The sequence below is a fragment of the Amycolatopsis sp. NBC_01480 genome, assembly GCF_036227205.1.
Lineage (GTDB): Bacteria > Actinomycetota > Actinomycetes > Mycobacteriales > Pseudonocardiaceae > Amycolatopsis.
In genome coordinates, this window is record NZ_CP109442.1 from 224,087 (window position 1) to 281,640 (window position 57,554).

Here is a 57,554-nt window from a genome sequence, read left to right on the forward strand (position 1 = left end):
GCGTGGTCCGGCAGCTGATCGGCGGCACCGCACCCGCCCCGCCGTCGTCGTCCGCGCCGTCGAGTGCCGGCAGCGGTGCCCAGGCGGGGCAGGCGACCGTGGACGTCGTCAACGGCACCAGCCGCACCGGCCTGGCCTCCACCGTCTCCCACGCGTTGGCCGCCAAGGGATACGCCGCCGGCACCACCTCCACCGACCCGCGCCACGTCAGCCGGACGGTGGTCTACTACGGCAGCGGCGGCAGCACATCCGCGTCGGCGGTGGCCAAGCTGCTGGGCGGCGTCACCACCGAGCACGACTCCACCGTGCCGTCCGGGCACGTCCGGGTGGTCATCGGCACCGCGTTCACCATGCCGTCCGCACTGGCCGCAGCCGGTGGGGGCACCTCCGGCGGCCAGCCGTCGGCCCCGCCCGCTTCCGGTGGGGGCGCCTCCGGCAGCCAGCCGTCGGCCCCGCCCACTTCCGGTGCTGCCGGAGCACCGGACAGTTCGGCCCCACCCAACGGCCTGTCCGGCGGCGGCATTCCCTGCGTCAAGTAGACCCGGCGGACTCCGCCGTCCGCTCGACGCTGGCCACACATTGGCTCCGTAGCGATAGCCATTCTGGGACCAGTCACGGAAGCACCGGTCCCCTGTCATTGCGGTACCGTCCGGCAATGGCCGACGCGCCGAAGGAGACCGGCCGCCGGGGTCCCGCGCCCACCGGGCGGCCGACGATGCGTGATGTCGCGATGGCGGCATCGGTGAGCGTGAAGACCGTCTCCCGGGTGGTGCACAACTACCCGTTCATCAGCGACGACGTCCGCGGGCGGGTCCAAGCCGAGATCCGCCGCCTCGGGTTCCGGCCCAACGGGTACGCCGTGGGCCTGCGGCGGACCGACCGGATCGGCGGTGGTATCGGCGTGCTCGCCGCGGACCTTGCCGACCCGTTCTACGCGGCGATGGTCAGCGCCGTCGAAGAAGTCAGCACCGGGCGGTCGTTCACCACGCTCGTGGCCGGTTCAGGCGAGGATCCCGCCCGTGAACGCGCGCTGCTGACCTCCTTCGTCGAACGCCGGCTCGACGGGCTCGTGGTCGTTTCGGCCGACCGCGTGCACGACCACCTGCGCCCCTACCTCGATGCCGGGACCCGGATCGTGTTCGCCGACCGGCCACCGCGACGGCTGCCGGTGGACTGCGTCCTCGCCGGGCACGCGGACGGAGCCGCGCAGGCAGTGCGGCACCTGCTCGGGCAGGGCCACACGAGCATCGCCTACGTGGGGCACTCCCCCGCGGTTCACACGGCGGCCGAACGGCTGCGGGGCTTCCGCGCCGAACTGGGTGAGGCCGGGCACGAGCCGCACTCCGTCCACACCGACGCGATCGACTCGTCGGCGGCGTTCCGGGTGACCGCCGGACTGCTCGCCGCCGGCACCGCCCCGACCGCGATCTTCGCCGACAATCCCCGGATCGTCGGCGGCGTGGCGCGGGCCATCGCGGCGTCCCGCGCGCCGGGGACGGCCTTGGTCGCCTTCGACGACTCCGAGCTCGCCGAAGCCCTGGGCGTGACGGTGGTCGCCCAGGATGTCCGGGAGCTGGGCGGCCAAGCCGCGAGGTTGTTGTTCGCGCGTCTCGACGGCGAACGATCACGCCCGCGGCGAGTTGTCCTGCCGACCACGCTCATCCCCCGCGGCTCGGGGGAAGGTCTCGGCACAACCCTGCGCTGACCCGGTCTCCCAGGCCGGTCCGGCGACCTGCCCGAAGCGCTGTTGACCAGGTTTCTGTCCTGTTCAGAGCGTTGACAACGCTGACAAGCGCAGCCGACACTTAGCGCCGCTGCCAACGTTGTCAATCCAGCGGGCCGACCTGCCCGGCTGATCCACGAGGGAGCCCGCCGTGGCCGTTGTCCCCCACCGACTGCTGGCTGCCGCCACCGCGGCCGTGGTCGTCTCGAGCCTGCTCGCCGCGACGCCGGCCGGCGCGGCCGTCTCCGCCTTCCGGTCCTCGTTCGAGACCGGAGATCCCGCGTTGTCCTGGGAAAGCACTCCCGAACCGGGCGCGCACGACGTGGTCCCGGGCGCGGCTCTGCCGGCGGCGGCCGCGCCGGCCGCGGTGAGCGGTGACGGGACCGCACCCGGATCCGCGGTCGACCGCGACCCCGCCACCAGCTGGCAGGTTCCCGCCACCCGCGGCACCTTGACCTTGGCGCTCGGCACCACGACGGCGGTCGTCACCTACACCCTGACCTCCGCCGGGGACGCCCCGGCGCGCGACCCGAAGACCTGGACCCTGCAGGGCTCGGCCGACGGGACCCGCTGGCAGACCGTCGACGACCGGCGCGACCAGGACTTCACCCAGCGCGGCCAGACCCGGGTGTTCGCCGTCGCGCGCCCCGGGGCCTACCGGCACTACCGGCTCGCCGTGACCGCGAACCACGGCGACGCGCATCTCCAGCTGGCCGAAATCGCGCTGGGTGGCCAGGGCGGCGCCCCCGGGATGACCGCGGAAGTCGGTGACGGTCCCGCGGCCGGCCCGACCGTCAAACCACACCAGGGTTTCAGCGGCACACACTCCCTGCACTACGAGGGCTGGCAGACCGGCGCCCGCGGGACCGTCACCGACCGGCTCTACGACGTCCGGGTGCCGGTGGGACGCACCACGCGGCTGTCGTACGTGATCTTCCCCGAGTTCACCGGGAACGACACCACCTACCCGAGCACCTACGCCGCGGTGGACCTGCAGTTCACCGACGGCTCGAAGCTCAGCGGCCTGCCCGTCACCGACCAGAACGGCGTCCGGCTCACCGCGCCGGCCCAGGGGGCGGCGCAGACTCTCCACGCCGGACAGTGGAACCAGGTCACCGCCGACCTCGGCGCCTTCGCGGCCGGCAAGACCGTCGCCCGGATCCAGCTCACCTGGACCGGGCCGGGCGACCGGGCCCACTTCGCCGGCTGGGTCGACGACATCGCCATCGCGGACGGGCCGGCCGGGTCGTGCGCCGACCGGCACGTCACCGAGTGCGCCGTGACCACCCGCGGCACCAACTCCTCCGGCGACTACTCCCGCGGCGCCACCATCCCGGCCACCTCGCTACCGCACGGCTTCAACTTCTGGACGCCGATGACCGACGCGTCCTCCACCGGCACCCTCTACCAGTACTCCCGCGACAACACCCCGGCCGGGCGCCCCGCTCTGCAAGCCTTCTCCGTCAGCCACGAGCCGAGCCCCTGGGTCGGCGACCACCAGACGTTCCAGGTCATGCCGTCCACTTCGGACACTCCCGGAACCGCCGACCGCGCGAAGCGGGCCCTCACCTTCGGCCACGACCACGAATCCGCGCGTCCCGACCGGTACGGCGTCACCTTCGACAACGGCCTGAGCACCGAGATGACGCCGACCGACCACGCCGCCGTCTTCCGGTTCCGCTTCCCCGCCGGGGGCGACAGCCTCATCTTCGACAACGTCGACGGCCGCTCCGGCGTCACCGTCGACCGCGCGGCCGGGGTGGTCACCGGGTTCTCCGACGTCAGCGGCTTCTGGGGCGCACCACGGATGTTCGTCTACGCCACCTTCGACCGGCCGATGACCGCGTCCGGCTCACTGACCGGCGGCGGTGGCCCTGCGGCCTACGCGGGCTTCGGGCTCGGCGCCGACCGCACCCTGACCATGCGGATCGCGACGTCGTTCCTCAGCGTCGACCAGGCCAAGCACAACCTGGAGCTGGAGGTCGGCGCCCGCGGCTTCGACCAGGTCCGCGCCGACGCCCAGCGGACGTGGGACCGGCAGCTCGGCGTGATCACCGTCGACGGCGCGACCGAGGACCAGCTGACCACGCTCTACTCGAGCCTCTACCGCCTCAACCTGTACCCGAACGAGCTGGCCGAGAACACCGGCGACGCACAACGGCCCGACTACCGTTACGCCAGCCCGTATTCCGGCAGCGCCGGGCCGAACACACCGACCACGACGGGGTCCACGATCAAGAACGGGCGGCCGTACGCCAACGAAGGGTTCTGGGACACCTACCGCAGCGCGTGGTCGCTGGACTCGCTGCTCTACCCGAGCCTGACCGGGCAGATGATCGACGGGTTCGTGCAGCAGTACCGCGACGGTGGCTGGGTCGGCCAGTGGACCGCGCCCGGCTACCTCGGCTTCAGCGGCACCAGCTCCGACGTCGCCATCGCCGACGCCTACCTGCGCGGCGTCACGAACTTCGACGTCGCCTCGGCCTACGAAGCCGCGGTGAAGGACGCGATGGTGCCCTCGTCCGGGCTGACCGGCCGCCCGGACGTGCAGCACACGACGTTCCTCGGCTACACACCGTCCGAAACGGGCTCGAGCGCGTCGGCGTCGCTGGAAGACTGGATCGCCGACTACGGCATCGCGCAGATGTCGCTGAAGCTCTACCACACCGCCAAGCCAAGCGATCCCCGGCGCGACGAGTACCTGACCAACTACCACTACTTCCTCGACCGCTCCTCCGGCTACGCGAAGATCTTCGAACCCCAGACCGGCTTCTTCCAGCCCAAGAACACCGCCGGTGAGTGGGCCCACGCGCCCGGGACGTACAACCCGCTCGACTGGAACGCCGGCGACTACACCGAAGGCGACGGCTGGACGTACGCGTTCTCCGTCCCGCAGGACGGCGCCGGCCTGGCCGGCCTCTACGGCGGCCGTGCGGGACTCGCGAAGAAGCTCGACCAGTTCTTCGCCACGCCGGAAACCGCGCAGTACGGCGGCGGCTGGGGCGGGCCCTACCACGAGATGTTCGAGTCCCGTGACGACCGGTTCGGCCAGTGGGCCTACAACGACCAGCCCGCCATGCACGTGCCTTACATGTACGACTACGCCGGGCAGCCGTCGAAGGCCGCCGGGCTCGTGCGGTCGATGCTCGCGCGGTCGTTCACCGGCAGCGGCATCGGCCAGGGCTACCCCGGCGACGAGGACAACGGCTCGATGTCGGCGTTCTACGTGATGAACGCCCTCGGGTTCTACCCGCTGCAGAGCGGTGCGCCGACGTTCGCGATCGGCTCGCCGCTCTACGATCGGGCGACGCTCCACCTGGAGAACGGCCGCACGCTCACCATCACCGCGTCCGGCAACTCCGCGCGCAACGTCTACGTGCAGGCGATGTTCGTCAACGGCCGCCCGAGCAGCCGTACCTGGGTGAACCACGACGACCTCGCGAACGGCGGCCGGATCGACTTCCTGATGGGTCCCCTGCCGTCGCGGTGGGGCACCGGGCCGCAGGACGCTCCACCGTCAGCGGACGCCGCTCCGCAGCAGGACTTCGCCGCGCCGGGCACCACGACGACCGCCGCGGTCACGGACAACACTTCCGCCACCGTCGCCGACCTGCCCGCGACGGGCGGGAACGTGAGCTTCACGCTGCCGGCCGCGCACCAGGTCGAGCAGTACACGGTCACCGCGGGCTCGGCCGGCGGGGCCGATCCGGCGACGTGGACGCTGTCCGGCTCCACGGACGGCATCCACTGGACGACGCTCGACCGGCGTCAGGACCAGAAGTTCGCCTGGCGCAACCAGACCCGCGTCTTCACACCGTCCCAGGGCGGCACCTACCGGTACTACCGGCTCGACGTCGCCGCCGCGCCGGGCGCCACGAAGACGTCGATCGCCGAACTCGAACTGCTCGGGCACCGCTGACCACGGAAAGGATCGGCCATGATCGCCCGCCGCACCCTGGCGCTGTGCGCCGCCATGACTGCTTCACTCGCCCTCGCCGGGCCGGCCGCCGCGGCCGACCGGCCACTGAGGATCGTCGGCGCGCAGGCCGACACCGCGCTCACCCAGCGCTGGCAGGATTTCGGCCGCCGCCCCGGCGTCGGCTGGGCGGCCGCGGACGGCACCTACTCGACCCGGCTGCCCTCCGGGCTGGTCGCGTGGCTGTTCAACGACACATTCTTCGGGCCGGTGCGCGCCGACGACAGCCTGCCGGAGACGGCGCCGTTCACCCACAACTCGGCCGTGCTGTCCACATCGGACGCCAAGCACCTGCTGACGACCATCGCGCCGGGCCCGCCGGACCACCCGCAGTCACTCGTCGGCCCGACCCCGCAGGGCCCGGGCGCACCGAACGACCACTGGTACTGGAACGGTGACGGCATCGTCGACGGCGGAAAGCTGCGCGTGATCGAGTTCGAGCAGGCGCCGACCGACGACCCGCCGCCGTTCAACTTCACCTGGACGCGCACGAAGCTGGCTACCCTCGATCCGCTGACGTTCCGGCTGGAGAAGCTCGCCGAAGTACCGTCGGCCGGCGGTGTCCAATGGGGCACCGAGCTCATGCGCGACGGCGCGTGGACCTACATCTACGGCGTCGAAGGTGACGGCTTCACGAAGTACCTGCACCTCGCCCGCGCCCCGCTCGGCCGGCTCGACGGGCCCTGGCAGTTCTGCACCGCGACCGGCTGGACGGACGACCCGGCGGCGTCGGCGCGGCTGCTCGGCAACGTCGGCAGTTCCTTCGGCGTGACACCGGTCGGTGGCGAGTACCTGCTCACGACGTTCGACTCGGGCCTGACCAGCACCATCCACGCCTACCACGCGCCCGGCCCGGCCGGCCCGTTCACCGGCGGCGAGACGGTCTACACCGCGCCGGAGGCCGGCAACGGCCGCTACACCTACAACGTCGCCGCTCATCCGGAGATCAGCCGTCCCGGGCACCTGGTCATCTCCTACAACACCAACAGCGAAAAACTCGCCGACCTCTACGCGAACATCGACAACAACCGGCCGCGGTTCGTCGACCTCCAGCTCTCCCGATAAGGAGTCCTGCCCCGTGAGCGATGTTTCCCGCCGCCGGTTCCTCCAGTCCAACGCCGTCCTGCTCGCCGGGCTGGGCCTCCCGGCCGCGTTGCCCGGACCCGCCGAAGCCCGGCCGCCGGCGACCGACCTCGCGCGCTACCGGCCGGTGTCGGCGTCCTCGACCGCGTACGCGCCGACGCCGGCGTGGTTCGCCGTGGACGGGCTGGCCGAGACCGGTGTCCGCGGCTCCGGCTGGCGCGCCGGCGCGGGCGCCCCGCAATGGCTCGCCGTCGACCTGCAGGCGCCTTGCACCGTCGAGTCGGTGGTCCTGGTGTTCGAGGCGACCGCCACCGACCCGGCCTTCACGCCCGCTTCGGGTATCAACCCGTTCCTCGACACCACCGGCTGGGAAGTCCTCTCCAGCTCCGCGGTCGCGTTCACCCTCGACGTCTCCGCCGACGGACGCGCCTGGCAGACCGTCCACGCGGCCACCGACAGTCCCGGTGGCCGCGTGGTGATCACGCTCGACCAGCCGGTGACCGCCCGCTGGGTGCGGCTCTCGGCCACGGAACAAGCGAACGCCAATCCGCTCGGGGTCAACGGGTTCGAGGTGTACGGGCACACCGACCGCCCTCGCCCGGCCGCCACCGGGTGGACCGACTGGGGCCACCACCCCGGCCCGGCGCCCGCGTTGACCACGGCGGACGACGGCACCGTCCCGCTGGAGTCGGGCTGGGCGCTGACCATGGACTCCCGCGTGAGCGCCGACGGGCCCGCGCTCGCCCGCGCCGGTGCCGACACTTCGGCCTGGCTGCCCGCGACCGTGCCCGGCACCGTGCACACGGCACTGGTCGAGCAGGGCAAGCTGCCCGAGCCGACCAGCGGGTTCGGCAACATGCGTGCTCCGGAAGCACTGTCGCGGCACAGCTGGTGGTACCGCCGCGAGTTCTCGCTCCCCCACGGGTTCGACGCGGGCCGCCGCGTCTGGCTGGAGTTCGACGGCGTCGACCACCACGCGCAGGCGTGGGTGAACGGGGTTTCCGTCGGCGAGCTGACCCATCCCGTGGCGCGGGCGGCCTTCGACATCACCGCTGTCCTGCCCGGCCACGGCACCCACGCCCTCGCCGTGCGGATCGACCCGATGCCGCACCCGGGCAACCCCGGCGACAAGGGCCCCGACGGCGTCTCGACGTTGAACTCCAACGCCGAGCAGAAGGACCTGCCCGGCTACATCTCGATCAGCGGCTGGGACTGGATGCCCGGCGTCCGCGACCGCGGCGCCGGCCTCTGGAACCACGTCCGGCTGCGCTCGACCGGCGACGCCGTGCTCGGCGAACCCCGCGTCGACACCAAGCTGCCGAACCTGCCCGACACCACGGTCGCCGAAGTGACCGTGGTCGTCCCGGTGCGCAATGCCTCGGCCGGGACTCTCTCGGTAACCGTCGCCATCGAACTGGCGGGCGCGCGGGCCGCCCGCCGGGTGGACGTCGCGGCGGGCGCCTCGGCCGACGTCACGTTCAGCCCGGCGACCGACCCGGCACTGCGGCTGTCCCGGCCGGAACTGTGGTGGCCCAACGGTTACGGCGAACCGAAACTGCACCCGCTGACGACCACCGCCACCGTCGACGACCGGGTCAGCGACCGCCGCACGGTGCGTACGGGCCTGCGGCAGTTCGGCTACACCGCGACCCAGCCGATCGTGGTCGACCCGGCCACCGACCACTCCCCGCCGCAGACGGTCGAATTCGACCGGACCACCGCCCGGCACGTGCGGGTCCAGGGCGGGAAGCGTGCGACCGGCTACGGGATTTCGCTGTGGACACTGTCCGTTGCAGACGGCGCCGGGCCCGATCTGGCCCGGGCGAAGACCGCGACCGCGTCGTCGGAGGACAATGCGAACGACACCGCCCCGAACGCCGTGGACGGCCGCGACGACACCCGCTGGTCTTCGGGGTACTCCGATGGCCAGTGGATCCAGGTCGATCTCGGCGCGCCGACGGCGTTCGACCGCGTCGTGCTCACCTGGGAAACCGCGTACGCGCTGACCTTCACCGTGCAGGTGTCCGACGACGGCGGCACCTGGCGTGACGTGAAGCAGGTCAGCAACGCCGGCACCCCGCTGCAGATCAGCGTCAACGGGGTGCGCGTGTTCGCCAAGGGCGGCAACTGGGGCTTCGACGAGCTGCTGCGCCGCGTGCTCCCCCACCGGATGGCCGACACCGTCGAACTGCACCGCGACATGAACTTCACCATGATCCGCAACTGGGTCGGCTCCAGCAACCGGGAAGAGTTCTTCGCTGCCTGCGACGAGAACGGCATCCTGGTGTGGAACGACTTCTGGGCCGGTGACGCGATCTTCCCGCCCGACAACAACGTCTTCCTGGCCATCGCCGCGGACACCGTCGTGCGCTACCGGCACCACCCCTCGATCGCGGTGTGGTGCGCCACCAACGAGAGCGACCCGCCCGCGGCCATGGACGCCGGGCTGCGCGCCCTGCTCGCCCGGGAACAGCCGGAGCTGTGGTACCAGGGCAACTCCGCGGGCGGCGTCGTCACCGGGCATGGGCCGTACTCCTGGATCGACCCCGCCCGCTACTTCGACGGCGACACGTACTCGATCGGCAGCTACGGCTTCCACACCGAGATCGGCCTGCCGACCGTGCCGGTCGCGGAAAGCATGCGGCACCTCGCGGGCGATCAGCCGGCCTGGCCGATCGGACCGGTGTGGTTCAACCACGACTGGTGCACCCGCGGCGGCCAGAACCCCGACACCTATCGCGCCGCGATCGAAGACCGGTTCGGGACCGCGTCCTCGCTCGAGGATTTCTGCGCCAAGGCCCAGCTGGTCAACTACGAGAGCATGCGCGCCATTTTCGAGGCCTACAACGCGGCCCTGTGGAACGACGCGTCAGGTGTGCTGCTGTGGATGTCCCACCCGGCGCACCACAGCACGGTCTGGCAGACCTACGACTACGACCTCGACACCAACGGCAGCTTCCACGGCGCCCGCAAGGGCTGCGAACCCCTGCACGTCCAGGCGCGGCTCTCGGACTGGCAGGTCCACGCGGTCAACCAGACCGCGCGGCCCCTCGACGGCGCCACGGTGCGCGCCGAGCTGCTCGACCTGCGCGGCCGATCACTGGGCGCTCCGCTGACCGCGCCGGTGTCGGTTCCGGCATCCTCGGTTTCGGCGGCCTTCACCGTGCCCTTCACCGCGGCGCTGCCGCCCCTGCACCTGCTGCGGCTGCGCCTGGCCGGCGACGACGGCGCCGAGCTCTCGCGCAACGTCTACTGGCGCTACCGGACCCCGGCCGACGCGCGGGAGCTGGCCCGGACCACCACCGACGTCGACCTGCGCACCGGCCCGGTCCGCCGCACCGGCGACCGCTCCGAAGTGGTGGTCACCGTGCGCAACACCGGCCGCGCGGTCGCCGCGGGCGTCCGCCTCTCGGCCCGCGACGCGCGAACCGATCAGCGGGTGCTTCCGTTGCGCTGCAGCGAGAACTACCTGTGGCTGCTCCCGGGCGAGACCGCCGAGGTGACGGTCTCCTGGCCCAGCCGGGCCCTTTCGTCCGGGCGGCCGCGCTTGGTGGCGGAAGGTCTCAACCTCCCGCGTCGCACGACCTGAACAATCCGCGGTTCCCGGCGACCCGAAGGAAGACCAAGATGAGAAGAGCATTCGCAGCGGTGGCCGCCGGCGTCACCGCGTTGTCACTGGCGACCGCCGTTCCGGCCAGTGCCCGGCCCGCGGTCCCGGCGGTGGGCACCTGGGCGGCGGCACCGGTCGCCGGGGAGACCCTGTTCGGCTGTCCGGGCGGTGATGGCGGGCTGCAGGACCAGACGGTGCGCGATGTCGTCTACCCGAGCGTCGACGGGTCGAAGGTGCGGGTCCGGCTGAGCAACCAGTTCGGCACGTCGCCGCTCGTCGTCCCCGCCTCTTCGATCGGCGTGGTCCTCTCCGGTGCACAACTGGTGCCCGGGTCGAGCCACCCGCTCACCTTCGGCGGGCGCAACGCGGTGACGATCGTGCCCGGCTCGTCGGTGGTCAGCGACTGGCTCGACATGCCGGTGCAGGCGCGCCAGGAACTCGCCGTGAGCGTGTACGTGCCGCGGTTCAGCGGCCCGGCCACCGAGCACCCGTCGGCGCAGCAGGACAACTTCGTGTCCAAGACCGGCGACTGGTCCGCCGCCGAGGACTCCAGCGGCTACCCGGCCACGATCCCGTGCTGGTTGTTCGCCGGCGGGGTCGACGTACAACCACCGTCCACTGTGGTCGGTTCGGTGGTCGGGTTCGGTGACTCGATCACCGACGGCGCGAACTCGGCGATGAACGCGAACGACCGGTGGCCGGACGAACTGGGACGGCGGCTGCACGAGCTCCGGGGCAAGACGCTGTCGGTGGTGAACGAGGGCCTCGGCGGCAACCAGGTGCTGCAGGACTCGGGACTGTCCGGGGTCAGCGCGCTGGCGCGGTTCGACCGCGACGTGCTGGGCCAGCCGGGAGTGCGGGCCGTCATCTTGCTCGAAGGCGTCAACGACATCGGCGCCAGCGATCTCGGTACCCGGCCGCACCTCTCGCCCGACGACCTGATCGCCGGCTATCGGCAGCTGATCGCCCGTGCGCACGCCGCCGGCGTGCGGATCTACGGCGCGACCCTGCTGCCGTTCAAGGGCGCCCTCTACTGGTCGGAGGACGGCGAACACACCCGCGCGGCGGTGAACGACTGGATCTTGCACAGCGGCGAGTTCGACGGCACGGCCGACTTCGCCGCGGCCGTTGCGAACCCCGCGGACCCCCAGGTATACGACCCCCAGTACGACAGCGGTGACCACCTCCACCCCGGCGACGCCGGCTATCGGGCGATGGCCCGCGCCGTCGACCTGTCCATGCTGGTGCGCGGAGCTACCGGTCCCCGTCCGATGAGTGCCCCGTCGGCGCGGTGAGGACGCGCGCCCCCTGATCCGCTCGGCCGGCGGTGAGACAGATGCTCTCGCCACGGCGGATCGCGTCTCGCCGCGAAAGCGCACGGTCGGCAGCCGACCACAGCAACCGGACGACCCCTCACTGGACGATCGTCAAAGTCACCCGTAAATCACCCCTGCTCCTGGGTAGCAAAAAAGCCCAGGCCGTTGACCTGGGCTTTGCTCCCCGAGCGGACTCGAACCGAGAACCCTCCGGTTGATTGCTTCCTGCACTTTCTTTTCGACGTCGTTCGACGCCGCTGGGAGGTTGGCAAAAGATCATGTGTTCAGCCGGTGCGTTCCGCCCTTCACGCATCGCCACCCCTGCGTATGCGTGAACCTGCTTGATCAGCTCCCCAAAGGCCCCGCCGGCTTGTTCAGACTCGATTACACGTGCGTTCCCTCCTGCGGCCAAGCCGCGGCGCCGCCAACCACCGCCCGGCTCCCCACAGTCAGAGGCCGATCCTTCAACGACCGAAACCTCCTAAGCGAAGATCATGAACTTGCCGATAATGCGCGTGTCGTGGCGTGACCGGGTGAGACCTGATTGGATCGGCGACTGAGCAGTGACGAACGAGGAGGCGCAATGAACATCGACTTTCTCGCGACAGTGGCCGTGATCGCTCCCGAACCGATCAGCAGCCGCAACCTGTACGTCGAGACTCTGGGTCTCCCGCTCCAGGGCGAGGGCGACGGCTACTACCACAGCGAGGAGATCGCGGGGTGTAAGTCGTTCGGTATTTGGCCGTTGTCCCAGGCCGCTCAGGCGTGCTTCGGAACCGATCAGTGGCCTGACGGCCGGCCGGTGCCGCAGGTCAGCATCGAGTTTGATGTGGACGCCGCCGCCGCAGTCGCACCGGCGGCACGAGAACTCGAACAGGCCGGCCATGAGCTGCTGCACGGAGCTCGCGAGGAACCATGGGGTCAGACAGTCGCCCGGCTGCAGTCACCCGAAGGCGCGATTATCGGCATCTCCTACGCGCCCGTGCTGCACAGCTGACCCGAGCCGGGACCCTGTCGACCGCGGACCGCGGCCGAGCACGAGGTCTACACCCCCGTGCCGGCGCCGGCGGCAGCCTCGCATTTCCTCCTCTGCCTTCCCAGTCCACTGTGGACTTTCCAGCTGGAGATCGAAACGCTCGGCGTCACCGCGGCCCATGCCGTGGACGATCCTGCCGCCGAGTTTTTCCTCGGCGAATCGCTGAGCACGCCGGAACGGTGGGACGAGGCAGAGGCCGCTTTCACCGGCCTTGACATACCACGCAATCCTCAGCGCTACGAAAGTTCATGTACCCCCGCAGCCCTGAGATGTAGTGCGGAGCGTCAGGTACCGGAAGGCGTGGCCATCCCGGCGCCCTCCAGCGCCGTGGCGGCAGCAGCCCGCATGCGACGCAACAACCGCGTCGTGACCGGCCGGACAAGGGGATGCTCGCCGCCGTGGGAGGCGGCTTCGTCCTGCCAACGCTGTTGCCTCGCCTCGAACGTCGCCGGGTCGGCCAATTCGGTGCAGTCGAGGGTGTCGTGGTCGAGGTCGACGGTGATCGTGTCGCCGTCCTCGATCAGCGCGATCGGCCCGCCGAGCGCGGCCTCCGGACCGACGTGCCCGATGACCAGGCCGACCGATCCGCCGGAGAAACGCGCGTCCGTCATCAGCGCGATGGAGATCCCCTTCTGCCGGCACAGGGCGGTGATGCGCGACGTCGGATCCAGCATCTCCGGCATTCCGGGCGCGCCGCGCGGACCCTCGTAGCGAATGACGACCATGTCCTGATCCGCGAAGATGTCCGGCGTGTCGATCAGGGCGCCCAACAGGTCCCGCTCGCTGTCGAACACCCGGGCACGACCGACGAACCGGTTGTCCACGATGCCCGTCTCGACACCGGCCAGCTTGATCACCGCACCGCCGTTCGGGGCGAGATTGCCCGAGAGCAGACGGAGGCCACCGGTCGGTTTGAACGGCGCGGCCACGCTGAGGACGACCTCGCCATCCGGTGCCGGCGGGTCGAGGCGCGCGATCTGCTCGGCCAGGGTCTCGCCGGTGCACGTCAGCGTCGAGCCGTCGAGCACGCCGTGGTCGAGGAGGTCCTTGACGATCACCGGGAGACCGCCGACCGCGTCGATGTCCACCATGCTGTACTTCCCGAACGGGCGGGCGTTGATCAGCACCGGCACGGTCCGGGAGAGCTGGTTGAACTCCTGCTGGGACATGACCTCGGCCCAGAAGTCGATCCCGGTGGCCCGGGCGATCTCGGGCGCGTGCAGCAGCACGTTCGTCGATCCGCCCATCGCGATGGCCACGACCGTGGCATTGCGGAACGCGGCGGGCGTGGCGAGGTCGCGGGGGGTGATGGCCCGCTGGGTCATGATCTCCAGGCAGTCCACGAGCTGCTCGGGGAACACCTCGGTCCGGCGCGGGTCCTCGGACGCGGGCGACACCATGTGCAGCGGTTCGAGCCCCAGCAGCGCGATGAAGGTCTGCATGGTGTTGTAGGTGAACATCCCGCCGCAGCTGCCGTGCCCGGGGCAGGCGTTGCGGGCCCAGCGCTCGCGCTTGTCCGCATCCGGGTCCCCCGCGACCTGGAAGCAGCTGACGAGGTCGATCGTCTCGCCGGTCAGCGGATCCGTGCCCGGACGGATGGAGCCGTCCGAGAGCACCACGGCGGGAACGTTGCGTTCCATGATCGCCGCGGTGGTACCCACGGGCGGCTTGTCACAGGCGACGACGGCGACCACACCACGGATGTCGCTGCCCTCGAAGTGCAGGGACAGCCCGTCATTGGTCGTCTCCCGGCCGATCAGGGAGTAGCGCATCTGCGGTGTGCCGTTGCGCTGCCCGTCCGAGATCCCGCCCGAGTAGTTCGGCGCCAGCAACCGGACCGGCAGGTCCCGCTCCGCGATCCGGCGCCCCATGGCGGCGTGGATGGCGTCGACCTTGTCGTTCACGCCGACGTAGCAAATGCTGTCACCCAGGGTTCCGACGACACCCCACGGCGCTCCGTGGATCCGGTCCACGTCCTGGCCCAGCGCCAGCGCCGTGGCCACGGCCTGACAGTCCTGCCCGGGCCGCCAGAGGTCTCGACCGCTCGATTCGCTCATCCGCCCGATCTCCTCGTTTCGCGTAGCTCTCCGCGAACATACCCAGGTCCGCGCTGCGGCACCGCACGGGCTCGGCCTCTCGCCCGATCAATGCCCGGACAGCAAAAAGCCCAGGCCGTTGACCTGGGCTTTGCTCCCTCGCCTGGACTCGAAGCAAGAACCCTCCGGTTAACTGGTTTGACTGATTTTTCGTCGACGTCAGTCGATCTAGCTGGGATGTTTGCGATCGCTCATGCTCTCAGCCGATGTCAGTCGACCACGTTCGACCTGCAATTTCGCCCTTGAATCGCCCCTGGTTCCAGCAGCTGCCGCCGTCCGACGCGGCCGGTCCATGGGCTGACGCGGCGGAGGCTCCGGTCCGCCGAAAAAGTTTCGCCGCCGGGTTACCAGGGCTCGGCCTCGCGCGCCAACTGGCCGAGGTCCTGCAACGGGGCCGCGGAAGGAGCGGCGATGAGCGCCGAGAAGCAGGTCACCGAGGTCGACGTGGATCTCATCGAGATCGACGAGGTCACTGTGAGCGAACGAGAAGACCGACGTAAGAAGGCCTACATCGTCGAGGTGCGGACCCCGGCGGGATTCGAAGCCCGGTTCCGTGTCCACCCGCAGGAGAAGCTGGAGGGCGGGACGTCAGTGCCGCTGGTCCCGTCGGCGACGCTGAAGGAGGCGGGCGTAGTGGCCGGCACGGTGTGCGTCCTGGTCGTCGCGGACCCGCAGGTCGACGGATGACGACGGACCCCGCACTGCTCACGCAGCTGCTCGATGACGAGGTCGAGGTCGCCCGGTCCCGGCTCGGAGACTGGGTGACGGGGATCGAGCGCGTCGGTCCAGCAGTCCGCGTGCCGCTGTCCGCGCCCGACGGCGGCCCGCCGCTCCTCATGTTGGGCGGTGCGAACTTCGACGCCGAGCCCTTCGGTGTAGCTGTCACTGAGACGAATGGATCCCCGGCGGTGCTGGAGCGTTGGCCAGCGGGGCTGGGCGCGTTGGCCAGCGGGGCTGGGCGCGTCGGTGCACCCGATCTTGAACCGGCCGTTCGTGTGTGTCCGGGGGTGCGCGGAGTACTACAGCCACCCCAGCCATGTTCAGGAGCGCTGGGACACGGTCCACCCCCCAGGGAACTCTAGAATACCTTCCATGGTGTTTCACGAGTGGCGCGCCCGTCGAGATCTACGCCGCCTTCGCCGAGCAGCGGATCGCTTGCGCGAGGGAAGAATTGCGATGAGCCCCGACCCGATTCTTGGGGAGATAGTTATTGACGAGGGCTCCGAGGTTCGCATGAGATCATTAGAGGCGCTGGCAATCAGAATCGCGCAGATTGGATATCCTGGCCTCTACGAGAACCGAGATGAGGTTCGCGCCATCGGGCAGGATCTGCACACTGCAGGCGGCAAGGCTCTCATGGTCACAGTCCTTCGTCGAGCAGATGCCATCTGCCTAGCTTCGGCAGAGCCGTCGATAGCCGGCCCGCTTGAGAGTGAATGGGACGGTATTGGCGATTGGCAATGCTAGGGATGTCTCGTAACCCGGTGATCAACAGCGACCGGTGATCGTTGATCATGATCGGGTGCAGGTGATCTCGGCGTCGCGGTCGGAGCGGGTCAGCCCGTTCACGGGTTTGGATCCTGGACAGTTCCAGTCGCCGAGGGCACCCGGTCCAGGTTAATCGCCACGACGCCCAGCTTACTACCGGCCACGTTAAAGCCCTCCGCGACGCTCCGATCCAAAGATGTCGAGATCCACGGGTCGTTGGCCCACGAGGTGCGCGATGAGCCCGTTACAAGGTGGTCGACCCGAACGCCCGCGCCGCGGTCGAGCATGCCTTCCAGCGCGGTGCCCTGGTCGTCGCCGCTGTCGGCAACAACGGAAATACGGGAAACTCCGCCAACTATCCGGCCTCCTTTCCCGGAGTCGTCGCAGTGAGCGGTATCGACTCCGGCAACCAGTTCTGGCCCAGCAGCGCCTCCGGACCACACACCACACTGGCCGCCCCGGGCGTGGACATCCGCTCCGCGAACGACCACGGCGGCTACCTGCACGGCGACGGCACCAGCTACGCAGCCCCTACGTAGCGGCCAACGCCGCACTACTGCGGTCGCAACACCCGAATATGACGGCAGGACAAGTCACCCGGCAGATGATCAACACCGCCGACCGCCACAGCGACGACCAACGCGATGACCAATTCGGGTTCGGAATCGTCCACCCGCTACGGGCGCTCATCGCACCGGCCACGTCCGACTCCGGAGTAGTGTTTCACCGCATTCGCCGCGGAAGAAGACCCGCATGACATTGTCCTTTTCGGACTCGATCGTTCTGGGCATCCCAGTGCCCCGCCGAGCCGCTGAAAATTGGCGGTCAGCGCAAAGCTGCACCCGCAACGCGACCAACTCGACGGCAGCGGTCTCGCCGCGTCTGGGGGACGGCTCTTCATCGACCTGGTCCGAGGGCAGGTCCCGAGGATGTTCCGGATCGGCCATCAACCCAAGCCATGAGACCGGCGCAGGCCGCGTCGCAGCGTCCGGGGTCCGGACATCCAGCCGACGCGCGGGTCTCGGGGTCGATCTCGGGGATCATCCCGGATGTTCTCCGGCACCGGCGCGGCTAGCGTCGATCGAGTGTTCCGACGTGCGCTTCTCGCCATCCTTGCCGGTATCGCGGTGTTCCTGGTGCCGTGGACCGTCTACCTCGGCTTGACCCTGCCCGAACGCTTCGACACGAGCCAGTGGCGGTTCGCGTGGGTCGGCTTCGACATCGTCCTGCTGCTGTGTTTCGCCTCGACCGTCCTGCTCGGGATGCGCCGCAGCCGCGCGTCCGTGCCGATGCTGGCCGCGACGGCGACGCTGCTGTTCTGCGACGCCTGGTTCGACGTCGTCCTCGACTGGGGCGGTCCCGACCAGTGGGTGAGCCTGGGCACAGCGCTGCTGGCCGAGGTGCCCATCGCGGTGTTCCTGCTGCTCCGGGCCCGAGCCCTGCTCGCCGGCAACGCGCGGCCGAGACCGCTGACCATGCGCGACATCGCCGTGCACACGAACCCGGACTACCAGCGTCTTCTCCGTCTCCTGCCCGCCACTTCCGCCGAGCTGAGCGCGCAGGTCCCGGAGATCGACGTCCCGGCCGCGCTGTCGACCCTCGCCCAGGCCGGCTACACCCGCCGCACTCGCGACGGCCGCTGGCACCCCGTCCCGCAGAGCACGAACGAAGCGAAGCCGGAAGACTTCCCCGAAGCCGACCGGGCCACGCTGGCCGCCTACCTGGACGCGAAGTACGACCGCGAGGTCCGGCTGCTGGCCTGGGCCGCCGAGCGCCGCGAGACGTTCGACGGCTGGACCGCCGGGAGCCGCGCCGGGATGCGACTGAGCTTCAAGGACTTGAAGGAGTTCGAGGCGGAGTACCTGGAGCTGGTCCACCGCTACGCGGCCCGCAAGCCCGCGGCGGCCGGCGAGGCGCGCGACCTTTCAGTGCGGTTCTACGCGTTCCCGGAACCGAAACCCGCCGAGCTGGCGTAGATTTCCCGGCACCATACGGCTGCTGGACAAGGAGCCGGACAACGCCCGGCGAATCCGCAGGCGCTCACGCTGATCGACAAGGTCACTCAGATCACCGAGCCACGGACCGAGGTGGGCGAGCCGTTCCTTGGCAGAGGCAGGTCCGCGGTCGGAACCCAGCACAGCCTCGACAAAGGCATCCACATCGAACCAGGCGGCGGCTCGCATCGGCTGGAAGCCCTACCCCACGGTGAAGTCCTGTGCGTACCCCACAACCGGGCGCACGCTGGCAACGTGGCGCAATGGCGGGGCTGCTTCGCAAGCCGCAACGTCGCGCGCCGTCGCCTCCCCGTATCCTGGTGGCAGTGGGCGTGCCCGAAGGTGAAGCCGGTGGCCGCTACAGACGTTGAATGGCCGGCATTACGGTGGTTCCGGGTCGAGTCCAGTGTGAGCGAGGAACGCGTCGAGCAGCCCGGGTCGGTACTGGATGCGTTTGAGCCGATTCTTCACCGCCAGGTCGAATACGAATGCTGTGGCTGCGGCTTTCGACATACCTCGCCACGGCCGCCACGCCCGTGCCCCCCGCTTGACCGTGACGGGCGGATGCCGAGGCGTCGTTGGTTACTTCCTACGAGGGGCGAGCAGTCATGCGATTCCTTGCGGGTTGGCGATGATCATGCGCCAACCGTGCTCGGGCGTGTGCTTCAGGACGTTCGTGGCGGTGCCGCGCGAGTCGACCTGCTGCCCGTCGGGTGTGGTGATCCGCAACGTGTAGTCGACGATGATCAGCGCCACGTCACCTCGGCGGAAAACATGTCGCGTCCGGTTCTCCAGACGGGCCTGAACGGCGATCAGGTTCTTCAGCTCCTGACCGACGAGATCGTGACCTTCGACGACGGACCCGTCCGAGGTCCGCATGGTCGCTTCCGGGTCGTAGAGAGCCTGGAGACGGTCGTGGTCCCCTGAGTTGAGCGCGTGGTCGAACGCGGTGGCGAAGGTGGCAGGGTCGGTGATCTTCTGGTCCATCGTGGTGTCCTCTCCGGCGACGAGCGCGCGCAGCGTGGCGAGTGAAGTGGCCTGGCCTCCGACGACGAGGTCGCCGTCGGCGATTTCCAGGAAGCGCACCCAGATGCGCTGGGCGTTCTCCTCGGTCGGGGCGCAGCCTTCGATCATCATGAGCTCGTGGGTGATCCGCGCGCCCAGGTCGAGCTTCGACGGTTCGGTCATCGCGCCGCGCAGCGTGGTGACCTCGACGTAGTAGTGCGGCTTCGACGAGGTGCCGGTGGCCTTGAGGAACGCCGTCTCGGGTAGCTGCTCGAACAGCACCCAGGTCAGTTCCGGGGCGACGGTGCTGCCGGCGAATCCCTCGGCGGAGTAGGTCAGTTCGCCGAGCGCGGCGGCGATCCGCTCCGGGTCATGTCCGGGGAACGCGGTTTCGCTGGTGGTGATCTTCACCAGTGCCATGAGGTGAGCTCCTTGCAGAAGGTGTCGATGCGTGCGGCGAGCTGTTCGGGACGTTCCAGCGGTAGGAGGTGCCCGGCGCCGGGAACCACGTCGAGCCGGGCGCCGGGGATGACGCCGGCGACGTTCCCGCGCATCACCTCGACCGGCTCGACCCGGTCGTGTTCCCCCACCACCACGAGCACCGGGACGTCGATCCGCGCCAGGTCCGCCGAGACGTCCTCCAGGATCGTGCGCGCCGGCCACTCGCGTTTCGCCGCTGAGGCGCCCGCCAGGCTGTCCTCGACGACCTGCTCGCGGAGCGCGTCCGAGAGGGGTGCGTGGCTCAGCACGACGTCCAGCGCCGCCAGCACCGACTCACGACTCTCGTAAGCCGTAGCCATCTGTGCACGGACCCCGTCGGGGATCGGGACGGGCTTGGCCGGCGCCGGCGCGACCAAGACCGCACCGCGCAGTCCCGCCGGGCGGCGGGTCGCGAGCAGTTGCGCGACCTTGCCGCCCATGCTGTGCCCGACCAGGACGTAGTCGTCGAGGTCCAGCGCGGTGATCACGGCCTGCGCGTCGCCGGCGAGGTCGGCCGTCGCGTAGCCGGTTTCCGGTGCACTGGACCGGCCCCAGCCCCGGTGGTCGAGCGCGACGCAGCGCGCGGTCAAGCACTCGATCACCGGGTACCAGGTGCGGACCGACCCGCCCCAGTAGTGCAGGAACACCAGCGCCGGCCCGGCTCTGCCGGTGTCCTCGACGTGCACTGACGCCGTATCGGTGATGATATGAGAATCGGTCATGCTTCGACACGATAGGGAGGAACACGGGTGAAAGGCGGACCTCGATCTGTGAAAACGAGACAAGTGATCCGCCGTGTGCCGTTCCAGGCTCCCGCACCGTTCGGAGTCGAGGTGCTGACGATCGCGCAGCTGTGGGCGATGGCTCCGCCGGGTTATCTCGCCTCGCCGCAGCGTCCGGACTTCCACCTGCTGCTCCTGGTGACCGGTGGGGCGACGACCCATTCCCTCGACTTCGAGCGGTATCGGCTGGAGCGCGGTTCGGCGCTGTGGGTCCGGCCCGGCCAGGTCCAGGTCTTCGGCGAGCGCGCCACCGGCGACCTCGTCCTGTTCCAGCCGGACTTCCTCATCCCCGGCACCCACGCCGCCACTCTCGCCGGCGATCGCGCCGGCCTGGTCGCCGCGACCGCACCCGTCGAGCCGGCCCGCCGGGCGCTGCGCCGCGAGTACGACCGCGCCCGGCAGCCGACCACCGTCCAGACCGAGACACTGCGGCACCTGCTGTCGGTCCTCATCCTGGGCCTGGCCCGCCATACCCCGGACCGCACACCGGACGCCGCTGGCCTCGACGCCCGCTTCCGGGCCCTGCTCGAACGCGACTTCGCCACCGCGCACGACGTCGCCTACTACGCCCGCCGCCTCGGCTACTCCGCCCGCACCCTCAGCCGAGCCACGCAGGCCGCGGCCGGCGAGTCACCGAAGCAAGCCATCAACGACCGGCTCGCCCTCGAAGCCCGCCGTCTCCTCGCCCACACCGACCAGCCGGTCTCCCAGCTCGCCCGCCGCCTGGGCTTCCGTGACCCGTCGAACTTCTCGACGTTCTTCACCATCCACACCGGACAGCCACCGACGGTGTTCCGCGCAGGCACTCGGCCGTGATACAGCAGCTGCGCCGGACACGATCACCGTCACCGTCGGCCCCGACGGGCACCGCGGTCCCTTCTCCCGCGCCTGGCTCGAAGCGCAGCTGAACGCCTCGAGCGGGGACGGCCGCACCGAAGCCGGCAAACGGCTGTGGCAGGCCCGCGACCTCGACGGCCGGCTGCCCGCCGCGGACTGGGCCGCCTACCGCGACGACCCGGCCGAGCGCGCGCGGGTCCTGAGAGCCGTACGCGACCTCGGATTCGCCCTCCTGCACGGCACCCCGACCGAGGAGGAGACCGTGCTCACCATCGCCCGGACGTTCGGCTACCCGCGCGAGACGAACTACGGCACGCTCCTCGACGTCCGAGTCGAACCCGACCCCAGCAACCTCGCGAGAACACCCGTCGACCAGAGGAAAAGTCTTGTCCGGCATCACTCGACACCGTCCGACACGCCATGGTGCTGGCTCTCAACCAGCGGGTTCGGGGTCCACGGCCCGATCGCTGGCAGTGAGGGGGTCAGCAATGCTATTCGCGCAGGTCGAACACACGTGGCAGACAGAAGCCCGGACAAGGTTGCCGCCGCTCGCAGTCAGGCATCCGCACTGGGCCGGCAGGGATCCCGCAACATCGGCCAGGACGTGAAAGTAGGCGCCGTGCCGGAAGACGCGGGCCGACGCGACAGCGCAAGCCGTCCGGCGATCCGACAAGCGGCGCACCTCCTCCACGACCAAGTAAGGAAGTCAGTCCCACGCTCGGTCAAGCGCGGCGGCCGGCGCCGCCGACCATCCGTCTCCAGGACGCACTCATACCCGCTTGCCGAGCGCACCGGCACAACCACACCGAGGGAGACGGCGTCAACGCAGGACAGCGAGGTCCCCAAGCACCATCGGCGGCCACCGACGACAGCCGGACGCCCCATCACTGGACGACCGTCAAAATCGCCCCTGCTCACGGGTAGCAAAAAAGCCCAGGTCGTTGACCTGGGCTTTGCTCCCCCGCTTGGACTCGAACCAAGAACCCTCCGGTTAACAGCCGAATGCTCTGCCAGTTGAGCTACAGGGGATCATCGCTCTCAGTCGGATCTCTCCGGCTGATGGGGGAAACTTTAGCGCACGCCCTGAGCCGCCCGGACAGGACCCCCCACCGAAGCCGATCACCACCGCCGGGCGCGGTTTGCTGGACAATGGGAGGCGGGAGTCCGACCGAGGAGAGGTGTGCCGGCGATGAAGAAGTTCCTGCTGGGTGTGGGCCTGGGGTACGTGCTGGGCACCAAGGCCGGCCGGGGACGGTACGAGCAGATGGTGCGCACCTACCGCAAACTGATCGACCATCCCATGGTCCAGGGCGCCGCCGGAGTGGCGCGCGCCAAGGTGAGCGAGAAGTTCGGCCGGAAGTGAGGTACCACCCGGGGAACACCGGACCGGCCGGCCCGCCGAGCCGAGAAGGGCTCAAAGCGGCAAACCCTCAACCACGTGACGGGGTCTGCGCCACAAAGAAAATGCGCCGGAACTCGAACCACGTGGTGCCGTCGGGGCGGGGCGGGTAGGCGGCGGCCAGCAAGGGGGCGAGCTGGTCGCGGAAGGCGGCCCACTCCGTGTCGTCCAGGGCTGCGCGGATGGGGCGCAGCGCGGTGCCCGTGATCCACTCCAGCACGGCGCGTTCGCCGGACAAGCGCTGCATGTACGTGGTCTCCCAGGCGTCCACCGCGCAGCCCTCGTCGGCCAGGAGGTCGGCGTACGCGTGCGGGGTGGCGACCGCGTCGTCCTCGCGCAGGACCAGCGTGCCCAGCCGCGAAGCCCACTCCTGTGAGCCCGCCAGCTCACGCGTGATGCGGTGCGACGGCGCCCCGAAATTGCCCGGCACCTGCACGGCCAGGAACGCGCCCGCCGGCAGCTGCCCGGCCCAGCGGCGCAGCAGGTCCTGGTGCCCGGGTACCCACTGCAGCACCGCGTTGGAGACGACCACGTCGGTGTCCGGCCGCGGCGTCCAGTCGCGCACGTCGAGGACCTGCGCGTCGACGCCGCGGGCGCGGGCGGCGTCCACCATCTCCGGGGAGCTGTCGGACGCCTCGAGCACCGCGTCGGGCCAGCGTTTCGGCAGGTCGACGGTCAGATTGCCGGGTCCGCAGCCCAGGTCGACCACTCGACGGGCGGACGTGGCCGGGATGCGCGCGATCAGGTCGTGGAACGGCCGCGCGCGCAGGTCGGAGTAGTCGAGGTACTTGGCCGGATCCCACATGAGACGTCCACCTCCGCAAGTAAACAGTACGGCTGTACTGAGTACGAGCGTACTGCTAGCGCTGCGGACCCGCCAGCTTCTCCGCGACCTCTTCGGCGATGGCCGAGACCAGCGCCGGGTCCGTGCCCGGGTCGGGGCGCACCTGCAGCACCGTGCCGTCGTGGCCGGGCACCTTGCGCTGCACGAACCAGGCGCCGCCGCCGGGCAGCTCGTGGCGGTGGCGCGTGCGCACCGAGCCGTCGACGCGCAGCCGCACCTGCTGCGGCACCTTGCCCGGGTCCGGCAGCCGGAACCGCACCGGCTCGAGGTCGCTCAGCACGACGACCCCGCCGGCGCGCTCGGTTTCCGCCGACTCGGTCAGTGTGAAGACGCCGTCGGCCCAGGTCGCCTTGGCCACCAGGTGCCAGCCGACGCGCCGGGCGCCGCCCTCGCCGTCCGGGAGCCACAGGCCGAGCGAGGTGACGACCAGGTGCCCGCCGCCCTCGACCGCCGCCGCGGCGATCACGTTCTCACCCGGCTCCGGGCGCGCCGGGAATCCTTCCGGGAGCCCGTTTCCGAAGATCCGGCTCAGCCAGCCCATCTCAGTCCCATCCGCTGGCGGCCTGCTGCCGCAGCGCTTTCCGGTACTGCTCCAGCGCCACCAGGTCGCCGAACAGCGCGCGGTAGTCGTCCGGCGCCTCGACCGGCGAAAGCCGCTGCAGCTTCGATTTGATCTCGCCGATCTGCCGGCCGACGAGGCTCTCCTGCACGCCCGCGAGCACTCCCGAGATGTACCGGGAGTCGACTTCGCCCAAGGCGCGCAACGGTTCCACGGACAGCTCGCTGAGCACCCGCCGGACCGTCCCTTCCGGACAGTGCTGCGCCGCGGCGTCCAGCAGCGCCGGGCCGGTGAGCCCGGACGCCGCGCCGCCCGCCTTGAGCACGGCCAGGTGGATCGCGACGTACACCGGGTGCGTGAACGCCTCCTCCGGCAGCGAGTCGTACTCCGGGCCGGCGATCGCGGGCTGCTGCAGCGCGGCCTTGAGCGCCTCGCGCTGGCCGGTGAACCGCGGGTCGCCCGGCGCGGGCCGCGGCAGATCCTGTTCCTTGGGCTCCGGCTCGGGCGCCTGCCTCGAGGCCGCCTGGCGCAACGGCGGCCCGCCGCGCTTCGCCGTGGCGCCCGCGCTGCCGCGCACCCGGTTCACCACCTGGGCCACGTCCTGCCAGCCCACCCACCAGGCCAGCTTGGACGCGTAGCCGTCGCGGCTGGCGCGGTCCTTGATCGACGCCACCATCGGCACCGTCTTCTGCAGCGCGGCGACCTGCCCGTCGACCGAGTCGAGGTCGAACTGCTTGAGCATGCTCTTGATCGCGAACTCGAACAGCGGCGTCCGGCGCGCGACCAGGTCCTTCACCGCCGCGTCGCCCTTGGCGATGCGCAGCTCGCACGGGTCCATGCCGTCCGGCGCGACCGCGATGTAGGTCTGCCCGGCGAAGGTCTGGTCGCCCTCGAACGCCTTGAGCGCGGCCTTCTGGCCCGCCGCGTCGCCGTCGAAGGTGAAGATCACCTCGCCGCGGAACGCGTCGTCGTCCATCATCAGCCGGCGCAGCACCTTCATGTGGTCCTCGCCGAACGCGGTGCCCGAGGACGCGACGGCCGTGGGCACCCCGGAAGCGTGCATCGCCATCACGTCGGTGTAGCCCTCGACCACGACCACCTGGTGCCGCTTCGCGATCTCGCGCTTGGCCTGGTCGAGGCCGAACATCACCTGCGACTTCTTGTAGATCGGCGTCTCGGAGGTGTTGAGGTACTTGGCCTCGATCCGGTCGTCGTCGAACAGCCGGCGCGCGCCGAAGCCCACCACGTCGTTGCCGACGTCGCGGATCGGCCAGACCAGCCGCCGGTGGAAGCGGTCCATCGGGCCGCGCTGGCCCTCCTTGGACAAGCCCGACGCGAGCAGCTCCTTGACCTCGAACCCGTGGTTGAGCAGGTACTTCGTCAGCTTGTCCCAGCCGCCGGGCGCGTAGCCGCAGCCGAACTGCTTCGCGGCCGCCGCGTCGAATCCGCGCTCCGACAGGAAGTCGCGGGCTGTGCGAGCCTCGTCGGTGGCCAATTGCTCGATGTAGAACGCGCTCGCCGCCCGGTGCGCCTCGATCAGCCGCGCGCGGGTGCCGCGGTCGCGCTGAGCCGCCCCGCCCCCGCCGCCCTCGTAGGTCAGCCGGAGCCCGGCCCGGTCGGCCAGCCGCTCGACCGCCTCGACGAACGAGACGAGGTCGATCTTCTGGATGAACTTGATGACGTCGCCGCCCTCGCCACAGCCGAAGCAGTGGAAGGTGCCGTGCGAGGGGCGCACATTGAACGACGGGGTCTTCTCGTTGTGGAACGGGCAGAGGCCCTTGAGGCTGCCTCCGCCGGCCCGCCGCAGCGCGACGTACTCCCCGATGACCTCGTCGATCCGGTTGCGCTCACGCACCTCCGCGATGTCGCTCTCCCGAATCCGTCCTGCCACGGCATCCACTCTAGTTCTCCCGCCCCGGCGCCCGTGCGGCACACTCTCCCCTTATGCGCACACCTTCGGCTCTGGCCGGTTTCGCCGACGAGTTCGCGGCGCACCGGGGGCACCTGCTGGGCGTGGCCTACCGGCTCACCGGCACGCGGGCGGACGCCGAGGACGCCGTGCAGGAGTCGTGGCTGCGGCTGGCCGGGCTGGACGACGCGGGCCGCGCGGCCATCCGCGATCTGCGCGGCTGGCTGACCACGGTGGTCGGCCGGATCTGCCTCGACCGGCTGCGCTCGGCGGCGGTGCAGCGTGAGCGGTACGTGGGCCAGTGGCTGCCGGAGCCGATCGTGACGCCGTTCGGCATGCCGGTGAGCGAAGACCCGCTGGACGCCGCCGTGCGCGACGACGGCATCCGCATGGCTGCGATGGTGGTGCTCGACAAGCTGACGCCGGAGCAGCGCGTCGCCTTCGTGCTGCACGACGCGTTTTCGGTCCCGTTCGGCGAGATCGGCGACATCCTGGGCTGCTCGGCCGACGCCGCGCGCCAGCACGGCTCCCGCGGGCGGCGGGCGCTGGCCCAGGCGGACCCGCCGCAGCGCGTCGAGCTGTCCGAACAGCAGCACCTGCTGGAGAAGTTCGTCACCGCGCTGCTGGCCGGCGACATCCGCGGGATGACCGAGCTGCTGCACCCGGACGTGGTGCTGATAGGCGACTCGGACGGCAAGGGCCGCACCACCCGCCAGATCATCGCCGGCCCGGACAAGCTGGTCCGCTTCCTGCTGGGCCTGATGCAGAAGTACGAGCCGGGCCTGTTCGGCCGCGGCGCCCCGGTGCTGGTCAACGGCGACCTCGGCCTGTGGCTGCCGGCGCTGCCGGGACGCGAGGGCTTCCTCGCCCTCGACGAGCACGTCCAGGCCATGAGCATCCGGGACGGCCGCATCGTCGCCGTCTACGACATCGTGAACCCCGACAAGCTCACCCGCATCACCCGCCCCGAGCTGCCCTGAGCCCCGCTCACGGCAGCGGGACGCGGCAGGCCTCGCCCGAGGTGAAGCCCTGGTCGACGATGCCGAGGGCGCTGTTCACCCGGGCGCGGGAGTTCTCGAGGCCGATCTGGTAGGTCAGCTCGACCACCCCGTCCCGGCCGAACTCGGCCTCCAGCTCGGCCACCTGCTCGTCGGTGACGGTGACCTGCGCGCCCGTCATCGCGTCGGCGTAGGCCAGGGCCAGGCGCTCGGGGCGGGAGAACGCGGGCGAATCCGCGTAGTCGTCGATGTGCTTGAGGCGCTCGATGTCGAGGCCGTCGTGGCGCTGCAGCATGGTGCCGAAGTCGACGCACCACGAGCAGCCGATGCTCGTGGCGACGCGGTACACGGCCAGCTCACGCACACTCGCGGGCAGCCGTTTCGACGCCTTCTCCGCGAGCAGCTCGTGCAGCACGCTCGCGCGCAGCAGCCCCGGATGGTGCGCCACCACGGCCATCGGCGCGGGCACGGCGCCGTACCGGCGGCCCGCGATGCGGTAGATCAGCTTCAGGAACGGGCCGGCTTCGGTGGCGCGCTTCGCCGGGATACGGGACATGGTCGTCTCCTCCTCTGGGGTGATTCGGGAGGAGGACGGGACAGCTGCGGGGAATGTGACGCCTCAGCGGACGGCGGTGATCGGGCGCACGTCCCAGATCCACACGCCGTCGACGAACTCCGCGGGCTTGCGCAGCAACAGGTCCACGGTGGCGCGGTAGGCGTCGGAGTGCTCCCGCGGGATCAGCACCAGCACGCTGGCGTGCCAGTAGCGCAGATCGTCGATGGCCTGGTCGCGGGCGGTGTCGTCGACCGGCGCGGCGGTGCCCGAATCGCGGATCTGGTCCAGCAGCGCGGAAGTCGGCCGCTGGACGGCGCCGTACCGGCCCCGCTTGTCATTCGGACCGCTGGGGCCGACGAAGTAGCCCTCCGGCATCGCGTAGCCGAGGCCGGCGTCGACCTGCCAGTGCAACGGCTCCGACTCGCCCGAGCTGGGCAGCGGCACGGGCACCACGGTGCCGCCCGGCGCCACGTACGTCCGCCAGGTGCCGTCGGCGAAAAACGCCGGCGTGGGCGGGCGGTCCTTGACCAGCAGTTGCGTCGGCGCGATCGGCAGCAGCACCGCGATCACGGCGCCGATCCACATCAGCCGCACCGGCAGCCGTCGCTGGCCTTCTCCCGGTTCGGGCAGCGCGGCCGCCGCCGTGAACACCCGGTCGGTGGCGATCGCGAGCAGCGCGCCGATCGCCGGCACACAGGCCATCGCGAGCCGCGACTCCAGCAGCGATTCGAACAGCGGCAGGTTCGCCAGCAGCTTCCACGGCCCGGGCACGCCGGTGTCCACGTGCACCACCACGAGGTCCACGCCGAGCGAGAGCCAGGCCATCAGGAACATCGAGATCGCGATCGAGCGCGCGACGACCTCCCGCCACAGCCAGATCGTCACCACGACCATCAGCACGATCAGCGGCCAGCCGAAGAACGCGTTCTCCTCGGTCCGGTTGAGCGAAACGTCGGCGGCCTCGGCGGGCTGGCCGGCGATCGACTGCGTGGCGAACCGGGTGAACGCCGCGGTGTCGTTGCCGACCTGGCCGTGCTCCAGCGCGGTGTAGCTCTGCGGGCCGAAGAACTGCCACCACAACGGGAAAGCGAGCAGCACGAACGCCAGCACCAAGGCGATCCCGCCGCCGAGCAGCGTCGGCCGGACCATCGCCTTCAGCTCGCGCGGACGGGAAGCGCAGTAGGCGACGGCGAAGATCACGAAGCTCAGCGCGAAGATCAGCAGCGGCTCTTCGCCCAGGAACACCTGGTACGCGGTGAGCACGCCGAGCCAGATCCCGTTGCGCACCGGCTTGACGCCCTGCGCGATCCGGATCACCTTGAGCGCCAGGAACGGCAGCACGAACCAGGCGACGAAGTTCGGGTGCGCGTTGGCGTGCGAGATGATCGGGGGCGCGAACCCGGCGACGGCGCCGCCGATCGCCGCGGAAACCCGGTGCCGCACCAGGTGCCGCGAGAACACCCAGTACCAGGCGGCCGCCGTGCCGGCCAGGCTGCCGGTGAGCGCGATGGCCCAGGTCGCGGTGGGGCCGAACGTCAGCGTGATCGGCGTGAGCGGGATGGAGACGCCGAGCATGGCCGTGTTGGCCATCATGTTCACGCCGAGCGGGTAGTTCTGCAGGTCCGTGGTGAACGGGTTCTGCAGGTGCAGCACGGACTTCGCGGTGACGGAGAAGAACCACTCCCACATGTTCTGGTCCGACGCGCTGTTCCACAGGTAGCCGTGGCCGAGGTCGGCCCACAGCCCGCCGAACAGCACCACCGAGAACGCCAGGTACGCGCCCACGATGCCCGCGTCGGACCAGGAGCGGCGCAGCTTCGGCTCGGCCACGGTCGTGGGCGGGCCGGTCACGACGGGGATCAACTCGGTCCTCGCCTCCGGTTGGAAAAGGCTCACTACGGGCGCACCACCCGCGCGAAGAAGTACACCGCACCGGTGCCGGCGTGCCGGACCAGGAGCAGGAACGGCCGGTCGACCTGAACGTCGACGGGTTCGGACATGTCGAGCGACAGGGTGCGCATCGTGATCGCGGTGGCGGCGGCGCCCTCGAGGCCCTGCTCGTCGACCCGGAGCACGGCCTGGTGCAGCACGCTGTCCACCCAGAACGGCTTGGTCGCGGTCAGCCCGGTCAGGTCGGCATCCGGCTGGAACATCTCGCGGACGCCGAGGGACTTCAGCGCGCTGTCGAGATCGGTGCGGACGTCAAGCGAGATCTTCGGCAGCGCGAGGCGGACCTTCTGGCGCCGCGTGCCCTCGATCAGGGCGGCGAGGCGGTGCTCGTCCAGCGCGGCCTCGGCGGGTTCGAGATCACCGTCCGGCAGGAGGACAACGGCCTGGACGCCGCCGACCGCGTTCAGCGTGACGACCTGCCAGCCGTCGGCCTGCTGGTAGCCGACGGTCTCCTGGAGGTGCATGGTCGGCACGTCGCGCGAGCCGCCGGGCCCGTGGAACGCGGCGGGCGCGGTGGCGCCTTCGGGGAACGGGAAGCGCCAGGCGGTTTTGAGGTAGAGCGCGTTGACGATGCTGGCCCGGGTGTCGGTGTCGAGGGAGCCGGGAGGCAGCAGCTCCGGGATCAGGCCGCGGGTGGTGCGGCGGACGTCGGTGTTGATCAGCTCGCGGGCTGCTTCGGGGTCAGGGCTGAACGGCGCGGTCTCGGTCTTGCTGCCGGGCCAGGCTTCGAGTTCGGTTCGGAAGCTGTCCTCGACGGTGATGAGGTCGGAAGCCCAGAGCGTGTTCGCGACGGCGAGGATCGCGGCTTCGTCGTTCAGGATCGCGGCTTCGCGCAGGACGCGGGCGTGGGGTTCGAGGTCGGCGGCGGCGGTGGTGGTGGTGGTGGCTTCGCCGGTGCCGTTGCCGGTCGCAGTGCCCTCGCCGGTGCCGGTGCCTTCGCTGGTCCCGGCCAGCAGCGCGAGCAACTCGTCGGCGGTGCGCCCGCGAGCAGCCCGGCTGACCAGCCCCAACGCGCTCGCCGCGGAGTACGGCGAGAAACACGCGTCAACCCCGCCTGCCGCAGCGGCCCGGTGGAGTGCGAGCGTGAACCTCAGGTGGCTGTCGACGGCCATGCGGCGACCGTACCGGAACGCCCCTGACCGCGGCGCGGAACACCGGACCTGCCGCGAAGGTCCCTGAAGGCCACCTTGAGGGCATGTCGGTCCCTGAAGGTGGCCTTCAGGGCGCTCGCCAAGCTGTGAAGGGGTCCTTCACCGCGTCCAGCGCCGGTAAGGAGGCCTTGACCGCGTCCGCACCGGCAAGGACGCTTTCACCCCTGCGTCCCGCGGCGGAAAAGTGACCTTCACGTGTCCGGCACGAGCGCTCCACCACGTCAGGGCGCGCCAGCAAGGAGTCCTTCGCCGCGTCGAGCGCAGGCAAGGACTCCTTCACCGCGTCAGGCGCGCCGGTAAGGAGTCCTTGCCTGCGTCCAGCGCCAGCAAGGAGGCCTTCACCGCGTCGAGCGCAAGCAAGGACTCCTTCACCGCGTCCAGCGCCGGTAGGGAGGCCTTCACCGCGTCGAGCAGGGGTCCGGCAGCGGTCAGCCAGGCCGCCCGACGTGCCAGCGGTGCCACTCGTGGGCTTGGGCGTCGGTCAGGGAGGCGACCTGGTCGACGAGTACGCGCAGGCGCGCGGCGTCGTCCGGGGCCGCTCGCCAGGCCGGGGCGAAGAGCGGGTCGAGTGAGTCCGGGGCGCGGCGGCCGAGGGCGGCGACCAGTTCGACGATCAGCTCGCGCTGGCCGTCCTGCATGGCCAGGCGGCGGCGGTCGCTCATCACGTAGCGCAGGGCCAGGGCCTTGAGCAGCGCCACTTCCGCCGCGACCTGGTCCGGGACGGCCAGGCGCGCGCCGTACCGGGTGAGCGGGCCCTCGCCGTACACGCCGCGGGTGCCGGTGACCACGGCGGAGGCGAAGCGGCCGACCAGCTCGCTGGTCAGGCGTTTCAGGGCGACCTGCGCGCGCAGCGACCCGTCCGGGGCCGTCCGCACCAGGTCGGCGACCACGGGCAGGTCGAGCAGCTCCTTCGCCGCACCCTCCAAAGTGGACACCGACTGGGTGGAGAAGTGCCGCGCCGCCGCCTCGGCCACGGCCGCGCGCTCGTCGGAGTCGGCGAGCACGCCGAGGCGGATGCGGCCGGCCAGCACCCCGTCCTCGACGTCGTGCACCGAGTACGCCACGTCGTCGGACCAGTCCATGATCTGCGCTTCGATGCACCGCCGCTGCCCCGGCGCGCCGGCCCGGATCCACTGGAACACGGGCACGTCGTCGGGGTACACGCCGTACTTCTGCTCGCCCGGGCGGCGCTCCCACGGGTACTTCATCGTCGCGTCGAGGCACGCGCGCGTGAGGTTCAGCCCCGCCGTGGCGCCGTCCTCGGCGACGGCTTTCGGCTCCAGCCGGGTGAGGATGCGCAACGTCTGCGCGTTGCCCTCGAAGCCGCCGCAGGCCTGCGCGACCTGGTTCAGCGCCTTCTCGCCGTTGTGCCCGAACGGCGGGTGGCCGATGTCGTGCCCGAGCCCGGCGGTGTCCACCAGGTCCGGGTCCACGCCCAGCTCCTCGGCGATGCCGCGGCCGATCTGCGCGACCTCCAGCGAGTGCGTGAGCCGGGTCCGCGGCACGCCGCTGACCTCGGCGCCCTCCCCCGGCCCGACCACCTGGGTCTTGCCCGCGAGCCGCCGCAGCGCGGCCGAGTGCAGCACCCGCGCGCGGTCGCGGGAGAACGCGCTGCGCCCGTCCGCTCGCGCACCCGCCAGCGCCGCGCCCTTGGGTGCCTCGGCCAGCACCCGGGCGCGGTCGTGCTCGCTGTACCCGTCACTCACCCCGCCAGCTTAGGCGCGGGGTCCGACAATTCAGCCCAGCATCGTGTCGAACAGCTCGTCCGCCGGCGACTTCGTGAGCTTGTAGAACAGCAGCGCGCCGGTCTCGCGGAAGATGTAGCGGATCTGCGTGCCGCGCTCCTGCACGATCGGCCCGCTGTGCGTCGGCGCGGTCCAGGCGTCCAGGCCCAGGTCCTCGGCCATGGTGCGGCTGCGGAACGAGTGCCACGGGTCGCTCACCAGCACCGCCGTGTGCCAGCCGCGCGCCTGCACCTGGTCGGACACCGCGCGCAGGCTGCGCAGGGTGTCGCTGCCCTCGCCCACGGCGAGCGTCGCCGACTGCGGCACGCCGTGCTTGGTCAGCCACAGCACGCCCGCCTGCGCCTCGGTGTAGTTGTCCGCGGCCTTCTTCCCGCCGGCGGTGACGATGGTCTTCGCGACGCCCGCGTCGTACAGCTGCTTCGCCTTCTCCAGCCGCGCGGAGAAGATGTCCGACGGCTTCCCGTTGTACTGCGCGGCGCCGAGCACCACGATCACGTCGGCCTGCGAGCGGTCGTTCCCGCGCGCCACCTGCCACACCCGGAACGCCGTGCCGCCGACGACGGCCAGCAGCACCAGCACCGCGCCGAACGCGACCCGGCGCAGCCAGCTCGCGCGCGTCGGCCTCGTTCTCGGTGGGGCAGCACTCATGCCCGCCATCCTGGCAGAGCCACGAACGGGTGAGGCGCAGACACCCCGGGCACTACAGCCAGCCGCGCTCCTCGGCGAGCCGGACGGCCTCGGCCCGCGTTCGCGCCCCCGTTTTGCCGATCGCCGCCGACAAGTGGTTGCGCACAGTGCCTTCCGAGAGGAAAAGCGCCTTCGCGATGTCGGCGACGGTGCTGCCGTCCTTGGCCGTGCTCAGCGCGTCACGCTCGCGCGCGGTCAGCGGGCTCGCGCCCGTGGCGAGCGATTCGGCGGCGAGCGCCGGGTCGACCACTCGCAGTCCACTGTGGACGCGGCGGACGGCCTCCACGAGCTGTTCCGGCGGAGCGTCCTTCACCACGAAGCCCGCCGCGCCCGCCGCCATCGCGCGCGCGAGGTACCCGGGGCGGCCGAACGTGGTGCAGATGATCACCCGGCAGGACGGCAGCGCCTGGTGCAGCTCGGCGGCCGCGGTCAGGCCGTCCTTGCCGGGCATCTGGACGTCGAGCAGCGCGACGTCGGGCTTCGCCTCCCGGGCCGCGGCGACCACCTCCTCGCCGGAGCCGACCTGCCCCACGACCTCGATGTCGGCTTCCAGCCCCAGCACGGTGGCCAGCGCGCCGCGCACCATCGCCTGGTCGTCGGCCAGCAGTACCCGGATCAAGCCAGTCCCCCCGCGGTCTCGGCCCGCACCGCCGGGGCGGCCGCGGTGGCCGCCTCCGGTTCCGGGACCTCCGCCCGGACGGCCAATCCTCCCCCGGGCCGGACGCTCGTGCGCAGCGTCCCCCCGACCGCCGCCAGCCGTTCGGACAATCCGCGCAGGCCGTTGCCCGCCACGACTTCGGTCGCGGTGCCGTCGTCCTCCACCTCGAGCCAGCCGCAGCCCAGCCGGACCTTCACCCGGCTCGCCCCCGAATGCCGCAGCACGTTCGTGATGGCCTCGCGCAGCACGTAACCGAAGGTGCTCCGCAGCTCGGCCCGCACATTGTCGACCGCGTGCGGCAGGTCCGCCTCGATCTCCGCCGCCCGCAACGCCGCCCGCGCGCCGGCGATCTCCGCGGGCAGCGACACCTCGCGGTACTCCGTGACCGTGGCCCGCACGTCCGAAAGCGCGCTGCGGGTGAGGCCCTCGACCTCGCGGATCTCCTGGACCGCGCGCGGGATGTCGCCGGAGCTTTCCAGCACCCGCCGCGCCAGGCCGGCCTTCACGGTGATCGTGGTCAGGCTGTGGCCCAGCAGGTCGTGCAGGTCGCGGGCCACGCGCTCGCGCTCGGTGGCGACGGCGAGCGTGCCGATCTCCCGGTTCGCGATCTCCAGCCGCCGGATCGCGCGGATCAGGTTGGACATGAAGAACATGGCCGCCGTGACGCCCGCGACCGAGCCGAGGTCGCCGGTGCTGCCGGCCAGCCTGCCGACCGCGAACAGCAAGGCCATGGCCACCAGCATCCCTGCGACGTCGAAGATCAGCGCCCACGCGGCGGGCAGCAGGAACGCGATGGTGGCGGTGGCGTAGAGCAGGACGTACGAGCTGGCCCCCGGCACCATCACCGTGGCGATGCCCACCGCCAGCATCGCCAGGCTGAACAGCAGCTTGGTGCGGCGCTCCCGGCCGAACATCGTCGGGAAGACCAGGTACATGACGCCGTAGCCGCACAGCAGCAGCCATTCCAGCACGTGCAGCGGCGTGAACTCGGACTGGAGCAGGTACTGCGTCGCCGGGATCAGGAACGGCAGGAGGAATACGAGGCCGACGATCCACCACCGCCCGCCGTGCGGCCGGTCCTGGCCCGAATCGCCGATCGGATCGGCCCACCACGTGTCGCGGTCGGCCAGCACCGACCGCCCCCGGCTCTGTGTCTCCGCCATCTCGGCCCTGCCCCCGTTCCCTCTGGTCAAACCCGCGCGCTGTCCTTACGGTAACGCCTGATCACGAGCGTCCCGAGGACGATGGTCCAGGCGCCGAGCACCGCGACCGCCGTCGGGAAGGCCACCAGCATCTCGTTCGTCACGGCGGGGCGCACCAGGCCGAGCACCCAGTAGGTCGGCATCGCCTGCGCCAGCTGGTGCATCCAGCCCGGCATGGTCTCGAGCGGGATCCACAGCCCGCCCAGGAAGCCCATGCCCAGCATCACGATCATGTTCACCGGCTGCATCGACTCCGGCGTGCCGAACTGGCCCAGCAGCAGGCCGAGCAGCACGAGCGGGATGGTGCCGAGCCAGATCCCGACGATGATGCGGACCCAGCCGGCCGCGTCGAGGTGCACACCCTCGGCGAAGACCGCGAGCAGCGGCACCAGCACCAGCGCGGGCAGGCCCACGAGCAGGCCCGAAAGCGCTTTGCCGCCGAGGTAACCCGCGCCCGAGAGCGGGGTCAGCCGCAGCTGCCGTTGCCAGCCGGTGGCGCGTTCGACGGCGAGCTTGGCGCCGTTCATGGTGGCCGCGGCGAAAGCGCCGAAGGCCATCATGTTGACCATGACCACGGCGACGATCGCCGCGTGGTCCGGGTCGCTGGCCTTGGTGAAGACGTTGGCCTGCAACAGGAACATCAAGACCGGGAAGGCGACCACGAACACGATGAACCGCGGCGAGCGGAACAGCCGCCGGACTTCGACGGTGAGGTAGCTGAGGTTCATCGGCCTGCTTCTTCCGGGTCGGTCTCGCTCGCGGTCAGGGAAAGGAAGGCGCCTTCGAGGCCGACGGCGCTGATCTCGATGTCGCGCACGTCCGGCACTGCCGTCATGAGTGCCCGCAACGTGGTGTCGGAGGCGGAGCTCGAAATGGCGACGCGCTCGCCGCGCAGCTCGAACTCGGTGACGCCGGGCAGCCGCCCCACCAGCCGTCCGATCTCGTCGTCCGCGCCGGGCAACACGGCGCGGATGGTGCGCCCGCCGGCCAGCGCGCGAACCTGAGCCACGGACCCGTCGGCGACGACGCGGCCGGAGCGCATCAGGACCACCCGGTCGGCGAACTCCTCGGCCTCTTCCAGGTAATGCGTCGCGAACAGGACGGTGCGGCCGCTCTCGGTGAAGGCGTACATGGACTTCCAGAACTCGCGCCGCGTGCCGACGTCCATCGCGGCGGTCGGCTCGTCCAACACAAGAAGGTCCGGGTCCGACACCAGCGCGACGGCGAACCGCACCCGCTGCTTCTGCCCGCCGGACAGCTTGTTCGCCCGCCGGTCGGCCAGGTCGGCGATCCCCGCGCGCTCCAGCGCCTCGGCCAGCGGCATCGGCCGCCGATGCAGATTCGCGACCATGCCGACGGTCTCGCGCACGGTCAGGTCGTCGAGCAGCGTGCCGCCCTGCAGCATCGCCCCGATCATCCCCGCGCGCACGGCCCCGGCGGCGGTCTTGCCGAACACGCTGACCTCGCCCGCGTCGGGCCGGCTGAGCCCCAGAATCAGGTCGACGGTGGTGGATTTCCCGGCGCCGTTCGGCCCGAGCAGTGCCACTACTTCGCCTGGCGCGATCGTCAAGTCGACGCCGTCGACGGCGCGCACGTCGCCGTACTGCTTCCTCAACCCGGTCAGGTGTACGGCCGCCCCCGCCGCGACGTCCCGCGCCCCGCGTTCGGCCTGTGTGGTTTCCATGTCCTGAACTGTGGCGCTGGGAGCGAGGCGGGCCACAGGCCTTGCGTCATGACGTGGGCATGACAGGTGTCAGGGGTGGGGTGATGCCTCTCGGACCGCGCGGTGCCCGGGCGGGAGACGCTCTCCGGTACCAGAGAAACTCAACGAATGGGGTTATCCTCGAACTCGTAGTCTCCCAGCCAAGCCAACTGAACACCCACACCCGCATAGCTGGGCGCCTCGATCTTCTCGATCTCCGCAGTAATGAACTGCTTGATTCGCTCCATGTCAGCGGAATCCACGATCACCAGCGACCGCCCCATCAGAAACCCTTCGCGGGCGATCGTCGCCTGCAACGCCTTGGGCGTGCACACGATAAACTGGACTATCTCCTCACCCCTGGGGTCGTTGTCCGGTCCGACGATGACTTGAAGCGGAAGCCAGAAATTATCTGGGTCCTCGGGGCTGAAGTTGCGGAGGTCGGCATCCGCCGTCTCGAAGTAACGAACTTTTGGCTTCATGGCATATCCGTAATGTTGAGGTGAAGGTTCTTGTAATTCCCACTGATTGTCGCCCGCCGTGGGAAGTTGGTCTGACATCGAGGCCCCTTCGCGGTCTCGAAACCCCAGCACCGACGAATACGGCCGCCGGGACCAGGAAGACTCACCGAATGGGGTTATCCTCGAACTCATAGTCTCCCAGCCAAGCCAACTGAACACCCACACCCGCATAGCTGGGCGCCTCGATCTTCTCGATCTCCGCAGTAATGAACTGCTTGATCCGCCCCATGTCAGCCGAATCCACAATCACCAGCGAACGCCCCATCAGAAACCCCTCACGAGCCACCGTCGCCTGCAACGCCTTGGGCGTGCACACGATAAACTGAACTATCTCCTCACCCCTGGGGTCGTCATCCGGGCCGACGATGACGTGAATCGGGAGCCAGAAGTTTTCCGGGTCCTCGGGGCTGAAATTATCAAGGTCGGCATCGGCTGTGTCGAAGTAACGCACTTTTGGCTTCATAGTTTTGTCCGTAATGTTGAGATGGAGATTCTTGAAGTTCCCAATGATTGTCGGCCGCATGGGAGGTTGGCCTGCTACCGTTGCCCGCTGCGCTTAGGGTCAAGTCGGGTCTTTGAACGTGAGCGGGCGGCAATTCGCAACCCGTCAGCGCTCACTATCGCCTTCCCGTCCGTAGAGAACCGCCAACCCAGGCCGGCCCGGGTCGCGCCCACTCTAGCGGCCTCCCCTTTGGTCACAAAACCCATTAAGTCGACCTTCTTGTTGTTGCGCGCAGCGTCTTCCAGCATGCGTCCAGCTCCCTCACACGAGCAGCCTGCGGGCCACCTGCCGCTCCGGGCTCCTCGGCCAGCCGACCGGCTTCAGCCGCCGCCTGGGCCGCGTCCGCTGCCTGATCAGCCGAGATACCAGTCTGGTGTGCCCACGACTGACTCGCGTTCACAGCAGTGACGGCGCGCGCAGCTTACACTCGAGCCGTGGCTGCCGGTTCCTCGGACGGAACGCACTACTCACCCACGGAACGGGTCTTCACCTCGACGACCGGCCGGCTTGACACCCGAAATCCCCAGCGCCCAGCTCCACCCCATGCGACTGTCAGGACTCCGATCAGCTATTTCTCCCAGAATTTTTCCGCCTCTTCACTCATTCCGTAGAAATGTCCTTTCCGATCTTGCTCTTTCAGGTCAGGCAGACCGTCGGATGACATTCTTTTGCTATCTTCATTCGACAATTCGGGAAGTTTCTTTCTTCTGGCCCGCTTGAGCTTTCGCGGGTGCCCCTCGTGCACAAAGACCGCAGCCAGAGAGGATGCAGTCGCCAGCATCATGCTCCCGCCGGAAGGAGTCGATGGGCCTTTTAACAAGAGCCACTCCGCCACCCCGCAGATCCTCATGAGTTCATCATTTGAGCAAGTCAAAGCCCAATCGGACGCTTCGCCTTCGCCGTATTCAAGCAGGTCTCTCGAGATCAACCCTCTGCTCACAGAAAACACCATTACGCGGTCCTGACCGTTCGTATCCGAACCTAGGAATATGCAACATAACCTGCATCACTACGTCGCTGACAGCCACGGATCGAGGCCAGCTTGATTCTCCAGCACTCTTCACGTTCTCCGCGATCAATTCCAGTCACTCCAGGTAATTCACTTAGACACTCTCCGTTCTGGTCCAAAAATCCTTGAAACCCTCGGTAACGCCGTAATAGGTTCCTTTTTTCTGGATAATCCAGCAACGAAATCCTATCCAGAAGAGCATCGGAATAACTACGTGAATCCGCCCGGATATTCTTTCGAATCTTACGCCGCAGCAGCCAAGGGCTACCTTCTTTTACAAATTCGGCAGCCAACGCGACAGCTTTATCCACCATCATCCCCGCCTCCGACGGAGTCGTCGGCCCCTGGTACATCAACCAATCAGCGACGCGACAGACTCGCACGAATTCTTCATCGGAGCATCCCAGTGCCCAATCGGCCACAACATCCTCGCCGTACTGCGCAGAACTCTGCGCAATCGATCTTCGCGTCGTCGAAACATTTTTCTCCCTGCGCTTCGACTTGCCTGGTTCGGAGTTGACCCCGGAGTCAGGTCGCGCCAAAACTTCCCGTACCCCAAAAATTCTTCAGCTCTCCCGTAACGCCGTAGAATTTACCTTTCTCCCTCAGTTCAGGCAGAGACGGATCCTCTCTCTTCTCCATTTCTTCAGACCATCCTGGCGGAAAATCCGAGAGCTTCTTACGTCGACTCCTCGCAAGCTCCCTTGGCGCACCCTCGCGGACGAATACCGCTGCGACAGCGATCCCTCGCGCAACCATCATGCTCGCACCCGAGGGCGTTTTCGGTCCATACAACAGTATCCAGTCCGCAACTCCGCAAACTCGGATAAATTCATCATCACTGCAGAAAAAGACCCACTTGGCCGCCTCCTCTTCGCCGTATTCGAGTAGACCTTTTGCCGCCAACACCCTGCTAGTGGAAAGCATCCCAACCCTTCACTGCCTCGTTCAGGCGAGTGGACGGGGAAATTATTCCCCCCAAAACTTCTCCGCCTCTTCGGTCACTCCATAGAAACGTCCTTTCGCGTCTTGCTCTTCCCGATCCGGCCGACCACCAGATGAAATTCTCTCACGCTCTTCGAGAGATAGCTCAGGAAGTTTTTTCCGTCTTGACCGCTTGAGCTTCCGTGGGTGCCCATCGTGAACGAATACCGCAGCCAGGGACGCTGCAGTCGTCAGCATCATACTGGCACCGGACGGGGTAGATGGACCCTTCAGCAGGAGCCAATCCGCGACTCCGCAGACCCTTATGAGCTCATCGTCCGAACAAGTCAAAGCCCAATGGGATACTTCGCCTTCATCGTATTCAATCAGACCTCTTGCGATCAATCCACGACTAGCGCTCAACATGATCGCACGATCCTTTACCCCGCATGTCCATGCTTTTCGAATTGATCAGCCATCCGGAAGCATACCGATCCGGGCGCCATCGCCCCGGTACAGGACAGGCACCCGGCCACGTCAACCCCACGTCTTGTGCGCTGGGCATGGACGCATCACGGCCCGGAAACGCCGAACGGCCCTCCCCCAACCAGGGAAGGGCCGTTCGAGAAGAAGCGTTCAGCAGCCGATCAGCCGCGCGCCCAGGTAGGACTCCACCTGGTCGATCGCGATGCGTTCCTGCTTCATGCTGTCGCGTTCGCGGATGGTGACTGCGTTGTCTTCGAGGGTGTCGAAGTCCACGGTGACGCAGTACGGGGTGCCGATTTCGTCCTGGCGGCGGTAGCGGCGGCCGATGGCCTGGGCGTCGTCGAAGTCGACGTTCCAGTGCTTGCGCAAGGTGGCCGCGAGGTCGCGGGCCTTGGGCGAGAGGTCGGCGTTGCGCGAGAGCGGCAGGACGGCCGCCTTGTACGGCGCGAGGCGCGGGTCCAGGTGCAGGACCGTTCGCTTGTCCATGCCGCCCTTGGCGTTCGGGACCTCTTCTTCCTCGTACGCGTCGACGAGGAACGCCATCATCGAACGGCCCACGCCCGCCGCCGGCTCGATCACGAACGGGCGGTAGCGCTGGCCCGAAGCCTGGTCGAAGAACGACAGGTCCACGCCCGAGTGGTTCGAGTGCGTGGTCAGGTCGAAGTCGGTGCGGTTGGCGATGCCTTCCAGCTCGCCCCACTCCTGGCCCGCGTTGAACGCGAAGCGGTACTCGATGTCGACGGTGCGCTTCGCGTAGTGCGAGAGCTTTTCCTTCGGGTGCTCGAAATGGCGCAGGTTCTCGGCCTTGATGCCGAGGTCCTTGTACCACTCGGTGCGCGTGTCGATCCAGTACTGGTGCCAGGTCTCGTCCTCGCCCGGCTCGACGAAGAACTCCATCTCCATCTGCTCGAACTCACGCGTGCGGAAGATGAAGTTGCCCGGCGTGATCTCGTTGCGGAAGGACTTGCCGACCTGGCCGATGCCGAACGGCGGCTTCTTGCGCGAGGCCTGCTGCACGTTGTTGAAGTTCACGAAGATGCCCTGCGCCGTCTCCGGGCGGAGATAGGCCAGGCCCTCCTCGGACTCGACCGGGCCGAGGTAGGTCTTCAGCATCATGTTGAAGTCGCGCGGCTCGGTGTACTTGCCGCGGGTGCCGCAGTTCGGGCACGGCACGTCGGACAGGTCGTCCTCCGAGGTCTCCTTGCCGGTGCGCTCCGAGTACTCCTCGGCGAGCTGGTCGGCACGGAACCGCTTGTGGCACGAAAGGCACTCGATCAGCGGGTCGGTGAACACGTTCACGTGACCGGAGGCGACCCAGACCTGGCGCGGCAGGATGACCGACGAGTCGAGGCCGACCACGTCCTCGCGGCCCTGCACCATGGTCTTCCACCACTGGCGCTTGATGTTGTCCTTCAGCTCCACGCCGAGCGGCCCGTAGTCCCACGCCGACCTGGTGCCGCCGTAGATCTCCCCCGACGGGAAGACGAAGCCACGGCGCTTGCACAGACTGACGACGGTTTCGATGGTGTTGGCGGGCACTCCACGCTCCGGACGCATGCGGGGACGGTTATCGGACCTAGTGTCGCGTGATCCTGTTCGTCTTGCGCTTGCCAGGAAACAGGAACACACAACACTAGAACGTCCAGCCTATCCGGCCGCCCCCGCGGCACCTCCGGCGGAGGTCAGGAGGGCTCAGGGCCGGGTCACTAGCTCGGCCGTGGCGACGCGGTTGTCGTCGTAGCCCTCGGTGCCGCCGACGTAGTCGCCGCCGCAGGTGACGAGCACCAGCCGGTGCGGGCCGTCGGGGGAAAACAGCTTCTCCGACTCCGCGGCGAGGCCCGACTTGTGGATCGTGCGCACGTCGTCGACCCGGTAGCCCCACTGCGCGCCCGCGGTGTCCGTGACGGTCACGACCTGGCCCGCCTTCACCTGCCACAGCTGGTTGAACGGGCCGGTCTTGCCCTTCCAGTTGACGTGCCCGGAGAACAGCGTGACGCCCTTGTCCGCGCCGAGCCCGGAGCCCCACCACGCGGCCTCGTCGAGGCTCTGCGGGATGACCAGCGCCCCGTCGGCGCCGACGTCCTCGGCCACCAGCTTCGCGCTGCCGCCGGCGGGCAGGCGGACCGTGCCGGGGGTCTTGCCGGGATCGGCCTGGGGCTGCTGCCCGCCCTGGGCGGCGGGCGCTTGCTGCGACGTCGCCGACGGCGCCGGGCCGGCGACCTGGTCGGCCTGCCCGCACCCGGTGGCCAGCGCAGCCACCACCGCGGCCCCGATGGCCAGCCGCACCCACCGCCGCGAGCCCGTCACGGCCTGTTCCTGTGTCCCCTGCATCGTGCTCCCTGGTTCGGCGTGTACTCGCCGGGAGACATGCCGCGGGAGACGCGGCGGGTTGCACCGAGCTTGACGGCCGGGTGTCAGTCCGGGCGCGAGACCAGGTTCGCTGTCACGATCCGGTTCTCGTCGTAGCCCTCGCTGCCGCCGACGTAGTCCCCGCCGCAGGTGACGAGCACCAAGCGGTGCGGGCCACTCTGCGCGAACCACTGCGGGGCCTGCGCGGGCAGCTGCCCCTTCCCGACGGTCACGGCGCCGGTCACGCGGTAGAGCCACCGGCCGCCGGCGGAGTCGACGATGCTCACGTTGTCCCCGGTGCGGATCCGCCAGAGGACGTCGAACGGCCCTTTCGTGCCGGCCCAGTTGACGTGGCCGGACAGCACGGCAGCGCCTTGTTCGGCGCCGAGCCGGGCGCCCCACCACGCGGCGTCGCCGAGCCCGCGCGGGATCGGCAGCACGCCGTCACGGGTCACCTCGGTGCGCACCAGCCGCGCCTCGGAACCGTCCGGCAGCTGGACGGTTCCGGGCCGCTGCTGCCCCACCGGGGAGTTGTCGGCGGGCAGCACGGCGGGCGCGCCGTCCTCGCCGGGCAGCGAGCCGGGCGGGGGCTCGGCGGCCGCCGCTACCGGCGCCGGCGCGGGGGCCCACGTCAGCACCACCACGCCCGCGGCCAGCGCGAGCACGGCGACCACCGAGCACAGCACGGTGAGCGCGCGGCGCACGGCTACTCGCCGCGGGAGCGGGCCACGCGACGCCGGCCCAGCCAGATCGCCAGCGCGCCGAACACGAGGCCGCCACCCAGCAGGCCGACGCCGATCGGCACCCGCAGGTCACTCTGCGGCGCCGCCGCGGCAGCGCCGAGGTAGCCGGCCGGTACCTCGGTCGGCACGGACGGTTGGTTCACGGTCGCCCCGCCGCTGGTGCTGCCCGACGCCAGCGCGACGAAGTTCTTCGGGATCGAGCAGCTGACGCCGCCCAGCACCATGGTCGTGTGCACGTCCTGCAGCTGGACGTTGGCCGCGTCGTGCACGTGCGTGGTCACGTCGACCCGCCAGCCGGCCACCGCCGTGACGTCGCCGCCGCGCCAGCCGTCCTGCTTGATCAGCTGGTCGAAGGTCGACACGCGCGAGACCTCGATGTCGGACAGCGTGGTGTCGTGGCTGGCCTGCGGGACAGCGCCGGGCGCGCCCAGGTGGAGGTTGCTCATGCGCAGCGTGGCGGAACCCGCGGGCATGGCGACCTGGCTCAGCGAGTTGTCCTCGCCGCGGACCCACAGCCGCGTGACGGTCGTCGTGCTGCTGAGCTTCTTCGGCGCGGTGCAGTCGACGGCACTGCGCGCGCCCTCGAGCACCAGCACGGTCTTGTCGACCGGACTGCCGCCGCTACGGGCGTTGTCACGCAGCGCGTAGTTGGTCTCGGCGACGGCCGTCGGCACGTCAGTGGCCTGCAGCGCCGCGACGACGTTGTGGCTGCGGCTGGCGATGCCGGACGGGTACGGGCTCTGCCCCGCGTTGTAAGGGCCCAGGTCGATCTCGTAATTGGGGCCGAGGGTGGTGCGCTCGCCGTCGTTCTTCGGCACGGACACGCGGTCGGCGCCGAGCTTCGACTCGCCGGGGGTCAGTGGTGAGCGCTGGGTCTCGGTGATCAGCGCGCCACCGTGCTGCGCGTCCGGCCCGAGCCGCACCGAAGCGATGTTGGCGAACGACACCGGGCCGGTTTTCTCGTCCACCCCTTGCGCGGTCTGGGCCGAAGCCGCGGCAGGCGCGAGCACCGGCAGCGCCAAACAGGCCGCCACCGCCGTCTTGGTCACGAAACGAGTCATGCTCTCCCCACTGCCTCCGGCTCACCACACGCGGGTCGTCAGCGTACGAGAAGCGACGAAACGCCCCGCACAACCTTGCACCGTCGGAGACCAGTTGCGAAGACGCAGTCCCGGTCCCCCGTGTTTATCGTTCACGAACTCACCCGGACGGGTGAGCCCGGCCGGCAGGACCGGTGACTGCACGCCGCCGCGCGGGGGAACACTACGATGGCGGTGACCGTTACCGGTAATGACATCCGGCTTCGGAATCCGTCCCCGGGTTCCCGGGTGACGAGAAGTGACTGGAGGCAGCGATGGCCACGGCGACTTCGGGCGCTCTCTCGGCCGGCCCGATCCCACCGGAGGCCGAGCCGCACTCGCCCGGACGCCCCGCCGCCGCCCCGCTCGGCGCGTCGGCCGGCATCCTCGCCGACGCCGGCGACCTGTTGCGCGCGCTGGCCGCGCCGGTCCGGATCGCGATCGTCCTGCAGCTGCAGGAGTCGGACCGGTGCGTGCACGAGCTGGTCGACGCCCTCGAGGTCGCGCAGCCGCTGATCAGCCAGCACCTGCGCGTGCTGAAGACCGCGGGCGTGGTGGAGGGCGAGCGGCGCGGCCGTGAGGTCGTGTACCGCCTGGTGGACGACCACCTGGCCCACATCGTCGTCGACGCGGTCGCCCACGTGCAGGAAGGAAAATGACGATGACCTCGGCTCCGGCCCCGGTGCCCGGCCGCCGCTCGACCAAGCAGCGCACGGCGGTGGTGGATCTGCTCAACACCGTCGACGACTTCCGCTCGGCCCAGGAACTGCACGACGAGCTGCGCAAGCGCGGCGACGGCATCGGCCTGACCACCGTCTACCGCACCCTGCAGTCGCTCTCCGAGGCCGGCGAGATCGACGTGCTGCGCACCGATTCGGGCGAGGCCATCTACCGCCGCTGCTCCTCGCACCACCACCATCACCTGGTCTGCCGCGTGTGCGGCCGCACGGTGGAGGTGGAGGGCCCCGCCGTGGAGCGCTGGGCCGAGAAGATCGCCTCGGAGAACGGGTTCTCCGAGATCAGCCACACGGTCGAGATCACCGGCACCTGCGCCGAGCACGGCGGCACCCGCTAGACCCAGCGCCCCAGGCTCGTGAGTGTTCATGACGGTTAGAACCGTCATGAACACTCACGAGTCAGTACTCGTACGGGTCCTTCGGCGCCGGGATCCGCTCGACGCTCGCCAGGGTCAGGTCCGGGGTGTAGCTGTTCGCCTCGCTCGCCGTATTGGGGACGACCTGGCCGGTGACCTGCAGCCAGGTGTCGCTCGCGAAGCGGTCGGCCTCGCCACCCTTCAGATGGACGGTGACGGGTGAGGCATCCGCGGCGCAGCAGCTGATCACCAGCCGCGCGAGCAGCGTCTGGCCGCCGGCGTGGACGACGAACCCGGTCATGGACACGGTGCGCCCGTTCAGCGTGCCGTTCGAGTCCCAGCCGGCCCGGCTGACCACCTCGTTCATCGCCATCGGCACCACCGCGCCCGCGGGCAGCGGCGGGAACGCGGCGGCGGACGTGCTGGCCGCGCTCTGCGGCACCCGGGCTTCCGTGCGCGTCACCGAATCCGCGCCCAGCGCGGGCGGGGCCACCAGGAACACCGCGAGCACCGGCACCACCAGCAGCCACGCGGACCGCACGGTGTGGCTGTGCCCGTGGCCGTCGTCGACGTGGGCGGCATGAGCGTGGCCGTCCTCGGCGCCGTGGTCCGGGCCCGCCGCGGCCGCCGCACGCGCCGTGGCGCGCGCCGACAGGACGTCGCTCACGATCGCGACGCCGCCGAGCACCAGCATCACCGCGCCGCCGAGGATGATCCACGGCTGCTGTGACGGCTTGACGTAACGCAGGTAGTCGCCGTTCAGCGCGATCTTCACCAGCGCGCCGCCGAGCAGGATGAGCAGCACGTTCTGCGTCTCGCGCCTCATCGTCCGCCGCCCAGCACCAGCAGCCCGGCGACGGTGCCGCAGGCGAGCGCCACGACAAACGTCACCGGCGCGAACCGCGTGGCGAACGAGCGGCCGAAAGTGCCTGCCTGCAAGGCGAACAGCTTCACGTCGATGGCCGGGCCGACCACCAGGAACACCAGCTTCGGCAGCATCGGCACGGCGGTCAGCGACGCCGCCACGAACGCGTCGGCCTCACTGCACAGCGCGAGCACGACGGCCAGCACCGCCATCACGAGCACGCCGACCACAACCTGGTCCGACAGCACGCCGAACCACTTCTGCGGCACCAGCACGTTCAGCGTCGAGGAGATCAGCGCGCCCAGGACCAGGAAACCGCCGGCCTCCACCAGATCCGTGCGCGCGGTCTCCGCGAAAACCTTCCAGCGCTGCCCCGGCTCGACGTCCGGCAGCCGCCGCAGCGCGCGCTCGGTGATCCACGAAAGCTTGCCCCAGCGGGCCCAGATCCAGCCCATCACCATCGCGGTGGCGAGCGAGCCGGCGAAGCGCGCCAGCACCATTTCCGGCCGCCCGGGGAACGCGACGGCCGTGGCCACCAGCACCACCGGGTTCACCGCGGGCGCGGCCAGCAGGAAGGTCAACGCGGCCGCGGGCGCGACGCCCTGGCCGATCAGCCGCCGCGCGACCGGCACCGAAGCGCACTCGCAGCCGGGCAGCGCGACCCCGGCGAGCCCGGCGACGCCGACCGCGGCGCCGGCCTTCTTCGGCAGCACCCGCTCCAGCACCCGCGCCGGCACGAACGCCGCGATCGCGCCGCTGATCAGGACTCCGAGCACCAGGAACGGCAGCGCCTGCACGCACACGGCGACGAACACCGTGGAGCCGGTGCGCAGCGCGGGCACGTTGAACACGTCCTGCAGCCAGCTCTGGGCGAGGATGGCCACGAGCAGCACGGCGCACAGGATCTCGATGGAGCTGATCCGGAACCGGCGGGCGCGCCGAGCCGGCTCGGTCGCGGTGCTGGGAAGGGTTTCCACGAGGCCCGATGATGCCAGTGCGTACCGACAAGATCACAGCCGCACACGGGGTGAACGGCCCCCTCACGACCGTTTTAGCGGTTTTCCGCCACGGAACACCGGTTCCGCAGGCGGCAAACCGAGCGAATCCGGACTCAGCCCTCGCTGTTCGAGAGCCCCGGCAGCTCCGCCCGCAGCTGCGACGCCGTCGACACCACGAGCATCAGCAGCGTGCCCAGCGGTGAGGGCTCCATGCCCTCGGCCGGGAACGCGTATCGCAGCGTCACGTCGAGCCCGTTGTCCGTGTGGCCGACGCCGAGCGTGCCGAACAGGCCCTGGCCCGCCCGCTCCGCGATCGCGACGGCGAGCGCCGGGTCCTCGGGCAGGTCCCAGGCCACCACGCAGGTCAGGCTGAGCACCGTGAGCCCTTCGGCGAGCCGCGTCGCCTGGATGACACACGGCACGTCGGCGTGGGAGAAGGTGATCGCGCCGTCGTCGTCCACGTGCACTTCGATGTACCGCTCGAGCGCCTCGCGGGCGCGGGTGAGCAGCTCACCGGTTTCGGCCGCTTCCGCGGTACTCATGACGCCTCGCCTTCGGCGGCCCCGGCCGCCTGCTTCGCCTGTTCCGCCTGGTCGACGGCCGCGCCGAACCGGCGGTCGCGCTTCGCGAACTCCAGGCACGCGCGCCACAGGTGGGTCCGGTCGAAGTCCGGGAACAGGGTGTCTTGGTAGACCATCTCGGCGTACGCGGACTGCCACAGCAGGAAGTTCGACGTCCGCTGCTCGCCCGAGGGCCGCAGGAACAGGTCGACGTCCGGCATTTCCGGCTGGTACAGGTACTTCCCGATGGTGCGCTCGTCGATCTTGTCCGGGTTGAGCTTGCCCGTGGCCACGTCCTGGCCGATCCGGCGCATGGCGTCGCCCAGCTCGGCGCGGCCGCCGTAGTTGACGCACATGGTCATGTTGAGCGCCGTGTTGTTCTTGGTCTTCTCCTCGGCGACCTGGAGTTCCTTGATCACGCTCGCCCACAGCTTGGGCCGCCGCCCGGCCCAGCGGATGCGCACGCCGATCGAGCCGAGGTAGTCCACCTGGCGGCGGATGGTGTCGCGGTTGAAGCCCATCAGGAACCGCACCTCTTCGGGGCTGCGCTTCCAGTTCTCCGTGGAGAACGCGTACACCGAGAGCCACTTGACGCCGATTTCGACCGCGCCGCTGGCCACGTCGATCATCACGGCCTCGCCGCGCTTGTGCCCCTCGATCCGGGGCAGGCCGCGCTGGTTGGCCCAGCGGCCGTTGCCGTCCATCACCAGCGCCACGTGTTTCGGGACCAGATCGCGTGGGATCTCCGGGGGCCTGGCCCCGGACGGGTGCGGCTCCGGCGCCCGCAGCTCGTAGCCCGACGCCCGGCTCTCGCGTCCCCTGCGCAGCACTTCGCGCCTCCCTGAAGAGTGAACTTCGTACCCGCAGGACCCTACTTGCCCGGTGCCGCGGCCTCCCGGGCACGCCGCTCCACCAGCGGCAGCGAGCGGAGCTGACGTTCCAGATGCCACTGCAGATGGGCCGCGACCAGCCCGGACGCGTCGCGGCGGGTGATGCCGGGCGCCGCCTCCGCCACCGGCCACTCGCCGTGCAGCAGGGCTTCGAGCAGGATCAGCACCTCGGGCGCGGGGTGCACCGAGCCGGCGAGCCGGCAGTCCGGGCACATCGAGCCGCCCGCGGCGACGTTGAACGCGGCGTGCGGACCCGGCAGCCCGCAGCGGGCGCACTCGGTGATGGCGGGCGCCCAGCCGGCGTAGGACATGGCGCGCAGGAAAAACGCGTCGAGCACCAGCGAGGGGTCGCGTTCGCCGCCCGCGAGCGCGCGCAGGGCGCCGACGGCCAGCAGGTACAGCTTGAGCACCGGCTCGCCCTCTTCGGCCGAAAGCCGGTCCGCCGTCTCCGCGATGGCGCTGGCCGCGGTGTAGCGCTGGTAGTCGGCGACCAGCGGCAGCGCGAACGCGTCCACGGTCTCGACCTGGGTGATCACGTCGAGCGTGCGCCCGGTGTAGAACTGCACGTCGACGTGGCCGAAGGGCTCCAGCCGGGCGCCGAACCGCGACGAGGTGCGGCGCACGCCCTTGGCGACGGCGCGGACCTTGCCGTGCCGCCGGGTCAGCAGGGTGATGATCCGGTCGGCCTCACCCAGCTTGTGCGTGCGCAGCACCACTCCGGTGTCGCGGTACAGGTTCACCACCCCGACATCGTCCCACTTCCGGGCGACATCGAGGTGGTGACACCCTGGTTCAGCAGTAGTAGCCGCTGCAGTACGTGCTCACCGACGCGGCGGCCACGATCGAGATGATGATCATGATGATCGCGAACACCCAGCCGACCGCGCCGATGATGGTGGCGATCAGGCACAGCGTCTTCGTGCTCTGCGAGGCCTGCTGGGCCATCGCGTAGTTGCCCTGCATCTTGTACGTGCGGACTTCGTTCGACTTCATGATGGCGAAGATCGCGATGATCCACATCAGGAAGATGCAGCCGATCGCCCAGCCCTTGTAGTCCTTGATCTCGTTCATGTCGCCGCCGGGCATGCCCATGCCCGGGCCGCCGCCGTAAGCGGGCTGGCCGAACGGCGCCTGCTGGCCGTACTGGCCCTGCGGGGCGGCGCCGTAGGGGACGGGCATGCCGCCGGACGGCGTGCCATAACCCGGCTGCTGCGGCTGCTGGCCGTAGGGCGGCTGCTGCGGCTGCTGCGGCTGCTGCGGCTGCTGACCGTAAGGCGGCTGCTGACCGTAGGGATTGGTCATGACTGGATTACCCCAACTTCTCGTGGTTCCCCGGCGAGCTCCCCCCGCCGCGGATCTTCAGGTGGACGCGTCAGTGCTGGCCGGGCTGACCCGGCTGGCCCGGCTCGCTCGGCGGGATGTTCTGCGTCGCCTCGGACTGCCCCGGCTCGGGCGAGCCCGGCCTCAGCATCTGCGTGCGCTCGGCGGCGTCGGACTCGCTGCCCGCGGGCTGGCCCGGCTTGATCATCTGGGTCGGCTCGGCCTGCTCGAAGCCGGACGCGCCGGGCTGCTCGAACCCGCCGCTCTGCGGCTGCTGCGGGGCGAAGGGCTGCGGGGCCGGCGGCTGGCCGAAGCCGCCGGACTGCGGCTGGCCGAACGGCGCCTGCCCCGGCTGACCGGGCTGCGGCTGACCTGGTTGTCCGGGCTGGCCGAACCCGCCCGGCTGCTGGCCGTACGGCTGGCCTGGCTGACCCGGCTGGCCGAAGCCCGGCTGCTGCCCGGGCGGCGGGAACCCGCCGACGGCGCCGAGCGGCTGCGATCCCGGCTGGCCGAAGCCCGGCTGGCCGTACGAGGCCGACGCGGGCGCGGCGTCCGCGGGCACGACGATGGTGCCGACGATCTTGTCGGAGAAGGTCTGGGACTTGTCGTCCCACAGCGGCCACAGGAAACCGAGGTAGCAGATCGCGTTGTCGAGGATGTGCGCGAGGTCGCGGACGAACGCCATGCCGGGCCCGAGCGGCTGGCCGCTGTCCTCGCGGATCAGCTTGATGCCGAGGATCCGCTTGCCCAGTGACTGGCCGGTGTTGCCGGCGGTGATCCAGCGGTTGTACACCGTCCAGCCGAGGAAGCCGAGGATCGCGATGAAATAGACGATCGTGCCCGCGGTGGTGCTCGCGATCATGACCAGCACGGCCACGATGATGCCCACGAGCAGTGGCGCGACGTCGATCAGGTAAGCGCCCGCGCGCTGGCCCCAGTTCGCGTAACCGCCGGGCGGCGCGTACGGGGACGGTGCCCCGTACGGCTGGCCGTACGCCGGCTGGCCGTAACCCGGCTGCGGGCCGAACCCGCCGGGCTGCTGGCCGAAGCCCGGCTGCCCCGGGGCCTCGGGCTGGCCGAAACCGCCCGGCTGACCCGGTTGCCCGGGCTGGCCGAAACCGCCCGGCTGACCCGGCTGCCCGGGCTGGCCGAAACCGCCGGGCTGACCCGGCTGACCCGGTTGTCCCGGCTGGGGGAAGCCGCCGGACGGCGGTTGCTGGCCGAAGCCACCCTGCTGCTGGCCGTACGGCGGCTGCGCCGGCGGCTGGCCGAAGGGCGGCTGGCCCTGCGGCTGGCCGGTGGGCTGGCCGTAGGGATCGGTCATCGGGTACTCCCCCTCGCTCGTCGTTCGCCCGCGCGGTGCCTCGCGCGCCGGGCGCCGGCCGTGCTCGCCCGAGTCGCTGGTGGACAGGCCGGTGCGCGGGAGCGTACTCGGTCACAGCCCGGACGGCCCGGGTAGGCGCCCGCAGGCGCGGACGTGTCGGACTCCTGCGACGGGCGCGGGCCCGCGCCGGTTCCACGCGAGGGGAAACTTCAGACGAACAAGCCGGTGAACGGCGCAAACGGCAGGTTGCGAACGACGAACCAGAGGCAGAACACGATGGCCACCACCAACGGTGTGCGGCGCCAGTGCAGCCATGACCGGACGGCGCGGCCGCGGAGCCTGCCGAGCGTCCACGCGGCCCCGCTCCAAGCGAGCAATACGAGGAACACCAACGAAACGGCGTTGTAGTGCAGTGCCGCGGTGAAGTCGCCGTGCATCAGGCTGTACGCCATCCGCATGCCGCCACACCCGGGGCAGTCGATGCCGAGCAGGTACTTGGTGGGGCACACCGGCAGCGGCCCGCCCGGAGTGGTCGGGTTGCCCAGCCACACGACCGCGCAGCAGACGCCGAGGCCGGCGACGACAGCCGCCGGCGGCGCGAGGGCCCGCGCTTTCTCACGCAGCCCTCGCGCCGGGATTCCGGTGTAGACGGTCGTCATGGCGTGTAGGTCGAAGCCGAGACACCGACGATGACGACCATCACCACGATGAAGACGATGTACAGCAGCAGGAGGATCCCGGTCGTGATGGCCGACCACATGGCCCACTTGCGCGCGTCGGCCGCGGCCTTGTGCGCCTCCGCGTGGAACCCCTGGAACCACAGGGTGTTGACCTGGTTGGACTTCACGATCGACACGATGCCCAGCGGCAGGCAGCACAGCACCGTGCTCAGGATGGCCCACACCAGGTTGTTGTCCGGTGGCGGGCCGTAACCCGGTGGTCCGTAGCCCGGGCCGCCGTAATACGGGCCGCCGGGCGGTGGGTACGGGCCGGTCATGGGAGTCCCCCTGCTGCTGTTCGCCGTCAGTACGTCTTGACGTTACCGCTGAAGGTGAGCGCACCCGTGATGGACAGGATCAGCGAGATCACGATCAGGATCACGCCGAGCACCGCCGAAATGATGGCCCACTTCTTCGCCGACTGCGCGGCCGCCTGCGCCGCCGCGGTCTGGCCCTGCGCCCACAGGCCGTTCACCTTCGCGGCCTGGACGATCGACACGATGCCGAACGGCAGGCAGCAGAAGATGGTCGTGAGAATGGCCCACACGAGGTTGTTCGACGGCGGCGGGCCGGGCTGGTACCCGCCCTGCTGGCCGCCGGAGTAAGGGGGCAGGCCCTGGTCACTGGTCATGATGGGTGCAAACCTTCCTGGTGTTTCGGTGGTTACCGCCGCCGTTGCCCGATCAACGGCTTCCGGCACGAAGCTGCGACTTTAAAGGCCGCTGCCCGGTTCCCGCTCAGGAAGACTCCACCCGCGATCCAATCGAGACTTAGTGGCCATCGATCGTTCTCGCGGGCCGGCTCAGAAGCCGAGCCGCCGCAGCTGGCGCGGGTCGCGCTGCCACTCTTTGGCCACTTTGACGTGCAGGTCGAGGTAAACTTTCGAACCCAGCAGGCCCTCGATCTGGCGGCGCGCCGAAGCGCCGACTTCGCGCAGCCGCTCGCCCTTGTGGCCGAGGATGATGCCCTTCTGGCTCGGCCGCTCCACGTAGAGGAACGCGTGCACGTCGATCATGTCGTCGCGGCCCTCGTGCGGCAGCATCTCCTCGACCGTGACGGCGATGGAGTGCGGCAGCTCGTCGCGCACGCCCTCCAGCGCGGCCTCGCGGATCAGCTCGGCCACCAGCGTCTGCTCGGGCTCGTCGGTGAGCTCGCCGTCCGGGTAGAGCTGCGGGCCCTCGGGCAGCCGGGCCACCAGCAGGTCGGCCACCGTCTGCACCTGGAAACCGTCCACAGCGGACACCGGCACCAGGTCGGCGAACTCCATCACCTTCTGCAGTGCCAGCAATTGCTCGGCGACCTGCTCCGGCGGCACCAGGTCGGTCTTGGTGACGATGCCGATCACCGGGGTGCGCTTGGCGATCTTCGTCAGCTCGGCGGCGATGAACCGGTCGCCGGGGCCGACCTTCTCGTCCGCCGGCACGCACAGCCCGACAACGTCCACTTCGGACCAGGTCGAGTGCACGATGTCGTTGAGCCGCTGGCCCAGCAGGGTGCGCGGGCGGTGCAGGCCGGGCGTGTCGATGATGACCAGCTGCGCGTCCTCGCGGTGCACGATGCCCCGGATCGCGTGCCGGGTGGTCTGCGGTTTGCTGGAGGTGATGGCGACCTTCGAGCCCACGAGCGCGTTGGTGAGGGTCGATTTCCCGGCGTTGGGCCGGCCGACGAAGCAGGCGAAACCCGAGCGGTGCGGCGCGGCCATCAGGCGAGCACCTCGACGACGTTGCCGTCCGGGTCGGCCAGGATGATCGGGGCCGTCTTCGCCAGGTCGCGGACGGCGTGCACCGAAGCCTCCTGGACGAGCGCGTCGGCGGTGACGACGACAGCCGCTTCGAGCCCGTCGGCCCCGCTCGACAGCGCGGCGGCCACGGCGGCCTGCAGCGCGGTCAGCTTGAACGAGGGCTGGTCGACGGTCGCGGCCGCATACGTCCGGCCGTCGGTGTCGCGCACGGCGGCACCTTCCGCCGTGCGCACGCGGGCCCGCGACGACCGGGCCAGTGTGATGAGCTTCTGGTCCTCGGCGTCGAGGTCAGGCATGTTCGACTCTCCTGTCGCGTTCTTCGGGCTGGGGCACCCTGGTGCGGCGGCGCGCACCGGATTCGGTCACCGCTTCGGCGTCGGCCGGGTGCACCACCACCGAGGTGATCCGCATCCGGCCGCGCCGGTCCTTGCCGCCTTCGGCGAACAGCCGGAGGCCGGCGACCTCGGCTTCGGCCCCCGGCAGGGGGACCCGGCCCAGCCGCTCCGCGAGCAGGCCGCCCACGGTCTCCACGTCGTGGTCTTCTTCGAGGTCGATCCCGAACAGCTCGCCGAGGTCGTCGATGCCGAGGCGGGAGGACACCCGGACGGCACCGCCGTCCAGCTCCTCGACGTCGGGGCGCTCGTCGGTGTCGGACTCGTCGGTGATCTCGCCGACGATCTCTTCGAGGATGTCCTCGATGCTCAGCAGGCCCGCGGTGCCGCCGTACTCGTCCACCGCGATCGCCATGTGGTTGTGCGTGCGCTGCATTTCCTTGAGCAGCTCGTCGAGCCGCTTGGAATCGGGCACGAAGCTGGCCGGGTTCATCACCGCGTCGACGACCGTGCTCGGCCCGTCCGGGTCCATGAACGCCGGCATCAGGTCCTTGATGTTGACCACGCCGACGATGTCGTCCACCGACTCGCCGATCACCGGCACGCGGGTGAACCCGGTGCGCAGCGCGAGCGCGAGCGCCTGGCGGACGGTCTTGGTGCGCTCGATCCAGACGATCTCGGTGCGCGGCACCATCACCTCGCGCGCGACCGTGTCGCCCAGCTCGAACACCGAGTGGATCATCTCGCGCTCGGAGTCCTCGACGACGCCGCGCTCCTGGGCCAGGTCGACCAGCTCGCGCAGTTCGACCTCGGAGCTGAACGGGCCCTCGCGGAAGCCCTGGCCCGGAGTGATCGCGTTGCCGATCACGATCAGCAGGCGGGAAAGCGGCCCCAGCACCGAGCCGAGGACCCGCACCAGCCCGGCGACAGCAGTGCCGACGCGGTACGGGTGCTGGCGGCCGATGGTGCGCGGGCCGACGCCGATGAGCACGTAGCTGACCACGACCATCACGACCGCGGACAGCAGCACGGCGAGCCACAGCCGGCCGAACCAGTGCACGAACGACACCGTGACCAGGACCGTCGCGGTCAGCTCGCAGCTCAGCCGGAGCAGGAGCAGCAGGTTGATGTGCCGGCGGCGCTCGGCGACCACCGCCGCGAGCTGGCGCGCGCCGGCCCGGCCGATCCGGACCAGCCCGTCGGTTCGGGCCTGCGAAACCGTGCTGATGGCCGCGTCGGCCGCCGCGAACACCCCGGCGAGCAGCACGAGCGCGATCGCGACGATCAGCTGTGCCGTGGGACTGCCCATGACCGGCTGCCTAGGACGTTTCCCCGGCCGCGGGGGCGTCGAGGCCCGCGATGCCGAGCACGCGGTCGTCGGTGTTGCGCTGCGCGTTCTGCCGCTCCAGCTCGGCGACGGCCGCCTGGAACTCGGTGAGGATCCGCTTCTGCAGGCCGAACATCTCGCGTTCCTCGGCCGGCTCGGCGTGGTCGTAGCCGAGCAGGTGGAGCACGCCGTGGACGGTGAGCAGGTGCAGCTCGTCGATCAGCCCGTGGCCGGCCGTCTTGGCCTGGTCCTTGGCGAACGCCGGGCACAGCACGATGTCGCCGAGCAGGGCCGGCGACGCGTCGGGCGCGTCGGGGCGGCGGGAGGAGTCCAGCTCGTCCATCGGGAAGGCCATCACGTCGGTGGGACCGGGCAGGTCCATCCACCGCTCGTGCAGGTCCTCCATCACCTCGAGCGTGACGAGCAGGATGGACAGCTCGGCGAGCGGGCTGACCTCCATCTTGTCGAGCGCGAAGCGGGCGGCCGAGACGATCGACGCCTCGTCGACGTCGACCCCGGACTCGTTGGCGATCTCGATGCTCATCGGCGGTTGCCCTTCCAGCCGCCGGCCGGCTGGTCCTGGCTGTCCTGCACGGCCTGCCACTTCTCGTAGGCGTCGACGATGTCGCCGACGAGGCGGTGCCGCACGACGTCCTGACTGGTCAGCTCGCTGAAGTGCAGGTCTTCGACGCCCTCGAGGATGTCGCGGACCACGCGCAGGCCGCTGCGCTGGCCGTTCGGCAGGTCGATCTGGGTGATGTCGCCGGTGACCACGATCTTGGCGCCGAAGCCGAGCCGGGTGAGGAACATCTTCATCTGCTCGGGCGTGGTGTTCTGTGCCTCGTCGAGAATGATGAACGCGTCATTGAGGGTTCTACCGCGCATGTAGGCGAGCGGGGCGATCTCGATGGTGCCGGCCTGCATCAGCCGCGGGATCGACTCGGGCTCGACCATGTCGTGCAGCGCGTCGTAGAGCGGGCGCAGGTACGGGTCGATCTTCTCGTTGAGCGTGCCGGGCAGGTAGCCGAGCCGCTCGCCGGCCTCGACCGCGGGGCGGGTGAGCACGATCCGGCTGACCTGCTTGGCCTGCAGGGCCTGGACGGCCTTCGCCATGGCGAGGTAGGTCTTGCCGGTGCCGGCCGGGCCGATGCCGAAGACGATGGTGTGCTTGTCGATGGCGTCGACGTAGCGCTTCTGGTTCAGCGTCTTGGGCCGGATCGTCTTGCCGCGGCGGGAGACGATGTTGAGGCTGAGCACCTCGGCCGGGGACGCGTCGCCGCTGGAGAGCATGCCGACGGTGCGGCGCACCGTGTCCGGGCCGACCTGCTGGCCGCCGGTGGCGAGCTGCACCAGCTCGGTGAACACGCGCTCGGCGAACGCCACATCGGCGGGCAGCCCGGTGAGCGTCACCTCGTTGCCGCGGACATGCACGTCCGCGGCGAGCAGCTCCTCGGCGACGCGCAGATTCTCGTCACGCGAGCCCAGCAGGCTCAGCGCGGCGGCGTCAGGGATGGGAAAACGGGACTGAGCCTGAGCCACGCCGCCCTCGGCGGCGGCAGCGGCGCTCTCATTCTTCGATGCCGAACTCTTCGGCACCTTCGACACGGGAACGTCGGGTCGGGCGGCTCCACCCTGTGCGGTTCCGGCCACGTGGCCTCTGGCCTGCTTTCTGCGCTTCTGGGACTTCTCGGACTACGGACTGATCTGCCACCGATGCTACTGGCTGCCGCCCCGCCCCCGCAGGTCGGTTTCCCTACACGCGGCCACGCCTGCTTCGCCCGCTTCGCTTCGGACTACCCGACTTCACCCCACCCACACGCCGCTACACCCCAGGCTTCCCGAACAACCCCAGCTGCTCCCCACCCAGCACATGCGCGTGCACATGAAAAACCGTCTGCCCGGCATCCCCATCAGTATTGAACACAACCCGATACCCGGACTCCGCAATCCCCTCCACCTCAGCCACCCGCCGACAAGCCCCCACCA

The 57,554-nt window shown here is 69.9% G+C and carries 55 protein-coding genes, 1 tRNA gene and 1 pseudogene (2 of these 57 running past the window's edge); 15 read left to right on the forward strand and 42 right to left on the reverse strand.

What is annotated here, in order from left to right; all coding sequences use genetic code 11:
* The 7 genes from OG371_RS01110 to OG371_RS01140 form a co-directional block, all read left to right on the forward strand.
* Nucleotides 1–539: the 3' end of an LCP family protein gene (locus OG371_RS01110; RefSeq protein ID WP_329064598.1), read on the forward strand. 1,027 nt of this gene lie to the left of the window's left edge; the window shows 539 of its 1,566 coding nt (coding positions 1,028–1,566); the start codon falls outside the window, past its left edge; it ends in the stop codon at nt 537–539.
* Between the two features lie 116 nt (nt 540–655).
* The gene (locus OG371_RS01115; RefSeq protein WP_329064599.1) at nt 656–1,705 is read left to right on the forward strand and encodes a LacI family DNA-binding transcriptional regulator; all 1,050 of its coding nucleotides are present in this window, start codon (nt 656–658) and stop codon (nt 1,703–1,705) included.
* A gap of 169 nt (nt 1,706–1,874) precedes the next feature.
* Complete coding sequence (locus OG371_RS01120; RefSeq protein ID WP_329064601.1) at nt 1,875–5,642, forward strand: GH92 family glycosyl hydrolase; 3,768 nt, start codon at nt 1,875–1,877, stop codon at nt 5,640–5,642.
* An 18-nt stretch (nt 5,643–5,660) separates the two neighbouring features.
* Nucleotides 5,661–6,764: a DUF5005 domain-containing protein gene (locus OG371_RS01125; protein ID WP_329064603.1), complete on the forward strand. Its 1,104-nt coding sequence runs from the start codon at nt 5,661–5,663 to the stop codon at nt 6,762–6,764.
* 13 nt (nt 6,765–6,777) lie between these two features.
* Nucleotides 6,778–10,371, forward strand: coding sequence for a discoidin domain-containing protein (locus OG371_RS01130; protein WP_329064605.1), 3,594 nt, complete (start codon nt 6,778–6,780; stop codon nt 10,369–10,371).
* 38 nt (nt 10,372–10,409) lie between these two features.
* Complete coding sequence (locus tag OG371_RS01135) at nt 10,410–11,687, forward strand: SGNH/GDSL hydrolase family protein (RefSeq protein WP_329064609.1); 1,278 nt, start codon at nt 10,410–10,412, stop codon at nt 11,685–11,687.
* Nucleotides 11,688–12,291: 604 nt separating this feature from the next.
* On the forward strand, nt 12,292–12,705 hold the full coding sequence (locus tag OG371_RS01140; RefSeq protein ID WP_329064611.1) for a hypothetical protein: 414 nt from the start codon (nt 12,292–12,294) through the stop codon (nt 12,703–12,705).
* A gap of 323 nt (nt 12,706–13,028) precedes the next feature.
* On the opposite strand, the gene OG371_RS01145 is transcribed toward OG371_RS01140, so the two are convergent.
* Nucleotides 13,029–14,801, reverse strand: a complete 1,773-nt coding sequence (locus tag OG371_RS01145; protein WP_329064612.1) for a dihydroxy-acid dehydratase domain-containing protein — start codon at nt 14,799–14,801, stop codon at nt 13,029–13,031.
* 450 nt (nt 14,802–15,251) lie between these two features.
* On the opposite strand from OG371_RS01145, the gene OG371_RS01150 reads away from it, so the two are divergent.
* From OG371_RS01150 to OG371_RS01160, 3 genes and pseudogenes are all read left to right on the forward strand, one after another.
* Complete coding sequence (locus OG371_RS01150; protein WP_329064614.1) at nt 15,252–15,527, forward strand: hypothetical protein; 276 nt, start codon at nt 15,252–15,254, stop codon at nt 15,525–15,527.
* A gap of 1,052 nt (nt 15,528–16,579) precedes the next feature.
* A pseudogene (locus OG371_RS47310) lies at nt 16,580–17,085 on the forward strand (S8 family serine peptidase).
* Nucleotides 17,086–17,413: 328 nt separating this feature from the next.
* Nucleotides 17,414–18,304 carry a hypothetical protein gene (locus tag OG371_RS01160; protein WP_329064618.1) on the forward strand — a complete coding sequence of 297 codons (891 nt, stop codon included), beginning with the start codon at nt 17,414–17,416 and terminating at the stop codon, nt 18,302–18,304.
* 624 nt (nt 18,305–18,928) lie between these two features.
* Here OG371_RS01160 and OG371_RS01165 read toward each other — a convergent pair.
* Together OG371_RS01165 and OG371_RS01170 are read right to left on the reverse strand one after the other, a co-directional pair.
* Complete coding sequence (locus OG371_RS01165) at nt 18,929–19,747, reverse strand: YybH family protein (RefSeq protein ID WP_329064620.1); 819 nt, start codon at nt 19,745–19,747, stop codon at nt 18,929–18,931.
* Nucleotides 19,735–20,529 (reverse strand): alpha/beta fold hydrolase, encoded by a 795-nt coding sequence (locus OG371_RS01170; protein WP_329064622.1) that lies wholly within the window; start codon nt 20,527–20,529, stop codon nt 19,735–19,737. Before OG371_RS01170 ends, OG371_RS01165 begins: the two co-directional genes overlap by 13 nt.
* Before the next feature lie 63 nt (nt 20,530–20,592).
* Here OG371_RS01170 and OG371_RS01175 point away from each other — a divergent pair, with 63 nt between their 5' ends.
* Nucleotides 20,593–21,405, forward strand: coding sequence for a helix-turn-helix domain-containing protein (locus OG371_RS01175; protein ID WP_329064624.1), 813 nt, complete (start codon nt 20,593–20,595; stop codon nt 21,403–21,405).
* A gap of 977 nt (nt 21,406–22,382) precedes the next feature.
* On the opposite strand, the gene OG371_RS01180 is transcribed toward OG371_RS01175, so the two are convergent.
* A tRNA-Asn gene (locus OG371_RS01180) sits at nt 22,383–22,455 on the reverse strand.
* Nucleotides 22,456–22,615: 160 nt separating this feature from the next.
* Between OG371_RS01180 and OG371_RS01185 the strand changes: the two genes are divergently transcribed.
* Nucleotides 22,616–22,789, forward strand: coding sequence for a hypothetical protein (locus OG371_RS01185; RefSeq protein ID WP_329064626.1), 174 nt, complete (start codon nt 22,616–22,618; stop codon nt 22,787–22,789).
* Between the two features lie 67 nt (nt 22,790–22,856).
* Here OG371_RS01185 and OG371_RS01190 read toward each other — a convergent pair whose 3' ends face one another.
* The 3 genes from OG371_RS01190 to dnaG are packed head-to-tail and all read right to left on the reverse strand — an operon-like array spanning nt 22,857 to nt 26,128.
* Nucleotides 22,857–23,630 carry a trans-aconitate 2-methyltransferase gene (locus tag OG371_RS01190; RefSeq protein WP_329064627.1) on the reverse strand — a complete coding sequence of 258 codons (774 nt, stop codon included), beginning with the start codon at nt 23,628–23,630 and terminating at the stop codon, nt 22,857–22,859.
* A gap of 55 nt (nt 23,631–23,685) precedes the next feature.
* Nucleotides 23,686–24,210 (reverse strand): hypothetical protein, encoded by a 525-nt coding sequence (locus OG371_RS01195; protein ID WP_329064629.1) that lies wholly within the window; start codon nt 24,208–24,210, stop codon nt 23,686–23,688.
* A 1-nt stretch (nt 24,211) separates the two neighbouring features.
* Nucleotides 24,212–26,128, reverse strand: coding sequence for a DNA primase (gene dnaG, locus OG371_RS01200; protein ID WP_329064632.1), 1,917 nt, complete (start codon nt 26,126–26,128; stop codon nt 24,212–24,214).
* A gap of 44 nt (nt 26,129–26,172) precedes the next feature.
* Between dnaG and OG371_RS01205 the strand changes: the two genes are divergently transcribed.
* On the forward strand, nt 26,173–27,117 hold the full coding sequence (locus OG371_RS01205) for a sigma-70 family RNA polymerase sigma factor (RefSeq protein WP_329064634.1): 945 nt from the start codon (nt 26,173–26,175) through the stop codon (nt 27,115–27,117).
* A gap of 7 nt (nt 27,118–27,124) precedes the next feature.
* Here the strand turns inward: OG371_RS01205 and OG371_RS01210 are convergent, their stop codons facing one another.
* The 19 genes from OG371_RS01210 to OG371_RS01300 form a co-directional block, all read right to left on the reverse strand.
* Nucleotides 27,125–27,691: a carboxymuconolactone decarboxylase family protein gene (locus OG371_RS01210; RefSeq protein ID WP_329064636.1), complete on the reverse strand. Its 567-nt coding sequence runs from the start codon at nt 27,689–27,691 to the stop codon at nt 27,125–27,127.
* A gap of 63 nt (nt 27,692–27,754) precedes the next feature.
* Entirely contained in the window at nt 27,755–29,554 is a 1,800-nt protein-coding gene (locus OG371_RS01215; protein ID WP_442876067.1) for a glycosyl transferase, read from the reverse strand.
* A gap of 32 nt (nt 29,555–29,586) precedes the next feature.
* Nucleotides 29,587–30,753 carry a serpin family protein gene (locus OG371_RS01220; RefSeq protein ID WP_329064638.1) on the reverse strand — a complete coding sequence of 389 codons (1,167 nt, stop codon included), beginning with the start codon at nt 30,751–30,753 and terminating at the stop codon, nt 29,587–29,589.
* A 315-nt stretch (nt 30,754–31,068) separates the two neighbouring features.
* Entirely contained in the window at nt 31,069–31,194 is a 126-nt protein-coding gene (locus tag OG371_RS01225) for a hypothetical protein (protein ID WP_329064640.1), read from the reverse strand.
* A 26-nt stretch (nt 31,195–31,220) separates the two neighbouring features.
* Nucleotides 31,221–32,498: a deoxyguanosinetriphosphate triphosphohydrolase gene (locus tag OG371_RS01230; RefSeq protein WP_329064642.1), complete on the reverse strand. Its 1,278-nt coding sequence runs from the start codon at nt 32,496–32,498 to the stop codon at nt 31,221–31,223.
* Between the two features lie 30 nt (nt 32,499–32,528).
* The gene (locus tag OG371_RS01235) at nt 32,529–33,185 is read right to left on the reverse strand and encodes a YdcF family protein (protein ID WP_329064644.1); all 657 of its coding nucleotides are present in this window, start codon (nt 33,183–33,185) and stop codon (nt 32,529–32,531) included.
* A 52-nt stretch (nt 33,186–33,237) separates the two neighbouring features.
* Entirely contained in the window at nt 33,238–33,843 is a 606-nt protein-coding gene (locus OG371_RS01240) for a response regulator transcription factor (protein WP_329064645.1), read from the reverse strand.
* On the reverse strand, nt 33,840–35,045 hold the full coding sequence (locus OG371_RS01245) for a sensor histidine kinase (RefSeq protein WP_329064647.1): 1,206 nt from the start codon (nt 35,043–35,045) through the stop codon (nt 33,840–33,842). Before OG371_RS01245 ends, OG371_RS01240 begins: the two co-directional genes overlap by 4 nt.
* 26 nt (nt 35,046–35,071) lie before the next feature.
* Nucleotides 35,072–35,812, reverse strand: coding sequence for an ABC transporter permease (locus OG371_RS01250; RefSeq protein WP_329064649.1), 741 nt, complete (start codon nt 35,810–35,812; stop codon nt 35,072–35,074).
* A complete protein-coding gene (locus OG371_RS01255) occupies nt 35,809–36,768 on the reverse strand; it encodes an ABC transporter ATP-binding protein (protein WP_329064651.1) in 960 nt (319 codons plus the stop codon). Before OG371_RS01255 ends, OG371_RS01250 begins: the two co-directional genes overlap by 4 nt.
* 140 nt (nt 36,769–36,908) lie before the next feature.
* Entirely contained in the window at nt 36,909–37,346 is a 438-nt protein-coding gene (locus OG371_RS01260; protein WP_329064653.1) for an Imm8 family immunity protein, read from the reverse strand.
* A 64-nt stretch (nt 37,347–37,410) separates the two neighbouring features.
* Entirely contained in the window at nt 37,411–37,758 is a 348-nt protein-coding gene (locus OG371_RS01265) for an Imm8 family immunity protein (RefSeq protein WP_329064655.1), read from the reverse strand.
* 619 nt (nt 37,759–38,377) lie between these two features.
* The gene (locus OG371_RS01270) at nt 38,378–38,749 is read right to left on the reverse strand and encodes a hypothetical protein (protein WP_329064657.1); all 372 of its coding nucleotides are present in this window, start codon (nt 38,747–38,749) and stop codon (nt 38,378–38,380) included.
* 41 nt (nt 38,750–38,790) lie between these two features.
* The gene (locus tag OG371_RS01275) at nt 38,791–39,135 is read right to left on the reverse strand and encodes a hypothetical protein (protein WP_329064659.1); all 345 of its coding nucleotides are present in this window, start codon (nt 39,133–39,135) and stop codon (nt 38,791–38,793) included.
* A gap of 211 nt (nt 39,136–39,346) precedes the next feature.
* Nucleotides 39,347–39,745: a hypothetical protein gene (locus OG371_RS01280; RefSeq protein WP_329064661.1), complete on the reverse strand. Its 399-nt coding sequence runs from the start codon at nt 39,743–39,745 to the stop codon at nt 39,347–39,349.
* 633 nt (nt 39,746–40,378) lie between these two features.
* Nucleotides 40,379–41,767: a glycine--tRNA ligase gene (locus OG371_RS01285; RefSeq protein WP_091619250.1), complete on the reverse strand. Its 1,389-nt coding sequence runs from the start codon at nt 41,765–41,767 to the stop codon at nt 40,379–40,381.
* 153 nt (nt 41,768–41,920) lie between these two features.
* Nucleotides 41,921–42,559: a class F sortase gene (locus OG371_RS01290; protein ID WP_329064663.1), complete on the reverse strand. Its 639-nt coding sequence runs from the start codon at nt 42,557–42,559 to the stop codon at nt 41,921–41,923.
* A gap of 83 nt (nt 42,560–42,642) precedes the next feature.
* Nucleotides 42,643–43,281, reverse strand: a complete 639-nt coding sequence (locus tag OG371_RS01295; RefSeq protein ID WP_329064665.1) for a class F sortase — start codon at nt 43,279–43,281, stop codon at nt 42,643–42,645.
* A gap of 2 nt (nt 43,282–43,283) precedes the next feature.
* On the reverse strand, nt 43,284–44,381 hold the full coding sequence (locus OG371_RS01300) for a hypothetical protein (RefSeq protein ID WP_329064667.1): 1,098 nt from the start codon (nt 44,379–44,381) through the stop codon (nt 43,284–43,286).
* Between the two features lie 293 nt (nt 44,382–44,674).
* On the opposite strand from OG371_RS01300, the gene OG371_RS01305 reads away from it, so the two are divergent.
* Together OG371_RS01305 and OG371_RS01310 are read left to right on the forward strand one after the other, a co-directional pair.
* The gene (locus OG371_RS01305) at nt 44,675–45,058 is read left to right on the forward strand and encodes an ArsR/SmtB family transcription factor (protein ID WP_329064669.1); all 384 of its coding nucleotides are present in this window, start codon (nt 44,675–44,677) and stop codon (nt 45,056–45,058) included.
* On the forward strand, nt 45,055–45,474 hold the full coding sequence (locus OG371_RS01310) for a Fur family transcriptional regulator (RefSeq protein WP_329064671.1): 420 nt from the start codon (nt 45,055–45,057) through the stop codon (nt 45,472–45,474). The genes OG371_RS01305 and OG371_RS01310 overlap by 4 nt, the downstream gene beginning before the upstream one ends.
* A gap of 61 nt (nt 45,475–45,535) precedes the next feature.
* Here the strand turns inward: OG371_RS01310 and OG371_RS01315 are convergent, their stop codons facing one another.
* From OG371_RS01315 to OG371_RS01390, 16 genes are all read right to left on the reverse strand, one after another.
* A complete protein-coding gene (locus OG371_RS01315) occupies nt 45,536–46,318 on the reverse strand; it encodes a TIGR03943 family putative permease subunit (RefSeq protein WP_329064673.1) in 783 nt (260 codons plus the stop codon).
* Nucleotides 46,315–47,334: a permease gene (locus OG371_RS01320; protein ID WP_329064674.1), complete on the reverse strand. Its 1,020-nt coding sequence runs from the start codon at nt 47,332–47,334 to the stop codon at nt 46,315–46,317. Before OG371_RS01320 ends, OG371_RS01315 begins: the two co-directional genes overlap by 4 nt.
* 134 nt (nt 47,335–47,468) lie before the next feature.
* Nucleotides 47,469–47,897: a YbjN domain-containing protein gene (locus tag OG371_RS01325; RefSeq protein WP_329064676.1), complete on the reverse strand. Its 429-nt coding sequence runs from the start codon at nt 47,895–47,897 to the stop codon at nt 47,469–47,471.
* Nucleotides 47,894–48,745, reverse strand: a complete 852-nt coding sequence (locus tag OG371_RS01330) for an isoprenyl transferase (protein ID WP_329064678.1) — start codon at nt 48,743–48,745, stop codon at nt 47,894–47,896. Before OG371_RS01330 ends, OG371_RS01325 begins: the two co-directional genes overlap by 4 nt.
* Before the next feature lie 41 nt (nt 48,746–48,786).
* Entirely contained in the window at nt 48,787–49,548 is a 762-nt protein-coding gene (gene recO / locus OG371_RS01335; protein ID WP_329064680.1) for a DNA repair protein RecO, read from the reverse strand.
* A gap of 49 nt (nt 49,549–49,597) precedes the next feature.
* Entirely contained in the window at nt 49,598–50,107 is a 510-nt protein-coding gene (locus OG371_RS01340) for a CD225/dispanin family protein (RefSeq protein ID WP_329064682.1), read from the reverse strand.
* A 70-nt stretch (nt 50,108–50,177) separates the two neighbouring features.
* Nucleotides 50,178–51,449: an RDD family protein gene (locus OG371_RS01345; RefSeq protein ID WP_329064684.1), complete on the reverse strand. Its 1,272-nt coding sequence runs from the start codon at nt 51,447–51,449 to the stop codon at nt 50,178–50,180.
* Nucleotides 51,450–51,658: 209 nt separating this feature from the next.
* Nucleotides 51,659–52,108: a DUF2752 domain-containing protein gene (locus OG371_RS01350; protein WP_329064686.1), complete on the reverse strand. Its 450-nt coding sequence runs from the start codon at nt 52,106–52,108 to the stop codon at nt 51,659–51,661.
* Nucleotides 52,105–52,446, reverse strand: a complete 342-nt coding sequence (locus tag OG371_RS01355) for a CD225/dispanin family protein (RefSeq protein ID WP_329064687.1) — start codon at nt 52,444–52,446, stop codon at nt 52,105–52,107. The genes OG371_RS01350 and OG371_RS01355 overlap by 4 nt, the downstream gene beginning before the upstream one ends.
* Nucleotides 52,447–52,472: 26 nt before the next feature.
* On the reverse strand, nt 52,473–52,799 hold the full coding sequence (locus OG371_RS01360; RefSeq protein WP_329064689.1) for a CD225/dispanin family protein: 327 nt from the start codon (nt 52,797–52,799) through the stop codon (nt 52,473–52,475).
* A 171-nt stretch (nt 52,800–52,970) separates the two neighbouring features.
* Nucleotides 52,971–53,870, reverse strand: coding sequence for a GTPase Era (era, locus tag OG371_RS01365; RefSeq protein ID WP_329064691.1), 900 nt, complete (start codon nt 53,868–53,870; stop codon nt 52,971–52,973).
* Nucleotides 53,870–54,205, reverse strand: coding sequence for a cytidine deaminase (locus OG371_RS01370; RefSeq protein ID WP_329064693.1), 336 nt, complete (start codon nt 54,203–54,205; stop codon nt 53,870–53,872). The genes era and OG371_RS01370 overlap by 1 nt, the downstream gene beginning before the upstream one ends.
* Entirely contained in the window at nt 54,198–55,550 is a 1,353-nt protein-coding gene (locus OG371_RS01375) for a hemolysin family protein (protein ID WP_329064696.1), read from the reverse strand. The genes OG371_RS01370 and OG371_RS01375 overlap by 8 nt, the downstream gene beginning before the upstream one ends.
* A 10-nt stretch (nt 55,551–55,560) precedes the next feature.
* Nucleotides 55,561–56,112 (reverse strand): rRNA maturation RNase YbeY, encoded by a 552-nt coding sequence (gene ybeY / locus OG371_RS01380; RefSeq protein WP_329064698.1) that lies wholly within the window; start codon nt 56,110–56,112, stop codon nt 55,561–55,563.
* Nucleotides 56,109–57,218, reverse strand: a complete 1,110-nt coding sequence (locus tag OG371_RS01385; protein ID WP_329064700.1) for a PhoH family protein — start codon at nt 57,216–57,218, stop codon at nt 56,109–56,111. The genes ybeY and OG371_RS01385 overlap by 4 nt, the downstream gene beginning before the upstream one ends.
* A 172-nt stretch (nt 57,219–57,390) precedes the next feature.
* Nucleotides 57,391–57,554, reverse strand: the final stretch of a protein-coding gene (locus OG371_RS01390; RefSeq protein ID WP_329064702.1) for a histidine triad nucleotide-binding protein. The gene runs 196 nt beyond the window's last position; 164 of the gene's 360 nt are visible here — the last part of the coding sequence; the start codon falls outside the window, past its right edge; its stop codon occupies nt 57,391–57,393.

Coding starts and splice junctions, on each gene's coding strand:
- OG371_RS01115 (WP_329064599.1), top strand. CDS start 656: ATGGCCGACGCGCCGAAGGAGACCGGCCGCCGGGGTCCCGCGCCCACC.
- OG371_RS01125 (WP_329064603.1), top strand. CDS start 5,661: ATGATCGCCCGCCGCACCCTGGCGCTGTGCGCCGCCATGACTGCTTCA.
- OG371_RS01135 (WP_329064609.1), top strand. CDS start 10,410: ATGAGAAGAGCATTCGCAGCGGTGGCCGCCGGCGTCACCGCGTTGTCA.
- OG371_RS01140 (WP_329064611.1), top strand. CDS start 12,292: ATGAACATCGACTTTCTCGCGACAGTGGCCGTGATCGCTCCCGAACCG.
- OG371_RS01145 (WP_329064612.1), bottom strand. CDS start 14,801: ATGAGCGAATCGAGCGGTCGAGACCTCTGGCGGCCCGGGCAGGACTGT.
- OG371_RS01150 (WP_329064614.1), top strand. CDS start 15,252: ATGAGCGCCGAGAAGCAGGTCACCGAGGTCGACGTGGATCTCATCGAG.
- OG371_RS01165 (WP_329064620.1), bottom strand. CDS start 19,747: ATGGCACTGGTGAAGATCACCACCAGCGAAACCGCGTTCCCCGGACAT.
- OG371_RS01170 (WP_329064622.1), bottom strand. CDS start 20,529: ATGACCGATTCTCATATCATCACCGATACGGCGTCAGTGCACGTCGAG.
- OG371_RS01185 (WP_329064626.1), top strand. CDS start 22,616: ATGAAGAAGTTCCTGCTGGGTGTGGGCCTGGGGTACGTGCTGGGCACC.
- OG371_RS01190 (WP_329064627.1), bottom strand. CDS start 23,630: ATGTGGGATCCGGCCAAGTACCTCGACTACTCCGACCTGCGCGCGCGG.
- OG371_RS01195 (WP_329064629.1), bottom strand. CDS start 24,210: ATGGGCTGGCTGAGCCGGATCTTCGGAAACGGGCTCCCGGAAGGATTC.
- OG371_RS01205 (WP_329064634.1), top strand. CDS start 26,173: ATGCGCACACCTTCGGCTCTGGCCGGTTTCGCCGACGAGTTCGCGGCG.
- OG371_RS01210 (WP_329064636.1), bottom strand. CDS start 27,691: ATGTCCCGTATCCCGGCGAAGCGCGCCACCGAAGCCGGCCCGTTCCTG.
- OG371_RS01220 (WP_329064638.1), bottom strand. CDS start 30,753: ATGGCCGTCGACAGCCACCTGAGGTTCACGCTCGCACTCCACCGGGCC.
- OG371_RS01235 (WP_329064644.1), bottom strand. CDS start 33,185: ATGAGTGCTGCCCCACCGAGAACGAGGCCGACGCGCGCGAGCTGGCTG.
- OG371_RS01245 (WP_329064647.1), bottom strand. CDS start 35,045: ATGGCGGAGACACAGAGCCGGGGGCGGTCGGTGCTGGCCGACCGCGAC.
- OG371_RS01250 (WP_329064649.1), bottom strand. CDS start 35,812: ATGAACCTCAGCTACCTCACCGTCGAAGTCCGGCGGCTGTTCCGCTCG.
- OG371_RS01255 (WP_329064651.1), bottom strand. CDS start 36,768: ATGGAAACCACACAGGCCGAACGCGGGGCGCGGGACGTCGCGGCGGGG.
- OG371_RS01260 (WP_329064653.1), bottom strand. CDS start 37,346: ATGTCAGACCAACTTCCCACGGCGGGCGACAATCAGTGGGAATTACAA.
- OG371_RS01275 (WP_329064659.1), bottom strand. CDS start 39,135: ATGATGGTGGATAAAGCTGTCGCGTTGGCTGCCGAATTTGTAAAAGAA.
- OG371_RS01280 (WP_329064661.1), bottom strand. CDS start 39,745: ATGCTTTCCACTAGCAGGGTGTTGGCGGCAAAAGGTCTACTCGAATAC.
- OG371_RS01290 (WP_329064663.1), bottom strand. CDS start 42,559: ATGCAGGGGACACAGGAACAGGCCGTGACGGGCTCGCGGCGGTGGGTG.
- OG371_RS01300 (WP_329064667.1), bottom strand. CDS start 44,381: ATGACTCGTTTCGTGACCAAGACGGCGGTGGCGGCCTGTTTGGCGCTG.
- OG371_RS01305 (WP_329064669.1), top strand. CDS start 44,675: ATGGCCACGGCGACTTCGGGCGCTCTCTCGGCCGGCCCGATCCCACCG.
- OG371_RS01310 (WP_329064671.1), top strand. CDS start 45,055: ATGACGATGACCTCGGCTCCGGCCCCGGTGCCCGGCCGCCGCTCGACC.
- OG371_RS01315 (WP_329064673.1), bottom strand. CDS start 46,318: ATGAGGCGCGAGACGCAGAACGTGCTGCTCATCCTGCTCGGCGGCGCG.
- OG371_RS01325 (WP_329064676.1), bottom strand. CDS start 47,897: ATGAGTACCGCGGAAGCGGCCGAAACCGGTGAGCTGCTCACCCGCGCC.
- OG371_RS01340 (WP_329064682.1), bottom strand. CDS start 50,107: ATGACCAATCCCTACGGTCAGCAGCCGCCTTACGGTCAGCAGCCGCAG.
- OG371_RS01345 (WP_329064684.1), bottom strand. CDS start 51,449: ATGACCGATCCCTACGGCCAGCCCACCGGCCAGCCGCAGGGCCAGCCG.
- OG371_RS01350 (WP_329064686.1), bottom strand. CDS start 52,108: ATGACGACCGTCTACACCGGAATCCCGGCGCGAGGGCTGCGTGAGAAA.
- OG371_RS01355 (WP_329064687.1), bottom strand. CDS start 52,446: ATGACCGGCCCGTACCCACCGCCCGGCGGCCCGTATTACGGCGGCCCG.
- OG371_RS01360 (WP_329064689.1), bottom strand. CDS start 52,799: ATGACCAGTGACCAGGGCCTGCCCCCTTACTCCGGCGGCCAGCAGGGC.
- era (WP_329064691.1), bottom strand. CDS start 53,870: ATGGCCGCGCCGCACCGCTCGGGTTTCGCCTGCTTCGTCGGCCGGCCC.
- OG371_RS01370 (WP_329064693.1), bottom strand. CDS start 54,205: ATGCCTGACCTCGACGCCGAGGACCAGAAGCTCATCACACTGGCCCGG.
- OG371_RS01375 (WP_329064696.1), bottom strand. CDS start 55,550: ATGGGCAGTCCCACGGCACAGCTGATCGTCGCGATCGCGCTCGTGCTG.
- ybeY (WP_329064698.1), bottom strand. CDS start 56,112: ATGAGCATCGAGATCGCCAACGAGTCCGGGGTCGACGTCGACGAGGCG.